General features: G+C 38.8%; 71 protein-coding genes (1 of these 71 running past the window's edge). 27 read left to right on the top strand and 44 right to left on the bottom strand.

Annotation, left to right across the window (positions count from 1 at the left end):
* The 12 genes from HMPREF3263_RS02045 to HMPREF3263_RS01990 all read left to right on the top strand — a co-directional run.
* Positions 1-1,136 carry the 3' portion of an OPT family oligopeptide transporter gene (locus tag HMPREF3263_RS02045; protein ID WP_070852895.1) on the top strand. Its footprint begins 865 nt before the window's first position, so 1,136 of the gene's 2,001 nt are visible here — the last part of the coding sequence; the start codon falls outside the window, past its left edge; the stop codon is at positions 1,134-1,136.
* A gap of 47 nt (positions 1,137-1,183) precedes the next feature.
* Positions 1,184-1,588: a hypothetical protein gene (locus tag HMPREF3263_RS02040; protein ID WP_049371848.1), complete on the top strand. Its 405-nt coding sequence runs from the start codon at positions 1,184-1,186 to the stop codon at positions 1,586-1,588.
* 9 nt (positions 1,589-1,597) lie between these two features.
* Positions 1,598-2,404, top strand: a complete 807-nt coding sequence (gene cysQ / locus HMPREF3263_RS02035) for a 3'(2'),5'-bisphosphate nucleotidase CysQ (protein ID WP_049371849.1) — start codon at positions 1,598-1,600, stop codon at positions 2,402-2,404.
* Positions 2,405-2,476: 72 nt separating this feature from the next.
* Positions 2,477-3,958, top strand: coding sequence for a glucose-6-phosphate dehydrogenase (gene zwf / locus HMPREF3263_RS02030; RefSeq protein ID WP_049371850.1), 1,482 nt, complete (start codon positions 2,477-2,479; stop codon positions 3,956-3,958).
* 65 nt (positions 3,959-4,023) lie between these two features.
* A complete protein-coding gene (gene pgl / locus HMPREF3263_RS02025; protein WP_049371851.1) occupies positions 4,024-4,722 on the top strand; it encodes a 6-phosphogluconolactonase in 699 nt (232 codons plus the stop codon).
* Between the two features lie 25 nt (positions 4,723-4,747).
* The gene (locus HMPREF3263_RS02020) at positions 4,748-5,779 is read left to right on the top strand and encodes a DUF1176 domain-containing protein (protein ID WP_070852894.1); all 1,032 of its coding nucleotides are present in this window, start codon (positions 4,748-4,750) and stop codon (positions 5,777-5,779) included.
* A gap of 59 nt (positions 5,780-5,838) precedes the next feature.
* A complete protein-coding gene (locus HMPREF3263_RS02015; protein ID WP_070852893.1) occupies positions 5,839-6,903 on the top strand; it encodes a DUF1176 domain-containing protein in 1,065 nt (354 codons plus the stop codon).
* Between the two features lie 76 nt (positions 6,904-6,979).
* Complete coding sequence (locus HMPREF3263_RS02010) at positions 6,980-7,372, top strand: GNAT family N-acetyltransferase (protein WP_070852892.1); 393 nt, start codon at positions 6,980-6,982, stop codon at positions 7,370-7,372.
* A gap of 148 nt (positions 7,373-7,520) precedes the next feature.
* A complete protein-coding gene (locus HMPREF3263_RS02005; protein WP_070852891.1) occupies positions 7,521-8,150 on the top strand; it encodes a hypothetical protein in 630 nt (209 codons plus the stop codon).
* Between the two features lie 117 nt (positions 8,151-8,267).
* The gene (gnd, locus tag HMPREF3263_RS02000; protein ID WP_049374836.1) at positions 8,268-9,722 is read left to right on the top strand and encodes a decarboxylating NADP(+)-dependent phosphogluconate dehydrogenase; all 1,455 of its coding nucleotides are present in this window, start codon (positions 8,268-8,270) and stop codon (positions 9,720-9,722) included.
* A gap of 78 nt (positions 9,723-9,800) precedes the next feature.
* A complete protein-coding gene (locus tag HMPREF3263_RS01995) occupies positions 9,801-10,121 on the top strand; it encodes a DUF4298 domain-containing protein (RefSeq protein ID WP_049371857.1) in 321 nt (106 codons plus the stop codon).
* Positions 10,122-10,250: 129 nt separating this feature from the next.
* Positions 10,251-10,454 carry a hypothetical protein gene (locus HMPREF3263_RS01990; protein WP_005695111.1) on the top strand — a complete coding sequence of 68 codons (204 nt, stop codon included), beginning with the start codon at positions 10,251-10,253 and terminating at the stop codon, positions 10,452-10,454.
* Positions 10,455-10,493: 39 nt separating this feature from the next.
* On the opposite strand, the gene srmB is transcribed toward HMPREF3263_RS01990, so the two are convergent.
* Positions 10,494-11,825 carry an ATP-dependent RNA helicase SrmB gene (srmB, locus tag HMPREF3263_RS01985; protein WP_005695110.1) on the bottom strand — a complete coding sequence of 444 codons (1,332 nt, stop codon included), beginning with the start codon at positions 11,823-11,825 and terminating at the stop codon, positions 10,494-10,496.
* A 70-nt stretch (positions 11,826-11,895) separates the two neighbouring features.
* Here srmB and HMPREF3263_RS01980 point away from each other — a divergent pair, with 70 nt between their 5' ends.
* On the top strand, positions 11,896-12,594 hold the full coding sequence (locus tag HMPREF3263_RS01980; protein WP_070852890.1) for a tRNA1(Val) (adenine(37)-N6)-methyltransferase: 699 nt from the start codon (positions 11,896-11,898) through the stop codon (positions 12,592-12,594).
* A gap of 34 nt (positions 12,595-12,628) precedes the next feature.
* On the opposite strand, the gene pnuC is transcribed toward HMPREF3263_RS01980, so the two are convergent.
* Positions 12,629-13,312, bottom strand: a complete 684-nt coding sequence (gene pnuC / locus HMPREF3263_RS01975) for a nicotinamide riboside transporter PnuC (protein WP_032822543.1) — start codon at positions 13,310-13,312, stop codon at positions 12,629-12,631.
* A 199-nt stretch (positions 13,313-13,511) separates the two neighbouring features.
* Here pnuC and rapA point away from each other — a divergent pair, with 199 nt between their 5' ends.
* Together rapA and rluA are read left to right on the top strand one after the other, a co-directional pair.
* The gene (rapA, locus tag HMPREF3263_RS01970) at positions 13,512-16,274 is read left to right on the top strand and encodes an RNA polymerase-associated protein RapA (protein WP_070852889.1); all 2,763 of its coding nucleotides are present in this window, start codon (positions 13,512-13,514) and stop codon (positions 16,272-16,274) included.
* A 1-nt stretch (position 16,275) separates the two neighbouring features.
* A complete protein-coding gene (rluA, locus tag HMPREF3263_RS01965; protein ID WP_005698860.1) occupies positions 16,276-16,935 on the top strand; it encodes a bifunctional tRNA pseudouridine(32) synthase/23S rRNA pseudouridine(746) synthase RluA in 660 nt (219 codons plus the stop codon).
* Positions 16,936-16,993: 58 nt separating this feature from the next.
* Here the strand turns inward: rluA and rplQ are convergent, their stop codons facing one another.
* From rplQ to ftsY, 31 genes are all read right to left on the bottom strand, one after another.
* Positions 16,994-17,377: a 50S ribosomal protein L17 gene (gene rplQ, locus HMPREF3263_RS01960; RefSeq protein ID WP_005695104.1), complete on the bottom strand. Its 384-nt coding sequence runs from the start codon at positions 17,375-17,377 to the stop codon at positions 16,994-16,996.
* Positions 17,378-17,417: 40 nt separating this feature from the next.
* Entirely contained in the window at positions 17,418-18,407 is a 990-nt protein-coding gene (gene rpoA, locus HMPREF3263_RS01955; RefSeq protein ID WP_005695102.1) for a DNA-directed RNA polymerase subunit alpha, read from the bottom strand.
* 31 nt (positions 18,408-18,438) lie between these two features.
* Entirely contained in the window at positions 18,439-19,059 is a 621-nt protein-coding gene (gene rpsD, locus HMPREF3263_RS01950) for a 30S ribosomal protein S4 (protein ID WP_005625866.1), read from the bottom strand.
* 29 nt (positions 19,060-19,088) lie between these two features.
* Complete coding sequence (gene rpsK / locus HMPREF3263_RS01945; protein ID WP_005543603.1) at positions 19,089-19,478, bottom strand: 30S ribosomal protein S11; 390 nt, start codon at positions 19,476-19,478, stop codon at positions 19,089-19,091.
* A 16-nt stretch (positions 19,479-19,494) separates the two neighbouring features.
* Positions 19,495-19,851, bottom strand: coding sequence for a 30S ribosomal protein S13 (gene rpsM / locus HMPREF3263_RS01940; protein WP_005548758.1), 357 nt, complete (start codon positions 19,849-19,851; stop codon positions 19,495-19,497).
* 141 nt (positions 19,852-19,992) lie between these two features.
* Positions 19,993-20,106, bottom strand: a complete 114-nt coding sequence (gene rpmJ, locus HMPREF3263_RS01935; RefSeq protein WP_005625868.1) for a 50S ribosomal protein L36 — start codon at positions 20,104-20,106, stop codon at positions 19,993-19,995.
* Between the two features lie 28 nt (positions 20,107-20,134).
* A complete protein-coding gene (gene secY, locus HMPREF3263_RS01930; protein WP_005695101.1) occupies positions 20,135-21,460 on the bottom strand; it encodes a preprotein translocase subunit SecY in 1,326 nt (441 codons plus the stop codon).
* A gap of 7 nt (positions 21,461-21,467) precedes the next feature.
* Complete coding sequence (gene rplO, locus HMPREF3263_RS01925; RefSeq protein ID WP_005695100.1) at positions 21,468-21,902, bottom strand: 50S ribosomal protein L15; 435 nt, start codon at positions 21,900-21,902, stop codon at positions 21,468-21,470.
* Between the two features lie 4 nt (positions 21,903-21,906).
* Positions 21,907-22,086 (bottom strand): 50S ribosomal protein L30, encoded by a 180-nt coding sequence (rpmD, locus tag HMPREF3263_RS01920; protein WP_005543631.1) that lies wholly within the window; start codon positions 22,084-22,086, stop codon positions 21,907-21,909.
* A gap of 6 nt (positions 22,087-22,092) precedes the next feature.
* Positions 22,093-22,593: a 30S ribosomal protein S5 gene (gene rpsE, locus HMPREF3263_RS01915; protein WP_005695098.1), complete on the bottom strand. Its 501-nt coding sequence runs from the start codon at positions 22,591-22,593 to the stop codon at positions 22,093-22,095.
* Between the two features lie 14 nt (positions 22,594-22,607).
* Positions 22,608-22,961: a 50S ribosomal protein L18 gene (gene rplR / locus HMPREF3263_RS01910; protein WP_005695097.1), complete on the bottom strand. Its 354-nt coding sequence runs from the start codon at positions 22,959-22,961 to the stop codon at positions 22,608-22,610.
* A 13-nt stretch (positions 22,962-22,974) separates the two neighbouring features.
* Positions 22,975-23,508 (bottom strand): 50S ribosomal protein L6, encoded by a 534-nt coding sequence (gene rplF, locus HMPREF3263_RS01905; RefSeq protein ID WP_005698881.1) that lies wholly within the window; start codon positions 23,506-23,508, stop codon positions 22,975-22,977.
* A gap of 15 nt (positions 23,509-23,523) precedes the next feature.
* Positions 23,524-23,916 carry a 30S ribosomal protein S8 gene (gene rpsH, locus HMPREF3263_RS01900; protein ID WP_005625877.1) on the bottom strand — a complete coding sequence of 131 codons (393 nt, stop codon included), beginning with the start codon at positions 23,914-23,916 and terminating at the stop codon, positions 23,524-23,526.
* Positions 23,917-23,952: 36 nt separating this feature from the next.
* A complete protein-coding gene (gene rpsN / locus HMPREF3263_RS01895) occupies positions 23,953-24,258 on the bottom strand; it encodes a 30S ribosomal protein S14 (RefSeq protein WP_005695094.1) in 306 nt (101 codons plus the stop codon).
* Positions 24,259-24,269: 11 nt separating this feature from the next.
* On the bottom strand, positions 24,270-24,809 hold the full coding sequence (rplE, locus tag HMPREF3263_RS01890) for a 50S ribosomal protein L5 (protein WP_005695093.1): 540 nt from the start codon (positions 24,807-24,809) through the stop codon (positions 24,270-24,272).
* Positions 24,810-24,826: 17 nt separating this feature from the next.
* A complete protein-coding gene (gene rplX / locus HMPREF3263_RS01885; RefSeq protein ID WP_005695092.1) occupies positions 24,827-25,138 on the bottom strand; it encodes a 50S ribosomal protein L24 in 312 nt (103 codons plus the stop codon).
* Positions 25,139-25,151: 13 nt separating this feature from the next.
* Entirely contained in the window at positions 25,152-25,523 is a 372-nt protein-coding gene (gene rplN, locus HMPREF3263_RS01880; protein ID WP_005619403.1) for a 50S ribosomal protein L14, read from the bottom strand.
* Between the two features lie 238 nt (positions 25,524-25,761).
* Positions 25,762-26,019: a 30S ribosomal protein S17 gene (gene rpsQ, locus HMPREF3263_RS01875; protein WP_005695091.1), complete on the bottom strand. Its 258-nt coding sequence runs from the start codon at positions 26,017-26,019 to the stop codon at positions 25,762-25,764.
* Complete coding sequence (gene rpmC, locus HMPREF3263_RS01870) at positions 26,019-26,210, bottom strand: 50S ribosomal protein L29 (RefSeq protein WP_005698890.1); 192 nt, start codon at positions 26,208-26,210, stop codon at positions 26,019-26,021. The genes rpsQ and rpmC overlap by 1 nt, the downstream gene beginning before the upstream one ends.
* Complete coding sequence (gene rplP / locus HMPREF3263_RS01865; protein WP_005695088.1) at positions 26,210-26,620, bottom strand: 50S ribosomal protein L16; 411 nt, start codon at positions 26,618-26,620, stop codon at positions 26,210-26,212. Before rplP ends, rpmC begins: the two co-directional genes overlap by 1 nt.
* Positions 26,621-26,633: 13 nt before the next feature.
* Positions 26,634-27,341: a 30S ribosomal protein S3 gene (gene rpsC, locus HMPREF3263_RS01860; RefSeq protein ID WP_005640982.1), complete on the bottom strand. Its 708-nt coding sequence runs from the start codon at positions 27,339-27,341 to the stop codon at positions 26,634-26,636.
* A gap of 17 nt (positions 27,342-27,358) precedes the next feature.
* Positions 27,359-27,691 carry a 50S ribosomal protein L22 gene (gene rplV / locus HMPREF3263_RS01855; protein ID WP_005625897.1) on the bottom strand — a complete coding sequence of 111 codons (333 nt, stop codon included), beginning with the start codon at positions 27,689-27,691 and terminating at the stop codon, positions 27,359-27,361.
* An 11-nt stretch (positions 27,692-27,702) separates the two neighbouring features.
* Positions 27,703-27,978 carry a 30S ribosomal protein S19 gene (rpsS, locus tag HMPREF3263_RS01850; protein WP_005539416.1) on the bottom strand — a complete coding sequence of 92 codons (276 nt, stop codon included), beginning with the start codon at positions 27,976-27,978 and terminating at the stop codon, positions 27,703-27,705.
* A 24-nt stretch (positions 27,979-28,002) separates the two neighbouring features.
* On the bottom strand, positions 28,003-28,824 hold the full coding sequence (rplB, locus tag HMPREF3263_RS01845) for a 50S ribosomal protein L2 (protein WP_005640979.1): 822 nt from the start codon (positions 28,822-28,824) through the stop codon (positions 28,003-28,005).
* Positions 28,825-28,841: 17 nt separating this feature from the next.
* On the bottom strand, positions 28,842-29,141 hold the full coding sequence (gene rplW, locus HMPREF3263_RS01840; protein ID WP_005698919.1) for a 50S ribosomal protein L23: 300 nt from the start codon (positions 29,139-29,141) through the stop codon (positions 28,842-28,844).
* Entirely contained in the window at positions 29,138-29,740 is a 603-nt protein-coding gene (gene rplD, locus HMPREF3263_RS01835) for a 50S ribosomal protein L4 (RefSeq protein ID WP_005695085.1), read from the bottom strand. Before rplD ends, rplW begins: the two co-directional genes overlap by 4 nt.
* A gap of 15 nt (positions 29,741-29,755) precedes the next feature.
* Complete coding sequence (rplC, locus tag HMPREF3263_RS01830; protein ID WP_005632753.1) at positions 29,756-30,382, bottom strand: 50S ribosomal protein L3; 627 nt, start codon at positions 30,380-30,382, stop codon at positions 29,756-29,758.
* Between the two features lie 16 nt (positions 30,383-30,398).
* Complete coding sequence (gene rpsJ / locus HMPREF3263_RS01825) at positions 30,399-30,710, bottom strand: 30S ribosomal protein S10 (protein ID WP_001181005.1); 312 nt, start codon at positions 30,708-30,710, stop codon at positions 30,399-30,401.
* Positions 30,711-31,027: 317 nt separating this feature from the next.
* Positions 31,028-31,960: a permease-like cell division protein FtsX gene (ftsX, locus tag HMPREF3263_RS01820; protein ID WP_005698904.1), complete on the bottom strand. Its 933-nt coding sequence runs from the start codon at positions 31,958-31,960 to the stop codon at positions 31,028-31,030.
* A 9-nt stretch (positions 31,961-31,969) separates the two neighbouring features.
* Positions 31,970-32,626, bottom strand: coding sequence for a cell division ATP-binding protein FtsE (gene ftsE, locus HMPREF3263_RS01815; protein ID WP_005695082.1), 657 nt, complete (start codon positions 32,624-32,626; stop codon positions 31,970-31,972).
* Positions 32,627-32,640: 14 nt separating this feature from the next.
* Positions 32,641-34,098, bottom strand: a complete 1,458-nt coding sequence (ftsY, locus tag HMPREF3263_RS01810; RefSeq protein ID WP_049371295.1) for a signal recognition particle-docking protein FtsY — start codon at positions 34,096-34,098, stop codon at positions 32,641-32,643.
* A 98-nt stretch (positions 34,099-34,196) separates the two neighbouring features.
* On the opposite strand from ftsY, the gene rsmD reads away from it, so the two are divergent.
* A complete protein-coding gene (rsmD, locus tag HMPREF3263_RS01805) occupies positions 34,197-34,781 on the top strand; it encodes a 16S rRNA (guanine(966)-N(2))-methyltransferase RsmD (protein WP_032804140.1) in 585 nt (194 codons plus the stop codon).
* Positions 34,782-34,790: 9 nt separating this feature from the next.
* On the top strand, positions 34,791-35,267 hold the full coding sequence (trmL, locus tag HMPREF3263_RS01800; protein ID WP_005695079.1) for a tRNA (uridine(34)/cytosine(34)/5-carboxymethylaminomethyluridine(34)-2'-O)-methyltransferase TrmL: 477 nt from the start codon (positions 34,791-34,793) through the stop codon (positions 35,265-35,267).
* Between the two features lie 424 nt (positions 35,268-35,691).
* Here the strand turns inward: trmL and HMPREF3263_RS01795 are convergent, their stop codons facing one another.
* A complete protein-coding gene (locus HMPREF3263_RS01795; protein ID WP_005698899.1) occupies positions 35,692-36,447 on the bottom strand; it encodes a DeoR/GlpR family transcriptional regulator in 756 nt (251 codons plus the stop codon).
* Between the two features lie 21 nt (positions 36,448-36,468).
* Positions 36,469-37,095, bottom strand: coding sequence for a rhomboid family intramembrane serine protease (locus HMPREF3263_RS01790; RefSeq protein ID WP_070852888.1), 627 nt, complete (start codon positions 37,093-37,095; stop codon positions 36,469-36,471).
* 50 nt (positions 37,096-37,145) lie between these two features.
* Between HMPREF3263_RS01790 and HMPREF3263_RS01785 the strand changes: the two genes are divergently transcribed.
* From HMPREF3263_RS01785 to galT, 5 genes are all read left to right on the top strand, one after another.
* Positions 37,146-37,463, top strand: a complete 318-nt coding sequence (locus HMPREF3263_RS01785) for a DUF5389 domain-containing protein (protein WP_070852887.1) — start codon at positions 37,146-37,148, stop codon at positions 37,461-37,463.
* A 306-nt stretch (positions 37,464-37,769) separates the two neighbouring features.
* Positions 37,770-38,591: an MBL fold metallo-hydrolase gene (locus HMPREF3263_RS01780; protein ID WP_005695075.1), complete on the top strand. Its 822-nt coding sequence runs from the start codon at positions 37,770-37,772 to the stop codon at positions 38,589-38,591.
* A 16-nt stretch (positions 38,592-38,607) separates the two neighbouring features.
* Positions 38,608-39,810 (top strand): MFS transporter, encoded by a 1,203-nt coding sequence (locus HMPREF3263_RS01775; protein WP_005695074.1) that lies wholly within the window; start codon positions 38,608-38,610, stop codon positions 39,808-39,810.
* 42 nt (positions 39,811-39,852) lie between these two features.
* Positions 39,853-40,572 (top strand): MgtC/SapB family protein, encoded by a 720-nt coding sequence (locus HMPREF3263_RS01770; RefSeq protein WP_005695073.1) that lies wholly within the window; start codon positions 39,853-39,855, stop codon positions 40,570-40,572.
* Between the two features lie 44 nt (positions 40,573-40,616).
* A complete protein-coding gene (gene galT / locus HMPREF3263_RS01765; protein ID WP_005695071.1) occupies positions 40,617-41,666 on the top strand; it encodes a galactose-1-phosphate uridylyltransferase in 1,050 nt (349 codons plus the stop codon).
* Between the two features lie 2 nt (positions 41,667-41,668).
* On the opposite strand, the gene HMPREF3263_RS01760 is transcribed toward galT, so the two are convergent.
* A complete protein-coding gene (locus tag HMPREF3263_RS01760; protein WP_005695069.1) occupies positions 41,669-43,729 on the bottom strand; it encodes a LacI family DNA-binding transcriptional regulator in 2,061 nt (686 codons plus the stop codon).
* 366 nt (positions 43,730-44,095) lie between these two features.
* Complete coding sequence (gene pgdx / locus HMPREF3263_RS01755) at positions 44,096-44,821, bottom strand: hybrid peroxiredoxin PGdx (RefSeq protein ID WP_005698862.1); 726 nt, start codon at positions 44,819-44,821, stop codon at positions 44,096-44,098.
* A gap of 133 nt (positions 44,822-44,954) precedes the next feature.
* On the opposite strand from pgdx, the gene oxyR reads away from it, so the two are divergent.
* Together oxyR and fabR are read left to right on the top strand one after the other, a co-directional pair.
* Positions 44,955-45,860, top strand: coding sequence for a DNA-binding transcriptional regulator OxyR (gene oxyR / locus HMPREF3263_RS01750; RefSeq protein WP_005698932.1), 906 nt, complete (start codon positions 44,955-44,957; stop codon positions 45,858-45,860).
* Positions 45,861-45,885: 25 nt separating this feature from the next.
* The gene (gene fabR, locus HMPREF3263_RS01745; RefSeq protein ID WP_005695066.1) at positions 45,886-46,509 is read left to right on the top strand and encodes an HTH-type transcriptional repressor FabR; all 624 of its coding nucleotides are present in this window, start codon (positions 45,886-45,888) and stop codon (positions 46,507-46,509) included.
* 67 nt (positions 46,510-46,576) lie between these two features.
* On the opposite strand, the gene HMPREF3263_RS01740 is transcribed toward fabR, so the two are convergent.
* Positions 46,577-47,395 carry a 5'-nucleotidase, lipoprotein e(P4) family gene (locus HMPREF3263_RS01740; protein WP_049368061.1) on the bottom strand — a complete coding sequence of 273 codons (819 nt, stop codon included), beginning with the start codon at positions 47,393-47,395 and terminating at the stop codon, positions 46,577-46,579.
* A gap of 250 nt (positions 47,396-47,645) precedes the next feature.
* Here HMPREF3263_RS01740 and ftsB point away from each other — a divergent pair, with 250 nt between their 5' ends.
* Genes ftsB through ispF form a run of 3 tightly spaced genes read left to right on the top strand, consistent with a single transcriptional unit; the run spans position 47,646 to position 49,080 of the window.
* The gene (ftsB, locus tag HMPREF3263_RS01735) at positions 47,646-47,924 is read left to right on the top strand and encodes a cell division protein FtsB (protein WP_005695064.1); all 279 of its coding nucleotides are present in this window, start codon (positions 47,646-47,648) and stop codon (positions 47,922-47,924) included.
* Positions 47,924-48,607 (top strand): 2-C-methyl-D-erythritol 4-phosphate cytidylyltransferase, encoded by a 684-nt coding sequence (ispD, locus tag HMPREF3263_RS01730; protein ID WP_005698897.1) that lies wholly within the window; start codon positions 47,924-47,926, stop codon positions 48,605-48,607. Before ftsB ends, ispD begins: the two co-directional genes overlap by 1 nt.
* On the top strand, positions 48,604-49,080 hold the full coding sequence (gene ispF, locus HMPREF3263_RS01725) for a 2-C-methyl-D-erythritol 2,4-cyclodiphosphate synthase (protein ID WP_005698920.1): 477 nt from the start codon (positions 48,604-48,606) through the stop codon (positions 49,078-49,080). The genes ispD and ispF overlap by 4 nt, the downstream gene beginning before the upstream one ends.
* A gap of 59 nt (positions 49,081-49,139) precedes the next feature.
* Here the strand turns inward: ispF and mscL are convergent, their stop codons facing one another.
* The 6 genes from mscL to def form a co-directional block, all read right to left on the bottom strand.
* Entirely contained in the window at positions 49,140-49,526 is a 387-nt protein-coding gene (gene mscL / locus HMPREF3263_RS01720) for a large-conductance mechanosensitive channel protein MscL (RefSeq protein ID WP_005695061.1), read from the bottom strand.
* A gap of 78 nt (positions 49,527-49,604) precedes the next feature.
* Entirely contained in the window at positions 49,605-50,981 is a 1,377-nt protein-coding gene (trkA, locus tag HMPREF3263_RS01715) for a Trk system potassium transporter TrkA (protein WP_005695060.1), read from the bottom strand.
* Positions 50,978-51,793 carry a glycosyltransferase family 2 protein gene (locus HMPREF3263_RS01710; RefSeq protein ID WP_005698884.1) on the bottom strand — a complete coding sequence of 272 codons (816 nt, stop codon included), beginning with the start codon at positions 51,791-51,793 and terminating at the stop codon, positions 50,978-50,980. The genes trkA and HMPREF3263_RS01710 overlap by 4 nt, the downstream gene beginning before the upstream one ends.
* Positions 51,794-53,131 (bottom strand): 16S rRNA (cytosine(967)-C(5))-methyltransferase RsmB, encoded by a 1,338-nt coding sequence (rsmB, locus tag HMPREF3263_RS01705; protein WP_070852886.1) that lies wholly within the window; start codon positions 53,129-53,131, stop codon positions 51,794-51,796.
* The gene (gene fmt, locus HMPREF3263_RS01700) at positions 53,131-54,087 is read right to left on the bottom strand and encodes a methionyl-tRNA formyltransferase (protein WP_070852885.1); all 957 of its coding nucleotides are present in this window, start codon (positions 54,085-54,087) and stop codon (positions 53,131-53,133) included. Before fmt ends, rsmB begins: the two co-directional genes overlap by 1 nt.
* 59 nt (positions 54,088-54,146) lie before the next feature.
* Positions 54,147-54,656, bottom strand: a complete 510-nt coding sequence (gene def, locus HMPREF3263_RS01695) for a peptide deformylase (RefSeq protein ID WP_005698874.1) — start codon at positions 54,654-54,656, stop codon at positions 54,147-54,149.
* Positions 54,657-54,785: the final 129 nt, after the last annotated feature.

The following is a 54,785-nucleotide window of genomic DNA, read 5'->3' as shown; positions in this document are numbered from 1 at the left end:
TAAAAGGCTCACAAGCTGAATCAGAAAATCGTATTGATATCGACTTATCACCAAAAACCATCATTTACATTTTATTGGCGACTGTCGTGTTAATCGTAATTTCTTTATATCACTTCGTTGCTACGGCACCAATTTCTGCTGAACTTGCCATTTTATTAGTGGTGGTTTGTACTCTACTTGCTGTGTTAATTGGTTTCTTCGTCGCAGCGGCATCGGGTTATATGGCGGGATTAGTTGGTTCATCCTCTAGCCCAATTTCAGGTATTGGGATTATTTCTGTGATCGTGATTTCACTTGTTTTAGTAACCATTGGTAAAAGCAGTGGCTTATTTGAAACTGCAGATGGTCAAAAATTCTTAACCGCATTAACCTTGTTCACCGCATCGATCGTTTTAACCACAGCAACGATTTCAAACGATAACTTGCAAGACTTAAAAACCGGTCTTCTAGTTGAAGCCACCCCTTGGAGACAACAGGTTGCATTGATTATCGGTTGTTTCGTTGGTGCGTTAGTGATTGCGCCAGTATTAGAAATTTTATACCACGCTTATGGCTTCACGGGTGCATTACCGCGTCCAGACATGGACCCAACGCAAGCGCTTTCTGCACCGCAAGCAACCATTATGACCACCATCTCACAAGGTATTTTTACCAACCATTTAGAATGGACTTATATTTTAACTGGTGTGGGGTTAGGTATTGTATTGATTATTGTGGATGCATTTATGCGTAAAACCAGCAAAGGTCGCTTTGCCTTACCAGTATTAGCGGTAGGTATTGGTATTTACTTACCACCATCAATCAATATGCCGGTTGTGGTCGGTGCTGTGATGGCATGGCTTATCACTCGCAATATTAAGAGCTATGCAAAACGCACTAACAATACTGAAGTGGAGAAAAAAGCAGAACGTTTCGGTACACTTTTTGCAGCTGGTTTAATTGTGGGGGAAAGCTTAATGGGCGTAATTTTAGCTTTCATTATCGCAGCCTCAGTGACATCAGGCGGCTCTGAAGCACCATTAGCCTTAGAATTAGAAAACTGGGATAATATGGGTGAATTACTTGGTCTTGCCGTATTCATCTTTGGTATTTTTGTTTTCATTTCTCGCGTATTACGTGCGAAGAGATCAAAATAACAGATGAAAATAGGCTATCTTCGGATAGCCTATTACAGGAGTATAAAATGTCAACTCAATCCCCCTATTTGAATGCAATTATTCTCTTTCCACTTATTACACAAGTGATTGGAAGTAGTATAGCTTATGTTGTTTTTGAACTAGACTATTACCGAGAAGGCTATTTTGACTCAGCCTTATTCGGTTTTTTTTTGACATTTTGGTTATTCACCGTACCCACAATCATTATTGCCTATTTTACTAAACGCTGTGGTTACCTTCGATATCAATGGAAAAAAATCCTCTTTCTCTCGTTTATTATTGTTTTTTGTTACTCGAGTACAGGTAATTTGATAATAGCTCCCAATACAAAATACCTTACTGATCGAGCATTATTCGTACTTAGCGGTTCTATTATTATGACAATCTATACAATCATTATCCTGCCACTGCTATTGCCTAAATCAAAGTAGAAAATAAGCATGCTATTATCTCAATCTCTTCTCGATCAAATCCTTAAACTCGCCAATGAAGCAGGAAAACATTTAGCTCGTTTTTACCAACAGGATGTGAAAATACAAACTAAATCGGATAATACCCCTGTCACGGAAGCAGATTTATTTGTCAGCCAATTTTTAATCGAAAAATTGACCGCACTTTTCCCTGATATTCCTGTTCTTTCAGAGGAAAATTGCAATATTCCCTTTAAACAACGCCAAACTTGGCAAACTTATTGGCTAATCGATCCCCTTGATGGTACACAGCAATTTATCGATCGCACAGATCAATTTTCGGTGTTAATTACACTCGTGCAAAACCACCAACCTGTACTGGGTGTTATTCACTTCCCTATTTTGAATATCACCTATTACGCAATGAAAGGTTTTGGGGCATTCAAACAAAGTAACAAAGAGATAACACGCTTACAGCCAAGAAAAATTGATCTTACAAAACCGTTAAAAATCGCCGTTGGCGCGACCACTTCACAAGAAAAAGTGCGGTCAATTTTAACGAAGAATTTGTTATGCAAATTTACGGTGGTCGGTTCTAGTAGTTTAAAAAGTGGTTTAGTCGCAGAAGGAACCGTTGATTGCTATATTCGCCTCGGTAAAACCGGTGAATGGGACACGGCAGGTTCTGAAATTTTATTAGCTGAAATCAATGGCGGAATTTTCGATCCACACTTTCAGCCACTCACCTATAACCAGCGTGAAAGTTTAATTAATCCAAACTTTGTGATGGTGTCAGATAATACACAAAATTGGGCATCTGTCTTTCAATTTAATTGATTGGTTCGATTGGTAAAGTGCAGTAATATATTGCATTATTTAAAAAAACTACTCGGAACAATAAGGAATAATATGCAAACTAATAATAACTGTATCGTGATTTTTGGTGCTTCCGGTGATTTGACTCACCGTAAACTCATTCCAGCACTTTATAATCTGTTCAAATTTGGTCGTTTAAACAAATTTTCTGTATTGGGTGTCGCGCGTTCAGAATTAAACGATGACACTTTCCGTGAAAAAATGCGTGAAGCGCTACTTGAAACAGAAGAAACCACGCCAGAAACGCTAGACGCTTTTTGTAGCCATCTCTATTATCAAGCCGTAAATACATCTGATGCAGCCGATTACGGTAAATTAGTACCTCGTTTAGAAGAATTACATACTAAATATCAAACGAATGGCAACACCCTTTACTATATGTCCACACCACCAAGCTTATATGGTGTGATTCCAGAATGCCTTGCAGCTCATGGTTTAAATACAGAAAAAGAGGGTTGGAAACGCATTATTGTTGAAAAACCTTTTGGTTACGATGAAAAAACAGCACAAGAACTCGACGTCCAAATTCATCGTTTCTTTGAAGAACATCAAATCTATCGTATTGACCATTATCTTGGTAAAGAAACCGTACAAAACTTACTTGTTTTACGTTTCTCAAATGGGTGGTTTGAGCCTCTCTGGAACCGTAATTTCATTGATTATGTGGAAATTACCGGTGCTGAATCAATTGGTGTAGAAGAGCGTGGCGGTTATTATGATGGCTCTGGTGCAATGCGTGATATGTTCCAAAACCACTTATTACAAGTTTTAGCCATGGTAGCAATGGAACCGCCCGCAATCATTAATGCGAACTCAATGCGTGATGAAGTGGCCAAAGTCATGCATTCTTTACGTCCATTAACGCAAGATGACGTTGAGCACAACTTAGTGCTTGGTCAATATACTGCAGCGGAAATTGATGGCAAAGAAGTCAAAGGCTATTTACAAGAAAAAGGCGTTCCAGCTAACTCTCGCACTGAAACCTTTATGGCATTACGTTGCGAAATCGAAAACTGGCGTTGGGCTGGCGTACCTTTCTATGTGCGTACAGGGAAACGCTTACCGGCACGTGTGACGGAAATTGTAATTCATTTTAAAACTACTCCGCACCCTGTATTCAGCCAAAATGCACCAGAAAATAAATTGATCATTCGTATTCAGCCTGATGAAGCCATTTCAATGCGCTTTGGTTTGAAAAAACCAGGTGCAGGCTTTGAAGCCAAAGAAGTATCAATGGATTTCCGTTATGCCGATTTAGCCGACGAGCAAGTACTCACGGCTTATGAACGCTTATTACTTGATGCGATGAAAGGCGATGCGACACTCTTTGCGCGTACTGATGCCGTACACGCTGCATGGAAATTTGTTCAACCGATTTTAGACTACAAAGACGCAGGCGGTCGAGTTCATGAATATGAAGCGGGTACTTGGGGACCAGTTGCCGCTGAAAAACTCATTGCGAAAAGTGGTCGCGTATGGCGTAAACCAAGCGGTAAAATGAAGAAAAAGGTTTAATCATCAATATCTCGCCTTCTTCAATAAATAGAAGAAGGCTTATCACCGAATAGAGAGAAACAAACATGAACACCATTACCTTCCCAACAGCTCAGCATGCTGTTGAAAAGATTGCTCAAGAATTTGTGATTTATAGCCAATTAAATCACCCTGTGCATATTTCTCTTTCTGGCGGTTCAACGCCTAAGCTGTTATTCAAAACTTTAGCCAAAGCGCCTTATACCGAACAAATCAACTGGAAGAATCTGCATTTTTGGTGGGGCGATGATCGCATGGTTCAACCAACCAATCCAGAAAGCAACTACGGTGAAGTGCAAAAGCTCTTATTCGATCATATTCAAATTCCCGCAGAAAATATCCACCGAATTTGTGGCGAAAATGAACCTCACTTTGAGTTAAAACGCTTTGAAGAAGAATTAAGTGCGGTCATTCCAAACGGTGTTTTTGATTGGATCATTTTAGGTATGGGGACTGACGGTCATACAGCTTCTCTCTTCCCACATCAAACTAATTTTGATGATGAAAACCTAGCTGTCATTGCTAAACACCCTGAAAGCGGTCAAATTCGCATTTCTAAAACAGCCAAACTCATTGAACAAGCCAAACGCATTACCTACTTAGTCACTGGTGAAAGCAAAGCTGATATTTTAAAAGAAATCCAAACGACTCCTGCAGAAAATCTGCCTTATCCTGCTGCCAAAATTAAAGCAAAAAATGGGGTGACGGAATGGTATTTGGATAAAGCAGCGGCGGCATTATTGTAATACGCCTACACAAAGGAACTTCAAGATGAAAAAAATATTGTTATTAGCTTTATTACCCGTAACCTCAATGGCTGCCTCAATCAAAGGTATTGGAGAAATCTACCAAGATTGGGATTTAATCTGTGATAACACGGGTACTTGTCGCATGGCGGGTTATCAAGAGAATAGAGATGATCCAGTGTCCATTTTATTTACTCGAGAAGCAGGCGAAAATACACCTGTGGAAGGGGAACTGACTATTTTACCATTCGGTGAAAATGACCGTGATATTCAAGTGGGTCAAGATGTTGAAATTTGGCTAAACGACAAATCATTAGGCACTATCAAGCATATTTCTGATAGCAATCCAGATAAACTCACTGAAGAACAAACCAAGGCAATACTTAGCGGATTGACAAAAGAAAGCGAAATTCGTCTTACCTATGGTAAAACCACGCTCAGAGTGTCTGACAGAGGTGCCGCAGCTGTAATGCTAAGAATGGATGAATTCCAACAGCGGTTAAACACACCTTCGGCTCTCATTCGTCGAGGCCAAGAAAAACATGCGGTATTAGCGCCACAGACTGCACCCAAAATTGAGGTAACAAGTGTAAATAACCGCAAAAAAATAGAATTAAAACGCGGCGAAAAACAATACGATAACGTGCTAGCATTATTACGTAAAACTTACAACGGTTGCAAGGATGAAGATGAAGTAAGCCAAGATATAACGCTTTATCCCTTAACACAAAATAAGGTATTAGCCGAGGTACTTTGTGTCAGAGGTGCTTATCAACGTACCAATTACTATGCAGTACTTGATGACAAATTGAGTAAAGTAGAACAAATCTTGGCGGGGCTATACAACGAAGCAGGCTATGATGAAAAACAAGGTTATGCATTTGTAAGAGGCACTTACAAAGGACGCGGATTAGGTGATTGCTTGGGGGGGCAAGATGCCGTATGGAATGGCAAAATCTTTATCCGCACCTCAAAATGGACGACTGGATCTTGTAAAGGTTTTGGCGGTGGTGCATGGCAGTTGCCGATTTTTGTTAGTAACATTATCGTAAAATAAAAACTCACGATTACTACAAGCGATTAAATTTTACGAATATTCTTTTAGGAATTTATAAAATGAAAAAAGTTATTCTTCTCTCGCTATTACCACTTACCACAATGGCAACGCCAATAAAAGGTTTTTTTGAAAACTATCAAGATTGGGATTTAGTCTGTGATAATTTAGGAACTTGTCGCATGGCAGGGTATCAAGAAGATGAAGGTTTTGATAACCGAGTTTCACTTTTATTCACCAGACAAGCAGGCGAGGATGCTCCCATTAATGCAGAATTAATTTTCTTGGATTATGATGAAAATGATAAACCGATAAAACTAGATGACAAAATCCAAATTATCTTAAATGGTAAATCGCTTGGAACCATACAAAATTTAAAAAATAGTTCGTCTAAATTAAGTGCAAAACAAACTACCGAATTATTAACCGCATTAAAAGATCATGCCGATATTCAATTCATTTCTGGCCAGTTTAAAAGGTATATTTCAGACAAAGGCGCAACAGCTGCAATGCTTAAAATGGATGAATTCCAACAACGATTAAATACACCTTCAGCACTCGTTCGTCAAGGTCAAGATAAACGTGCTGTATTAGCCCCACAAGCTATTCCTAAAATTGAAGCAGTAAAAATCAACAATCGAAAAACGGTTGATCTACAACGAGGAGAAAAAAATTTTGATAATGTATTAACGTTATTACGTCAAAGTAACGGTACTAATGAAAATGCTGATAATTATTGTAGTGCACTTCACCAAGATGAAGGTTGGAGTGGACTTATCACTCAATATCCATTAACAAAAGGCAAAGTTCTAGCCGAAACTATTTGCATTATGGCTGCCTATCAACACTATAACTACTATGCAGTAATGGATGAAAAACTCAGTAAAGTAGAACAAGTACTGGCAAGTCAATATAACGATGTTATGTATGATGATAAAAAACACATCTTAACTGTAATAGGCTCATTTAAGTCACGGGGTATTGGTGATTGTTGGCATGGGAAAGAAGCTGTCTGGAATGGAAAAATATTTATCCGCACTTCAGAATGGACAACTGGGTCTTGTAAAGGTTTTACTGGTGGTGCATGGCAATTGCCTATTTTTGTGAGCGAGATTAACGTCAAATAGAAATTTATGCTTATAGAGTGTGAAAAATAACATTTCACGCATGCAAATATTCCATCTTCAGCATAGGAAACTTAATATGATTAACTATAAAACAAACTATCCTATTTCAGTTGAGCAATTTATTGAATTGCTAAACAAAACAACGCTCGGGGCTCGCCGTCCGTTAGAGGATGAAAAACGTGTCGCGACGATGTTGCATCATGCAGATTTATTAGTCACCGCTTGGGACGATGAACAATTAGTGGGTGTGGCACGTTCCATAACGGATTTTGTTTATTGCTGTTATTTATCTGATTTAGCAGTTGATGAACAATATCAAAAGCAAGGTATCGGCTTGCAGTTAATTGAACACACTAAACAAGCCTTACATCCACAAGCCAAAATTGTGCTCTTATCTGCTCCACAAGCAGTGGATTATTATCCGCATATTGGATTTACACAGCACATGAGTGCATGGACAAAGAGTTAAAAAACGCTTGGAAAAGTAACCGCACTTTTAGGTAGCAAGAAGATGGATTACTGATAGCGCACGCTTCATAGCGTGTGTTTGTGGCAAAGGCACACGTTTGGAAACGTGTGCCATCGTGGGTTCAATCAATTAATGGTTTAATAGGATTATGAACTTAGAATCTAACACCATTGGTATTTTAGTCAGTTGTAGTAGCGTGGTTGCAACAATTATAACTGGTTGGATTGCTATTTGGATTTCTCAAAAGACTTTTTCTTATTCTCAAAAAAAACAAGATTTTGAGTATTTAAGTTATGCTATAGAAAATTTTGCCTCCATCTCAGAATGGAGGAGAATTAAACGACAATTATTTTTTAGAACAATATCTTATTTTAAAGGATTAGACGATAAACAGATAATATTATTAATAACCATATTAAAGAATGATAAGAATTCTGATTTGGTTAAGTTAAATATAATAACTAGAGGAATAAAAGAGAAATTAATAAAGTTATTATATAAAAACAACTCAACAGTAATAGAACCCATGTATAAAGATAAGTTCAGTTACCTATTATTTAGAAAATCTAGTTCTTATAAAATATTTTCTTGGCTTTTATTCTTTGTTTGGTTGTTTTTCATACTGTGTATTAGTATTGAGATAAACCTTATATCTAAAAGTATAATAACTTTTCATTTATTGTCTTTACCTTTTGTATGGATTCCTGAGTTCTATTTACTAAGAAGTATCGATAAGAGAGAGCAAATAGATAAACTAGAGGCCTACGCGCCAGCGTAAATAAAAAACAATTGAAAAAACGACCGCACTTTTTGCGTGTAGTCATGTGGTGCAACTTGTTGCACCAAAGTATTCAAATCGGTACAACAACTTGTACCCTACCAACAGGAGAAAACAATGTCAGTAAAAGGCGACATCGGTGTTATCGGCTTAGCCGTAATGGGGCAAAACCTCATTTTAAATATGAACGACCACGGGTTTAAAGTGGTAGCGTATAACCGTACCACATCTAAAGTGGATGAATTTTTACAAGGTGCAGCAAAAGGCACCAATATTATCGGCGCATACTCTTTAGAAGATTTAGCTTCTAAATTAGAAAAACCACGTAAAGTGATGTTAATGGTGCGCGCGGGTGATGTGGTGGATCAATTCATTGAGGCATTATTACCGCACTTAGAAGAAGGCGACATCATTATTGATGGTGGTAACTCAAACTATCCAGATACAAATCGTCGTGTAAAAGCATTGGCTGAAAAAGGTATTCGCTTTATCGGTTCGGGTGTTTCGGGCGGTGAAGAAGGCGCGCGCCATGGGCCATCTATCATGCCGGGTGGTAACCACGAAGCATGGCCATATGTCAAACCAATCTTCCAAGCAATCTCAGCTAAAACCGAACAAGGTGAGCCTTGCTGTGACTGGGTTGGCGGTGAAGGCGCAGGCCACTTTGTGAAAATGGTTCACAATGGTATCGAATATGGCGATATGCAATTAATCTGTGAAGCTTACCAATTCTTAAAAGAAGGTTTAGGCTTAAGCTATGAAGAAATGCAAGCTATCTTCGCAGAATGGAAAAAAACTGAACTTGATAGCTATTTAATCGATATCACCACCGATATTCTTGGTTATAAAGATGCTGATGGTGAACCATTAGTTGAAAAAATCTTAGATACAGCTGGCCAAAAAGGAACAGGTAAATGGACGGGTATCAATGCATTAGATTTCGGTATTCCATTAACCTTAATCACTGAATCCGTCTTTGCTCGTTGCGTCTCTTCATTTAAAGATCAACGTGTTGCCGCTAATCAATTATTCGGCAAAACAATTCAACCTGTTGAAGGCGATAAAAAAGTTTGGATTGAGGCGGTACGTAAAGCTTTATTGGCGTCAAAAATCATTTCTTACGCACAAGGCTTTATGCTGATTCGCGAAGCCTCTGAACAATTTGGCTGGAACATCAACTACGGCGCAACAGCGTTGTTATGGCGTGAAGGTTGTATTATCCGTAGCCGTTTCTTAGGTAACATTCGTGATGCATATGAAGCGAACCCAGATTTAATCTTCTTAGGTTCAGATAGTTACTTCAAAGGCATTTTAGAAAACGCATTAAGTGACTGGCGTAAAGTGGTCGCAAAATCTATCGAAGTAGGCATTCCAATGCCTTGTATGGCATCAGCTATTACCTTCTTAGATGGTTACACGTCAGCCCGTTTACCAGCAAACTTATTGCAGGCACAACGTGACTACTTCGGCGCACATACTTATGAGCGTACCGACAAACCACGCGGTGAATTCTTCCACACCAACTGGACAGGTCGCGGTGGTAATACTGCATCCACCACTTATGATGTGTAAGTAAAAAACTCGTGATAAACTCACCGCACTTTGTTCGCATAAAGTGCGGTTTATTTTTACCTTATTTTGGAGAAACCTATGTTATCTCAATCACGCTTAGATAAAATTTCAGAAATGGAAAACCTTCTCAATGAAGCGGAAAGTTTCTTAGCCGAAGCGGAACAATTTCTTGAAAAATGGCAAGCCTTCTTACCCAAAATGAAAACCTTAGAACACTATTATTTTGATGGTGACTGGCGAGAAGATTATCAAGCTTATGAGGACGGTAAGATCCCCGAGGATATGCCTTGTGGTGTATTAAGTGAAGATTTAGTGTTTAATGCGAGTACGGGGCATCATAGTTTGGCGATTGAATATTTGAAAGTGGTTGCGAAAGTATTAGATCAAGCTAAAGATTAACATTCAATATATTTAATTGTTCAGAAAAATAGCGAAAAACACATATTTTTGAACTTTCATTCATCTCTGTTTGTCTTACGGATTACTATCATGATAGATAGTTTTATATGTTAAACACGGAGAGATCCTATGAAATTAATTGGAAAATCACTTGTTATCGCGATGACTGTTATTTCCCTTGCAGCATGTGGGAATATGAGTCGCACTCAAAAAAATACAACAGCTGGCGCGGCTATCGGTGGCGCAGCAGGCTATATGATTGGCGGTAATGCCGCAACGACATTAGGCGGTGCCGCATTAGGTGGCTTAATCGGTAGCCAAGTTCATAAATAGTCAAAAAAATAACCGCACTTAATGAGTGCGGCTATTTTTTTATTGTTTCTCTGTTGCTTTTTCTGCGCTTGGTTTACGGCGTTTACCAATGTTTTTCGTATCTTTATGACGAAGTTTGGTTTTCTTCTTCACCTCTGACTTTTTCTTTTCTTCACGCTTTTCTTTAATTCGTGCTTTTTGTTTTTTAGACATAGATTTTACTTCCCCATCTTTTGGTGGTTTGGTACGAGGTTCTAAGCCTTCTAAAATACGAGCTTTCAAAAGCTCTTCCGTGTAGCGTTTAATTTTACCGAGCAATTTGTAATCATGTGCTTCAACAAAAGAAACAGCCGTGCCTTTTTTTCCTGCACGAGCGGTACGACCAATACGATGCAAATATGTATCTGCACTGTAAGGTAAATCGAAGTTCATGACATGCGTCACATCATCAATATCAATCCCGCGAGCAGCCACATCAGTAGCCACTAACACCGTAACAACACCTGATTTCAATTTATCAATAGCGTTATTACGTTGCGTTTGTGCCATATCGCCTTCTAGATAAGTAGAGCGAATGCCACGTTTACGCAAAGTGTCAGAAAGTTCTCGTACATCTTCGCGACGACGAACAAATACAATACCACGGCTCACTTTCTCAGTTTCGATAAAACGTGCAAGTAACTTAATTTTATGTTCATTGCTATCGGCGTGATAATACCACTGGTTGATTTTTTTACGCTCACGACGGCTTGGCTCGGCATCAATTTTTACCGGATCATTTAATAAACGTTCTGCAAAATCAACTAATAACTCCCCTTCTAATGTGGCAGAGAAAAGAAGAGTTTGTTTACGCCAACGTGTTTCAGCGGCAATTTTCTCTGCATCTTGACCAAAGCCCATTTGCAACATGCGATCTGCTTCATCAAAAATCAGCATTTCTACCGCACGACAATCAAAGTTCTCTTCTTTGATGTATTGCAATAAACGCCCCGGTGTTGCCACCACGATATCCTGATTTGAATTAAATACTTCCCCATGATTTTGATAAGCCACGCCGCCGGTAATGGTAGCTATCTTCAAATGCGTGAATTGCGCCAACTCTTCCGCTTGCTCTGCAACCTGCATTGCCAACTCACGGGTTGGCGTTAAAATTAAAATGCGAGGCGCGCCTGGCTTACGACGCGGATAATCCAATAAATGCTGAATCGCAGGCAATAAAAATGCGGCTGTTTTCCCTGTACCTGTTGGTGCAGAACCGAGCACATCTCGCTCTTCCATGGCAGCGGGGATCGCTTCTAATTGAATTGCAGTTGGACGGGTGTAGCCTTTCTTTTCTAAGGCTTTTAATAATTCGGGGGAAAGATCGAATTCTTCAAATGGGGATAAATTCATTATTTTGCGTTAATTTGTTAAAATTGTGGCTGATTATACCTGAAAGTGCGGTCATTTTCCGCAAGATTTTATGAGCAGCTTTACCTTCAAACAATTCCATATTAATCAACAACATTGTGCAATGAAAGTCGGCACAGATGGCATTTTACTTGGTGCTTGGGCGGATGTGTCTGATTGTCAGCGTATTCTTGATATGGGGACTGGCACAGGCTTGGTTGCATTAATGCTCGCCCAACGAAGTCATGAGTATTGTCAAATTGAAGCCATTGAACTTGATCCCCTTGCAGCACAACAAGCGCAAGAAAACTTTAAGGCCTCACCATGGCACAATCGCCTTCATTTAACACACCAAGATGTGCAAACTTATTGCCAAAAAACAGCACATCAATATGATTTAATTGTGGCGAATCCGCCTTATTTTACGCAAGGTGTGGAATGTAAAAATGATGAGCGTGCACTTGCCCGTTATGTTCAACAAAGTCATTTAGATTGGCTAAATTGGGCGGCAAGTTGTTTATCCGAAAAAGGAAAAATCAGTTTTGTCTTGCCTTATGAGGCGGGAAAAACATTGATAAATTCAACCGCACTTTATTGCATCAAGCAGACGAATGTCATTACAAAAATAGGAAAAGATCCACAGCGGATGTTGCTCACGTTTAGCCGAGAGAATTTGCCACAGGTAAAAGATAGCTTGGTGATTTATGATGAAAACAATCAGTACACCGAAGCATTTATTGCGTTAACGAAGGCATTCTATTTGAAAATGTAAGGGCATATTACTATGCCCTTTTTTATTGATGTGATTAGTGGCTTTCCGCTTTGACGAGTTTCGTCCAGTTGTAATAACCATATAATGAGTTAAGTAAGTAAGCACTATACATTAAGTACATCGCTGGCTGCTCTGCCCAAAGTAAAATGGAAAGCACATTTAAGACAATCCACAATAACCATTGCTCACGATAACGCAAAATCATCAATAATTGCGCCGCTACAGTGATAATTGTGGTTAAACCATCTAATCCTGTAGAGCTCCCACCCGCTGCTTTTAAAGCCTGCACAAAGCAGAATGTACCAATCCCAACACTCACGAGTAACATTGCCCAACCTTTTGGCGTCAAGGCTTTTGCAATTACACTTTCACCACCATTATCATTTTGCATGTGTTGTTTCCACATAAAATAGCCGATAAATTGTGATGGGATATACACATAGAGCACCGTATTCATTTCACCAAGGAAATTGTTTCCCCAGGCAACATAAAAATAGGTGTAAGCAAAAATAAGCCCAAAGAAATAATTGCTAATTTTTCCTTTACTCACCAATACCACACAGAGAATACCTGCAATACCCGAAATCATGCCTAATGGGCTATCTGGTGCAAGAACATAAGCAATAATTTGCGCAGCAAGGAAAATAACTACCCATGCCACTTCAAAAGGCTTCCAACCGGATAAAAATTCTTCTTTAAGTCGTTCTGTCCAATTCATGGAACACTCCTGTTTTATGAAAAAGTATGCCATTTTTACACCGCACTTTTTTAAAGTAAAGCTTAGGTGATATTTAATTTAATTATTGTGAGAAAAATCACACTTTACTTTTCATGCTTTTACTCGTCTTCACCTTGCATTCCCTTATAATCAGACTACAATATCGGCCCATTTTAAGAGATTCATTAAGAGGAAGATAATGTCATTTGCAATCGGTCAACGTTGGATTAGCGAAACAGAAAATAGCCTCGGATTAGGGATGATTACCGCCTTAGATTTCCGTTCTGTAACCCTTCACTTTCCTGCCTCGGATGAAACCCGAATTTATGCGGTGGCACAAGCGCCATTAACCCGAATTGCATTAAATAAAGGAGAACAACTTCATCACCAAGCTGGTTGGCAAGGTAAAGTCCTCGATATTCAAGAAATGAATGGTCTCTTATTTTATTTAGTCAAAAATATGCAAGGCGAAGAGATTATCGTCAATGAAAAAGAACTTTCTCCGATAATTTCTTTTAGCCAAGCGAAAGATCGCCTCTTTTCATCGCAAATTGACCGCAGTGAACATTTTGCGTTGCGCTATCAAACCCTTCTGCATCAACAAGCTCAATTTCAATCGCCTTTGCGAGGCTTACGAGGTAATCGTGCGGGTTTAATTCCTCATCAGCTTCATATTGCGCAAGAGGTAGGAAATCGTATCAATCCTCGTGTGCTCTTAGCGGATGAAGTGGGGTTAGGTAAAACCATTGAAGCGGGGATGATTTTGCAAAACCAGCTTTTTGCTGAAAAAGTACAACGTGTGTTAATTATTGTACCGGAGACCTTGCAACATCAATGGCTTGTCGAAATGCTTCGTCGTTTTAATTTACATTTTTCATTATTTGATGAAGAACGTTGTGAAGATTTTGCCGAACAAGCCATTAATCCATTTAGCACGGAAAGCTTAATTATCTGTGCACTAGACTGGTTGAAAGCTCACCCTCATCGCGTACAACAAGCCATTGAAGCTGAATTTGACTGTTTAATTGTCGATGAAGCACATCATTTGGCTTGGTCTGAAAATGCGCCGAGTGCAGCTTATTTATTGGTGGAACAATTAGCAAACGCTATTCCATCTGTTTTATTACTTACCGCAACGCCTGAACAACTGGGCTTGGAAAGCCATTTTGCACGTTTACGCTTACTTGATCCTGAACGTTTTTATGATTACCAAGCGTTCTTGAAGGAACAAGAAAACTATCAGCCTGTTGCGGATGCAGTGCAATCATTGCTTTCAGAGAAGCCGCTAAGTGCGGTCGAAAAAAATCATATTTCTGATTTACTTCATGAGCAGGATGTCGAACCATTATTTAAAGCCTTAGACTGTCACAATGACGACGAAAAGCAAGCGGCACGACAAGAACTCATTCAAAATCTCATCGATCGACATGGCACAAGCCGTATTTTATTTCGTAACACACGCCAAGGTGTAAAAGGTTTTCCACATCGGGTTTATCACCAAGTAACAATTGATGCAGCTGAAGTAGACGAAAAAATTCATTGGTTAATTGATTTTCTAAAATCACACCGAAATGAAAAAATCTTAGTCATTTGTAAAACAGCACAAACGGCAATTCAACTTGAGCAAATTTTACGAGAAAAAGAAGCCATTCGCAGTGCTGTTTTCCATGAAAGAATGTCAATCATTGAACGAGATCGCGCGGCGGCTTATTTTGCAGATACTGATAATGGCGCACAAGTTTTACTGAGTTCTAGCATTGGTTCTGAAGGCAGAAATTTCCAATTTGCTTGTCATCTCGTACTCTTCGATTTACCAGAAAATCCTGACTTACTTGAGCAATGTATTGGCCGTTTAGATCGCATCGGGCAAACGCGAGACGTACAAATTTATGTACCTTGCCTCGCAGGCTCTACACAGCAAGATTTAGCACGTTGGTATCATGAAGGTTTAAATGCCTTTGAACAAACTTGTCCTATTGGTATGGCATTGTTTGAACAATATGAAGCTTTATTAAAAGTGCAGTCAGAAAATAAAGCAGATTTTGAGCAACTCATTCTCCAAACGCAAAAACAAGCAAAAGAATTGCGTTTAGCCTTAGAGAAAGGGCGTGATCGTTTGTTAGAATTAAATTCTAATGGTGGCGAAAAGGCACAACGACTTGCGGCAGAAATTGCTCAAACTGATAATTCACCGCAATTAGTCGATTTTGCACTGAATTTATTTGATATTATTGGCGTAGAACAAGATCATTTAGGTGAAAAGAGCATTGTCATCACGCCAACGGGCACCATGCTTGTTCCTGATTTTCCAGGACTAAAAGAAGAAGGTATCACAGTAACCTTTGACCGACAACTTGCTCTTGCGCGTGAAGAATTAGAATTTCTTACCTGGGATCACCCAATGATACGCCAAGGTATTGATTTAATCGCTTCTGGTGACATTGGTAAAGCTGCGATGGCATTATTAATCAATAAACAACTGCCTGCTGGCACGCTGTTGGTTGAATTGATTTATATAATTGAAAGCCAATCACCAAAAGGTTTGCAACTGAATCGTTTTCTTCCACCTACACCAGTTCGATTATTGCTGGATAGCAAAGGAAATGATCTCGCTGGACAAGTTAATTTTGATACGTTGCAAAATAAACTTAAACCACTAGGCAAAGACATTACGAATAAAATGATCAAAATGGCTCGTCCAAATATTGAGCAATTAATTAAACTAGGCGATCACAAAATGACTGAAATCGCACAAGCTAAAATTCGAGAAGCCAGTAAGTTAGCAGATCAAATATTAAGTACTGAGCTCAATCGACTTATCGCCTTGAAAGCTGTAAATAAAAATATTCGTCAGGCTGAAATTGATTTATTAGAAAAACAACGCGTGCTTTCTCTGGAAGAGTTAAGTAAAGCAAGCTGGCGATTAGATAGTCTTCGGGTAATAGTGACAAACAAAGAATAATATGGCACTTATTGAATACCATCCCCCTTTAGAACCTTATTTAGATATTATCTACCAAGATAATCATATCTGCGTGGTGAACAAACCAAGTGGTTTACTTTCTGTACCAGGTAACCAGCCAGAGTACTATGATAGTGCAATGAGTCGGGTAAAAGAGAAATTTGGATTTTGTGAACCTGCACACCGTTTAGATATGGCCACAAGTGGGATTATTTTGTTTGCATTAAGTAAAGCAGCAGATAAAGAGTTGAAACGTCAATTCCGTGAACGTGAGCCAAAGAAATATTATCAAGCGTTAGTCTGGGGACACTTAGAACAAGATAATGGGGAAATTAATCTTCCAATGATTTGTGATTGGGAAAATCGCCCACGCCAACGCATTGATTTTGTTTTCGGCAAAAGAGCGGTCACTTTTTATGAAGTTTTAGAACGGTTACCAACTAACTGTACTCGAGTTAAACTGACACCAATCACTGGACGCTCACACCAACTGCGTTTACATACTCTCGCACTTGGACATCCCATTTTAGGTGACAAGTTTTATTCTCACCCACAAGCTAAATCGATGTCACCTCGCTTATGCTTACATGCAGAAGAACTTACGATTACGCACCCTATCACTGGTGAAAAAATGACATTCAGAGCTGAAGCTGAATTTTAGGAAAACAAGACATAAAAAAGGCTCACATCAGTGAGCCTTTTTATTTTATAACAAATTATTATTCCGCTGCTGCTTCTGCAACTTCTGGACGATCAACTAACTCAATGTATGCCATTGGAGCGTTGTCACCTGCACGGAAACCACATTTTAAGATACGGGTGTAACCACCTGCACGTTGAGCAAAACGTGGACCTAATTCATTGAATAATTTCGCAACAGTTTCGATGTTGCGAGTACGAGCGAATGCTAAACGACGGTTTGCAACGCTATCTTCTTTTGCTAATGTAATTAACGGTTCAACTACACGACGTAATTCTTTAGCTTTTGGTAAAGTAGTCTTGATGATTTCATGACTAACTAAAGCACTTGCTAAGTTACGGAACATCGCTTGGCGATGGCTGCTATTACGGTTTAGTTGACGACCACTCTTACGATGGCGCATGATCTTATCCTTCTCAGAAAAATCTTAACCTATGACCAAACTAGTCTTCAGCAATACTTGCTGGTGGCCAATTCTCAAGGCGCATACCAAGTGACAAGCCACGTGAAGCGAGAACGTCTTTAATTTCAGTAAGAGATTTCTTACCAAGATTAGGCGTTTTTAATAACTCAACTTCTGTACGTTGTACTAAGTCACCGATATAGTGAATTGTTTCTGCTTTCAAACAGTTAGCAGAACGAACTGTCAACTCTAAGTCATCAACAGGACGTAATAAAATCGGATCAAATTCCGGTTTTTCTTCCTTGACTTCAGGTTGACGAACATCACGCAAATCAACGAATGCATCGAGTTGCTCTGCTAAAATTGTTGCTGCACGACGAATTGCTTCTTCCGGATCAATAGTCCCGTTAGTTTCTAACTCGATAACTAGTTTATCTAAGTCAGTACGTTGTTCAACACGTGCTGCTTCAACATTGTAAGCAATACGGTCAACCGGACTATAACAAGCGTCTACTAATAAACGACCAATTGGACGATCTTCATTTTGTGAATGAGTACGAGCAGATGCAGGTACATAACCTCTACCACGTTGAACACGAATACGCATATTAATAGATGCATTTTCGTCTGTTAAGTGACAGATTACATGTGATGGATTAACAATCTCAACATCACCATCATGGGTGATATCTGCTGCAACAACAGGGCCAATTCCAGATTTATTTAATGTCAGAATAACATCATCTTTATTCTGTACTTTAACCGCTAGACCTTTAAGGTTTAAAAGAACTTCAAGAATATCTTCCTGAACACCTTCTTTACTACTATATTCGTGCAGTACGCCATCAATTTCTACTTCAGTTACAGCACAACCTGGCATTGAAGACAGAAGGATACGACGTAATGCATTCCCTAGAGTATGACCAAAGCCACGCTCTAACGGTTCTAAGATCACCTTAGCATGAGTAGAGCTAATTTGCTCGATATCTACTAAGCGTGGCTTTAAAAATTCTGTAACAGAACCCTGCATTTTATCCTCTCTTTGCTTTTAAGCTTAACTATTATTTAGAGTAAAGCTCAACGATCAGATGTTCGTTAATATCTGCTGATAAATCAGAACGTTCAGGAACACGTTTGAACACACCTTCCATTTTTGCAGAATCAACTTCTAACCAAGTTGGTTTTTCTCTTTGTTCTGCTAATTCTAATGATGCTTTAATACGTGCTTGTTTTTTAGATTTCTCACGAACAGCAACAACATCATTTACAGAAACTTGGAAAGATGGGATATTTACAACACGACCATTTACGACAATCGCTTTGTGGCTCACTAATTGACGAGCTTCTGCGCGAGTTGCAGCAAATCCCATGCGATAAACAACGTTATCCAATCTACCTTCTAATAATACTAGTAAGTTTTCACCAGTATTACCTTTTAAACGGTTTGCTTCTTTATAGTAGTTACGGAATTGACGTTCTAAAATACCATAGATACGACGAACTTTTTGTTTTTCACGTAATTGACTACCATAGTCAGACAAACGCGGTTTACGAGCACCGTGTTGACCTGGTGCTGTATCAATTTTACATTTTGAATCAATCGCACGTACACCTGATTTAAGGAATAAATCAGTGCCTTCACGACGGCTGAGCTTGAGTTTAGGGCCCAAATATCTTGCCATTTTCTTTCTCCAACTATCCTATTACGCCATTAAACACGACGTTTTTTCGGTGGACGACAACCGTTATGAGGAATCGGAGTCACATCAGTGATATTCGTGATACGGAAACCCGCTGCATTTAATGCACGGATTGTTGATTCACGACCCGGACCCGGACCTTTAACCATAACTTCCAAGTTCTTTAAGCCGAATTCTTTAACGATTTCAGCACAACGTTCTGCAGCAACTTGTGCAGCGAACGGGGTAGATTTACGAGAACCACGGAAACCTGAACCACCTGCTGTAGCCCAAGCTAAAGCATTACCTTGACGGTCAGTAATGGTAACGATTGTATTATTGAAAGATGCGTGAATGTGTGCTACGCCATCTACAACTTGTTTTTTTACACGTTTACGTGCACGAACTGGTGTTTTAGCCATTCTTTATTTACCCCGACTATTTTTTGATCGGCTTACGTGGACCCTTACGGGTACGCGCATTAGTTTTAGTACGTTGACCACGTACCGGTAAACTACGACGATGACGTAAACCACGGTAACAACCTAAGTCTAAAAGACGTTTGATGTTTAGTGTTACTTCACGACGTAAGTCACCTTCAACGGTAAATTTACCAACTTCGTCACGCAGTTTGTCAATCTGCTCTTCAGACAATTCGCTGATCTTAACATCTTCAGCAATACCCGCTGCAGCACAAATGCTTTTAGAACGAGTTTTACCGATACCGTAAATTGCAGTTAAAGCGATTACAGCGTGTTTGTGATCAGGAATGTTAATGCCTGCAATACGGGCCACTATGCACTCCTATTATTTTAACTAATTTGGTATTCTGATCTTGAAAAGCCCGTTTTCAGGATACTCAAACAGAATACCAAGGACATAAATGAGTTGAGTAGTATAACTACTCAACCGGTTCTTTGCAAGAAGAAATGTTAATTAACCTTGACGTTGTTTGTGTTTAGGGTCGCTGCATAATACGCGAACAACACCTTCACGTTTAACAATTTTACAGTTACGACACATCTTCTTAACGGAAGCACGAACTTTCATTGCTTATCCTTTTTACTTAAATGAACAATTACTGTCCAAAACCTTTAAGGTTTGCTTTTTTTAACGCAGATTCATATTGAGACGACATTAAGTGACTCTGAACTTGCACGATAAAATCCATAATTACAACAACAACGATTAATAAGGAAGTACCACCGAAGTAGAATTTAACATCCCATGCTGATGTCATAATGTAAGGGACTAAACATACGAACGTTACATAAAGACCGCCAATTAATGTTAAGCGAGTCATTACTTTATCAATGTAACGAGATGTTTGTTCACCTGGTCTAATTCCTGGGATAAATGCACCAGATTTTTTTAGATTATCTGCTGTATCACGTGGATTATATTGCATTGCAGTGTAGAAGAAACTGAAGAAAATAATCGCTACCGCATAAACAAGAAGATATAAAGGTTGTCCAGGATTCAACAACATTGATAAGTCATTTAACCACTCAAACTTATCATTCTGACCAAACCATTGTGTCAATGTAGCAGGGAATAAAATAATGCTTGAAGCAAAAATTGCTGGCATTACGTTTGCCATATTAACTTTTAATGGTAAGTGAGTTGAATGACCACCTAAAATTTGACGTCCTTGTTGACGCTTAGCATATTCAACACGAATTCTACGTTGTCCACGTTCTACGAAGACAACAAAGTAAGTTACTGCAAAAACAATAGCAGCGATTAGTAGAAGAACTAAAGGATGCATTTGTCCTTGACGAGCTTGCTCAACAGTTTCGATGATTGCATGTGGCAATCCTGCAACAATACCACCAAAAACAAGAATTGAGATACCGTTACCAATACCTCTTTCAGTAATTTGCTCACCTAACCACATTAAGAACATGGTTCCGGTAACAAGACTCACTACTGCAGTGAAGTAAAAAGTAAAACCGATATTTGGCACTAATTGTGGCAACATATTCGGTAAACCGGTAGAAATTGCGATAGCTTGGATAGTAGCAAAAACCACCGTTGCATAACGAGTATACTTGGTGATTTTTCTTTGTCCTGCAGCGCCTTCTTTTTTCAATTCTGCTAAAGCAGGTGAAACCGTAGCAAGCAATTGCATTACGATAGATGCCGAGATATACGGCATGATACCTAATGCTAAAATTGATGCTCGGCTCAATGCACCACCAGAGAACATGTTTAACATATCAATGATGGTGCCTTTTTGTTGTTCAACTAATTGAGCTAGCACGGCGGCATCAATACCAGGAAGCGGAATAAAAGAACCAATACGATAAACGATAAGTGCACCTAATACAAAAAGCAATCTGCTTTTTAGTTCACCAGTACCACTATTAGTACTTCTGCTTTGATAACCTGGTTGTTTAGCCATTTGCTAATTATTCCTCAACTGAACCGCCAGCAGCTTCGATTGCTGCTTTTGCACCTTTAGTTACACGTAAACCACGTACAGTAACTGCAGATTTCACTTCACCAGCTAAGATAACTTTAGCGAATTGAATATCTTTAGTTAAAATGTTTGCAGCTTTTAATGCTTCTAAAGTGACAACATTTCCTTCAACTTTTGTTAATTCGTTTAAACGAACTTCAGCAGTTACCGCTGATTTCATTGAAGTGAAACCAAATTTTGGTAAACGACGGTATAATGGCATTTGGCCACCCTCGAAACCACGACGAACACCGCCGCCAGTACGAGATTTTTGACCTTTATGACCACGACCACCAGTTTTTCCTAAACCTGAACCAATACCACGACCAAGGCGTTTTGCGCTGTGCTTAGCACCTTCAGCCGGAGATAGAGTATTTAAACGCATTCTCTTACTCCTCCACTTTAACCATGTATGAAACTTGGTTAATCATACCACGTACTGCCGGAGTATCGATTAACTCAACAGTATGGTGCATATGGCGAAGACCAAGACCACGCAAGGTAGCTTTGTGCTTCGGTAAACGAGCAATTGAGCTACGAACTTGAGTTACTTTAATAGTTTTAGCCATTATCAATTACCCCAAAATTTCATCAACGGTTTTGCCACGTTTAGCAGCAACCATTTCTGGTGATTTCATATTTGCTAATGCATCAATAGTTGCACGAACAACGTTGATTGGGTTGGTTGAACCATACGCTTTAGAAAGAACGTTACGTACACCAGCAACTTCTAACACTGAACGCATTGCACCACCTGCGATGATACCTGTACCTTCGCTAGCTGGTTGCATAAATACGCGAGAACCAGTGTGAACACCTTTAACTGGGTGTTGTAATGTACCTTCATTTAAAGCGACATTAATCATATTGCGACGTGCTTTTTCCATCGCTTTTTGGATCGCTGCCGGAACTTCGCGAGCTTTACCATAACCAAAACCTACGCGACCGTTACCATCGCCTACTACTGTTAAAGCAGTAAAGCTCATAATACGACCACCTTTTACAGTTTTTGATACACGGTTTACTGCGATTAGCTTCTCTTGCAGTTCACCAGCTTGTTTTTCGATGTTTGACATCTCAATTTACCTCATTAGAACTGTAGACCAGCTTCACGTGCAGCGTCCGCTAAAGTTTGGACACGACCATGATATTTAAAACCGGAACGGTCAAAAGCAACGTCTTTAACGCCTTTTGCTAATGCGCGCTCAGCAACAAGTTTACCTACTACTGCTGCGGCATCTTTATTACCGGTATATTTAACTTGCTCACGAATTGCTTTTTCAACAGTTGAAGCAGCGGCAAGCACTTCTGAACCGTTTGGTGCAATAACTTGTGCGTAGATATGACGCGGAGTACGGTGAATAACTAGACGAGTTACACCTTGCTCTCTCATCATATGACGTGCACGAGCTGCACGACGGATACGAGCTGATTTCTTATCCATAGTGTTACCTTAATTATTTCTTCTTAGCCTCTTTCATACGTACTACTTCATCAGAGTAACGTACACCTTTACCTTTATAAGGTTCAGGACGGCGATAAGCACGAATATCTGCTGCAACTTGACCAATTAACTGCTTGTCAGCACCTTTTAAAACGATTTCCGTTTGTGAAGGGCATTCTGCAGTAATACCTGCTGGTAAAGTGTGCTCCACAGGGTGAGAGAAACCTAAGCTTAATGCAACTACGTTGCCTTTAACTTGAGCTCTGTAACCAACACCCACTAGTTGTAATTTCTTAGTGAAGCCTTCAGTAACACCGATAACCATTGCATTAACTAATGCACGAGCTGTACCCGATTGAGCATTCGCTTCAACAAAACCTTCACGTGGAGTGAAAGTAAATTGACCATTATCTTGTTTAACTTCAACTGAGTGATGAATTGTGCGAGATAACTCGCCATTTTTTCCTTTTACTGTTAATAGCTGACCGTCGAGTTTAACTTCAACGCCGGCAGGAATATTAACAGGTGCCTTTGCAACACGAGACATTTTCCTACCCCTCTATTAAGCTACGTAACAGATGATCTCACCGCCTAAGCCCGCTTGACGAGCTGCACGGTCAGTCATAACACCTTTAGATGTAGAAATTACAGCAACACCTAAACCACCCATAACTTTTGGTAATTCGTCTTTACGTTTGTAAATACGAAGACCTGGACGGCTTACACGTTGGATGCTTTCTACAACCGGTTTGCCTTGGAAATATTTTAAAGTAATTTCCAATTCAGGTTTTGCACCTTCTAAAACTTTAACGCTTTCGATATAACCTTCAGCAGCTAATACGTTGGCAATTGCCACTTTTAGCTTGGAAGAAGGCATATTGATTGCAACTTTGTTCGCAGCTTGACCGTTACGAATACGGGTCAACATATCTGCGATTGGATCTTGCATACTCATTGTACTTTTTCTCCGATTCCAAAATAAAGTGGTATATTACCAGCTCGCTTTTCTAAGGCCAGGGATCTCGCCGCGCATAGCAGCTTCACGAACCTTAATACGGCTTAAACCAAACTTACGTAAAACGCCGTGAGGACGTCCAGTTTGGCGGCAACGGTTACGTTGACGACTAGGGCTAGAATCACGTGGTAAAGTTTGTAATTTTAACACTGCATTCCAACGATCTTCGTCAGAGGCATTGACATCAGAAATGATTTTCTTTAATTCTGCACGTTTAGCGAAGAATTTTTCAGCCAATTTAACGCGTTTTACATCGCGTGCTTTCATTGATTGTTTTGCCATTATAACCTGCCTTATTTACGGAATGGGAAATTAAAGGCAGCAAGTAGTGCTTGACCTTCTTCATCATTCTTAGCAGTAGTTGTGATAGTGATATCTAAACCACGTACACGATCTACTTTATCGTAATCGATTTCAGGGAAGATGATTTGTTCACGCACACCCATGCTGTAGTTACCACGACCATCAAATGATTTCGCACTTAAACCGCGGAAGTCACGAATACGTGGAACAGCAATTGTAATTAAACGTTCAAAGAACTCCCACATACGCTCACCGCGTAGTGTTACTTTACAACCGATTGGATATCCCTGACGGATTTTAAAGCCAGCAACAGATTTACGAGCTTTAGTTACTAAAGGTTTTTGACCGCTAATTGCTGCTAAGTCCGCTACTGCGTTGTCTAGCAATTTCTTATCGGTCAATGCTTCACCCACACCCATATTCAGGGTAATCTTTTCGATTCGTGGGACTTGCATGACAGATTTGTAGCCGAATTTATTTTTTAACTCGTTTACTACTTGATCTCTGTAGTAATCATGCAGTTTCGCCATCGCATTACTCCAGTTTGTTAGATAATTTCATTGTTAGATTTGAAGAAACGTACTTTTTTGCCGTCTTCGAATCTAAAACCTACACGGTCAGCTTTGTTTGTTTTTGGATTGAAAATCGCAACGTTAGAAGCATCAATAGCCGCTTCTTTTTTCACTAAACCACCAGCTTGTCCTAAAGCAGGAACTGGTTTTTCATGTTTAGTGATGATGTTGATACCTTCAACAAACACTTTACCGTTTGGTAACACTTTAGTTACCTTGCCACGCTTGCCTTTGTCTTTACCGGCAAGTACGATTACTTCATCGTTTTGACGAATTTTTGCAGCCATTTCTCACTTCTCCTTACAGTACTTCTGGTGCCAAAGAAATGATCTTCATGAATTTCTCAGAACGAAGTTCACGAGTCACCGGTCCAAAAATACGAGTACCGATTGGTTGCTCTGTGTTATTGTTTAAAATTACACAAGCGTTACCATCGAAGCGAATGACTGATCCGTCTGGGCGACGAACACCCTTCTTGGTGCGCACAACAACTGCTTTTAATACATCACCTTTTTTAACTTTACCGCGTGGAATTGCTTCTTTCACAGTAACTTTGATGATATCACCAATAGCAGCATAACGACGGTGCGATCCACCTAGAACCTTGATACACATTACGCTGCGGGCACCAGAGTTATCAGCAACATCCAGCATAGTCTGTTCTTGGATCATATTTTATGCTCCGTTAAGTTAATAATACACCCTTGCGGGACGAACCTATCCATGCCTTATAAAGATATATGGCGGATAGGTGGCGGAGTTTACCAAAATCAAGCTATAAACGCAATCAAAATTTATACTTAAGTTAGCGTATTTAAAGTGCGGTCAAATTTTCATGACTTTTTAGCAAGTCTTGGAAAGAAAAAAGCCAACGGTATAAACCATTGGCTTTTATTTTTTAACTTGTTAATTAAGCAATAACTGCTTTCTCAACAACACGAACTAAAGTCCAAGATTTGGTTTTAGAGAGAGGACGACATTCGCGAATCTCTACTACATCACCTAATTTGGCTTCGTTGTTCTCATCGTGTACATGTAATTTAGTTGTACGACGGATAAATTTACCGTATAACGGATGTTTTACCTTACGTTCAATAGCAACAACGAAAGATTTTTCCATTTTGTCGCTAACAACTTTACCTTGTACGCTACGAATTTTATCAGTCATTACTCACCCGCCTTCTCAGTTAAAATGGTTTTAACACGTGCGATATCACGACGCACTTGTTTAGCCTGATGGGTTTGTTGAAGCTGACCGGTGGCTGTTTGCATACGCAATTTGAATTGTTCACCTAAAAGGTTCACTAACTCATTATTCAGCTCTTCAACACTTTTTATACGTAAATCTTGAGCTTTCATTACATCACCGTCTTAGTTACGAAGGTAGTCTTGATTGGCAATTTAGCAGCTGCTAATGCAAATGCTTGTCTTGCGATCTCTTCTGACACACCATCCATTTCATAAAGTACTTTACCCGGTTGGATTAAGGCTACCCAGTACTCAACGTTACCTTTACCTTTACCCATACGGACTTCTAATGGTTTTTCAGTAATTGGTTTATCTGGGAAAACACGGATCCAGATCTTACCTTGACGTTTAACTGCACGTGTCATTGCACGACGAGCCGCTTCAATTTGACGAGCGGTTAAACGACCACGACCAACTGCTTTTAACCCGAATGTACCGAAGCTAACTTCAGTACCACCCGCGATACCACGGTTACGGCCTTTGTGAACTTTACGGAATTTTGTACGTTTTGGTTGCAACATTTAGCGTTTCTCCTTACTTACGACCTTTGCCACGTGGAGCCTTTTTAGGCTTGTCGGCAGGTTGTTGTTCTGATTGCGCAACTGCAGCCATTCCACCCAAAATTTCACCTTTGAAGATCCATACTTTAACGCCGATTACGCCGTATGTAGTATGAGCTTCTGCAGTGTTATAATCGATGTCCGCACGAAGAGTATGTAGAGGTACACGACCTTCACGATACCATTCAGAACGTGCGATTTCTGCACCACCTAAACGACCGCTAACTTCAACTTTGATACCTTTAGCACCTAAACGCATTGCGCTTTGTACCGCACGTTTCATAGCTCGGCGGAACATTACACGACGTTCTAATTGAGAAGCGATGCTGTCTGCAACTAATTTTGCATCTAATTCCGGTTTTTTCACTTCAGCAATGTTGATTTGAGCCGGAACGCCAGCGATTTGAGATACTGCGTTACGTAATTTTTCAACATCTTCACCTTTTTTACCGATAACGATACCAGGGCGAGCTGTGTGAATTGTTACACGAATACTTTTCGCTGGACGCTCAATAGTAATACGTGAAACCGAAGCGTTTGCTAATTCTTTAGTTAAGAATTTGCGTACTTTGAAGTCACCGTCAAGATTGTCGGCGAAATCTTGTGTATTCGCGAACCAAGTAGAGTTCCAAGGTTTTACAATACCTAGGCGAATACCATTTGGATTTACTTTTTGACCCATTGCTATTCCTCTACTTATTAACGATCTGACACAACCACAGTGATGTGGCTAGTACGTTTTAAAATACGATCTGCACGACCTTTAGCACGTGGCATAACACGTTTCATGCTAGGACCTTCGTCAACGAAGATTTTAGCAACTTTAAGATCATCGATATCTGCACCATCATTATGCTCTGCGTTAGCAATAGCAGACTCTAATACTTTTTTCACTAAAGCCGCAGCTTTTTTGTTAGTAAAAGTTAAGATTTCTAATGCTTGCGCAACTTTTTTACCACGAATTAAATCGGCAACTAAGCGAGCTTTTTGGGCAGAAGTGCGAGCGTAACGATGTTTTGCGATAGTTTCCATCTATTTACCTCTTATTTCTTAGCTTTCTTATCTGCCGCGTGACCGCGGTATGTACGAGTCGGTGCAAATTCACCTAATTTATGGCCGATCATTTCATCAGATACATAAACAGGAACGTGCTGACGACCATTATGGACTGCGATGGTCAATCCGATCATTGAAGGAATGATCATTGAACGACGGGACCAAGTTTTGATTGGTTTTTTATCCCCGCTTTCCACCGCCTTCTCTACCTTCTTCAACAAGTGTAGGTCAAGGAAAGGACCTTTCTTGAGAGAACGTGGCATGGCTTATCCTCTTATTAATTTAAATTATTTGCCACGACGACGTACGATATATTTATCAGTACGTTTGTTGTGACGAGTTTTCTTACCTTTAGTTTGAACGCCCCAAGGAGTTACTGGGTGTTTACCAAAGTTACGACCTTCACCACCACCGTGTGGGTGATCTACTGGGTTCATTGCAGTACCACGAACTGTAGGGCGAATGCCTCTCCAGCGGTTAGCACCAGCTTTACCCAATACGCGAAGCATATGTTCTGAGTTACCAACTTCACCGATTGTAGCAACACATTCAGCTAATACTTTACGCATTTCGCCTGAACGTAAACGTAAAGTCACATAGTTGCCTTCACGAGCGATGATTTGTACATAAGCACCAGCAGAACGAGCGATTTGACCGCCTTTACCTGGTTTTAATTCAACGTTATGTACTGTTGAACCAACTGGGATATTACGCATTGGTAATGAGTTACCCACTTTAATTGGTGAGTTAACGCCAGATTGGATTTGATCGCCAACTGACAAACCTTTAGGTGCTAAGATATAGCGGCGTTCACCATCTTTATAAAGCACTAAAGCAATGTTAGCTGAACGGTTTGGATCATATTCTAAACGTTCAACAACCGCTGGGATATCTAACTTGTTACGTTTGAAATCGATTAAACGGTAATGTTGTTTATGACCACCACCGATGTGGCGAGTGGTAATACGACCATAATTGTTACGACCACCAGTTTTAGATTTAGTATCTAGAAGAGGCGCGTAAGGTTTACCCTTGTATAATTCAGGGTTCACGATTTTAACAACGTGACGACGACCAGCGGAGGTCGGCTTACATTTAACGATAGCCATTCTCTAATTTCCTCCGATTACTCTGCACTGTCCACGAAGTCCAAGTTTTGGCCTTCGGCTAAAGTTACATAAGCTTTTTTCCAGTCGCTGCGACGACCCATTTTGTTACCACGGCGTTTAGTTTTACCTTTAACAGCCACAGTACGAACTGAGTCAACTTTTACTTCAAATAATTGAGCAACAGCAGCAGCAATTTCAGCTTTGTTCGCATCTAAAGCAACTTTAAGTACAACAGTGTTAGATTTTTCAGCATTGTTAGTTGCTTTTTCAGAGATGTGCGGTGCACGTAGCACGCTTAGCAAACGTTCTTGACTCATGCTAGGATCTCCTCAATTTGTTTCACAGCGTCAACAGTAACAATCACTTTATCGAAAGCGATTAAGCTAACTGGATCGATACCTTGAACATCACGTACATCAACTTTATATAAGTTACGTGCTGCTAAGAATAGATTTTCATCTAAACTTGCTGTGATAATTAACGCATCTTCAACTGCTAAATCTTTTAATTTTTGTACTAATACTTTAGTTTTTGGTGCATCTAATTCGAATTTCTCAACCACAACCAAACGGTCTTGACGAACTAATTCAGAAAGAATGCTTTTGATAGCACCACGGTACATTTTCTTATTCACTTTTTGGCTGTGATCTTGTGGTTTTGCCGCGAAGGTTGTACCACCAGAACGCCAGATTGGTGATTTGATATCACCAGAACGAGCACGACCTGTACCTTTTTGACGCCAAGGTTTTTTACCTGAACCAGACACTTCAGCACGAGTTTTTTGCGCACGAGTACCTTGACGAGCACCTGCTGCATAAGCAACAACAACTTGGTGAATCAAAGCTTCGTTAAACTCACGTCCGAAGGTAGTTTCAGAAACAGTTAGTGCGTTTGCACCTACAACTTGTAATTCCATCTCTATCTCCTAGACTTATGCTTTAACTGCCGGCTTAACGATAACATCGCCATTGATAGCACCAGGTACAGAACCTTTTACTAATAGCAATTTACGCTCAGCATCTACACGAACAACTTCAAGTGATTGAACGGTTACACGCTCAGCACCTAAATGTCCTGCCATTTTTTTACCTTTAAACACACGACCTGGAGTTTGGTTTTGACCAATAGAACCAAGTACACGATGTGATAAAGAGTTACCGTGTGTAGCATCTTGAGTACGGAAGTTCCAACGTTTAACACCACCTTGGAAACCTTTACCTTTAGAAGTACCAGTAACATCTACTTTTTTAACATCTGCAAAGATGTCAACATTGATTTCTTGACCTAAAGTGAATTCTTCACCTTCAGTACGAAATTCCCATAAACCGCGACCAGCTTCAACACCTGCTTTCACGAAATGGCCTGCTTCAGGTTTAGTTACACGATTCGCTTTTTTAGAACCAGTAGTAACTTGAACTGCAGTATAGCCATCGTTTTCAAGAGTTTTAACTTGAGTTACGCGGTTGGCTTCGATTTCGATAACGGTAACTGGTACAGAAACACCGTCTTCATTGAAGATACGGGTCATACCAACTTTACGACCGACTAAACCAATCATTGTAATAACCTCTTAATTAACCTAGGCTGATCTGCACGTCCACACCGGCAGCCAAATCTAAACGCATTAATGCATCAACAGTTTTTTCTGTTGGCTCTACGATATCTACTAAACGTTTGTGTGTACGAATTTCGTATTGATCACGCGCGTCTTTGTTCACGTGTGGAGAAATCAACACGGTGAAACGCTCTTTACGAGTTGGTAAAGGGATTGGACCACGAACTTGTGCACCAGTACGTTTAGCTGTTTCTACGATCTCCGCAGTAGATTGATCGATCAAACGGTGATCGAAAGCTTTTAAGCGGATACGGATTCTTTGGTTCTGCATTAGACCAGAGCTCCAATAAATTTAGCTAATAACAAAACTGACACCATCACTCTTCTAACTTCAAAATAGAAAAGGAAGTGCAGCTGACCTATTTATAGTCTCCAAATCGGAAACATTGTTAGTATTACATATCGTAATACTCGTTTAATAAATGATTACATTAAACGGCTTTCAATATCTGAAAGCCCGTGGATATTACACAAAAACGCCTAATTATGCAAGCTTTTTGTTCAATTAATTTCCACAAGTAAAAAAGTTCGGTCATTTTCTCGAGTATTTTCACCTGAAAAAATGACCGCACTTTTATAAAATGAAATCTACAGCTTGTTATCTAACATTGCAATATGTCTTGTTGCTGCAATCCAAGCGCCAACATAGCCCATAATCAAGCAGCTTACTAATAAGAAGATCAGCTCACCTACGCCTAATCCATTGAGCTCAAAGGTGACCGCAAAGATATCCGTTACATATTTCACAGCTGAAGTAAAGTAACCCACAATAAGACTACTAAATACGGCTGCGACAAATCCACCTAGCACAGCATAAATCATACCGGTATAAAGATAAGGGCGAAGAATAAATTGATCCGTTGCACCTAATAACTTCATCACATCAATACTTGCACGACTGCTATAAACATCGGAACGAATGCTATTTCCGATAACCAGGAATACGGCTATTGTCATTAACACTGTGCAGAAAATTGCCACGTGTGCGAAAAGCCACGAAAGTGCGGTCAATTTTTCCATCCAATCGTTATCTAGTCGAACTTCTTGCACACCTTTAATTTTATTTAAATTTGCGCGTAACTCAGCTCGTTTTTCTGATTCATTAAACGCTTTAGATGGTTTCACCATCACCACTGCCGGCAATGGGTTGTCATCTAAAATTTCTAACTCTTCACCAAAACCAGACCAACTTTTAAATTCTTTCAAACTGTCTTGACGAGAAACATAATTTAACGATTCCACACCTTCTTGCTGACGGATTTTTTCTACCACTAAGTTAGCATCTTCTTCACTTAAATTTTTATGTAAATAGATCGTGAGTTCGCTTTCCGGATAAAATTGAGTTGTTGCTAAGTGTAAATTTTTCCATAACAAATAGCTCACCGTTGGAATCGTAAGAGACACGGCAATAACTAAAATTGTTAGCAATGTACCAAATTTACGTTTTACTAAATCGTTCAACACAGAACGCAAAGTATAAGCAGTTTGCACGCCAAAAGAAGCATCAATACGTCTTGTCATTTTTTATCCTTAATAGCGTAAGTAGCCTTGTTCAAGTACAAGACATGGTTTTGGTTTTTGTTGAATTAAATTGATATCGTGTGTCGCAATTAACACCGTCATGCCTAAACGATTAAACTCTTCAAACAGATTGAAAATCCCTAAAGAAAGTTCACCATCTAAGTTACCTGTTGGCTCATCGGCTAATAAAAGTTGCGGTTTATGCACAATGGCACGCGCGATATCCACACGTTGTTGCTCCCCACCTGAAATTTGTGGAGGCATATAATTCGCTTTACTACGTAAGCCCACTCGATCTAGTGCAACCAATGCGCGCGTATGTGCTTCTTTCGGATTCATGCCAGCAATAATCAATGGCAATGCCACATTTTCTGCCACACTACGATCCGTTAATAAACGGTAATCTTGGTGAACCATGCCGATTTGACGACGTAAAAAGGGGATTTCATACTTAGACAAACGCGTAATATCATGGCCATTAAACCAAATATTACCGGCGTTCGCTTTCTCCATACCCATAATCAATTTAAGCAAGGTACTTTTACCCGCGCCTGAATGCCCAACAAGATAAGTCATACTTCCAACAGGAAGATGAAAATTCAAGCCCTGCAAGGCTGGCTGAGTCGCACCGTGATAAGCTTTAGAAACATTTGAAAATCGAATCACTTTATTATTCCTTTTTATTCTTCATTTTCGTGAACGAACAACGCTTCAATAAATTCTTCTGCATTAAATTCACGTAAATCTTCAATCTTTTCACCCACACCAATATAACGAATTGGTAAATTAAACTGATCTGCAATGGCGAAAATTACCCCACCTTTTGCTGTGCCATCTAATTTAGTTAATGTAATACCCGTTAACCCAACCGCTTCATTAAAGAGTTTGGCTTGGCTAATTGCATTCTGTCCTGTACCCGCATCTAAGGTAAGCATGATTTCGTGCGGTGCGGTTTCATCGTATTTTCTCATGACACGAACAATTTTCTTTAATTCATCCATGAGATTATTTTTATTTTGTAAACGGCCTGCCGTATCCGCAATTAAAATATCAATGTTACGTGCCGCGGCAGATTGCATCGCATCAAAAATTACCGATGCCGAATCTGACCCCGTACTTTGTGCCACAACCGGGATATTGTTACGTTCCCCCCATACTTGGAGTTGTTCTACTGCAGCAGCACGGAAGGTATCCCCTGCCGCTAACATGACTGATTTTCCTTCATTTTGGAATTTGCGAGCCAACTTACCAATTGTGGTTGTTTTACCTACACCGTTTACACCCACCATCAAAATAACATAAGGCTTTTTAGTCGTATCAATGACCAATGGTTTTGCAACTGGTTTTAAAATTTCTACCATTTCAACTTTAAGTTGTTGGTAAAGCAATTCCGCATCTTGTAGCTGTTTACGGCTTGCGTGCTCCGTTAAATTCTTAATGATTTTATTGGTTGTTGGCACGCCAATATCGGCAATTAAAAGCTGCTCTTCTAACTCCTCAAACAAATCATCGTCAATCTTTTTACCTAAAAAGAACGCTCGGAAACCTGCACCAATATTTTGTTTAGTTTTGAGTAAACCTTTGACTAAACGACTGAAAAAGCCTCCCTCACTTGGTTTTTCTTGCGTTTCGGTATTAATATCTGAACGAAATTCATCTTTAACATCTTCAACAATTTCAGACTCAATCTCAGCATCAACAACAGGAAGATCTTCAACGACATTATCTTGCTCAATAATGCTTTCTGTTGGTTCTTCCACAGGAAGTGCGGTAGAAATTTCTTCTGTTTTTTCTGTCTCTTCAGCCACTGCCTCAATCACCGGTGTATCTAAAACTGGCTCAATATTGACCGCACTTTCAGGTGAAATCACTTCTTCTACAACAGGTTCAATATGCGCAACAACGGTATTCTCAGCTTTATCCTCTTGCAGCTGTTCCGCTAACTCCTGTAATTCTTCCTGTTCAACTTGTTCTAATTGAACGTTCTCACGATTGTGAACAATCTCTTCCGTAGGCGAAACATCGGCAGATTCAACAGATGACGCTTCAATAATTGGCTCAATTTTTTGTTCTTCTTGCTTTTTATTGCGACCAAAAAGAGAGGCCCAAAACCCGCCTTTTTTCTTTTCTTCTGACATAAATTCTTCTCTTAAACACAAATCTTTAAAAAATACTGCCTATTCTAGCAAAAAATCGTCTAAACTAAGCACAATTTTCACTAAAAATCTGTTTCTTTATGAAAAAAATGCAAGTTCAAAATGCCAAAGGCGAAGTTCGAATCATCGCGGGTCTTTGGCGTGGACGAAAATTACCAGTTTTAAATGCGGAAGGTTTGCGCCCTACAGGTGATCGCGTGAAAGAAACCTTATTCAACTGGTTAATGCCTTATATTGTGGATAGCCATTGTCTTGATTGCTTTGCGGGCAGTGGCTCACTTGGCTTGGAGGCTCTTTCTCGTCAAGCGAAACAGGTGACGTTTTTAGAGTTGGATAAAACCGTAGCGAATCAATTAAAGAAAAATTTACAAACGCTAAAAACGACGACTGAACAAGCTCAAGTAATCAATCAAAATAGCTTAGAATTTTTAAAACAAGCGCAAAATCAACCGCACTTTGATGTGGTATTTTTGGATCCACCTTTTCATTTTGGCTTAGCAGAACAAGCAATTGCACTATTAGAGGAAAAGAATTGGCTCTTACCTCATGCATTGATTTATGTGGAAACAGAAAAAGACAAACCGCTTAGCGCGCCTGATAATTGGCAATTACTAAAAGAAAAAACCACAGGTATGGTGAGTTACCGCCTGTATCAAAAAGATTAGGAAATCATTATGTTAGACATTGTGTTATACGAACCTGAAATTCCACAAAATACGGGAAATATTATTCGTCTTTGTGCCAACACTGGCTTTCGTCTTCATTTAATCGAGCCACTTGGCTTTACCTGGGATGATAAAAAATTACGTCGTTCTGGCTTGGATTATCATGAATTTGCTGAAATCAAAAAACATAAAACCTTTGAAGCCTTTTTAGAAAGCGAAAAACCGAAACGTCTTTTTGCACTCACCACTAAAGGCGGCCCTGCGCATAGCGAAGTGCAATTTGAATTAGGGGATTATTTAATGTTTGGCCCAGAAACCCGTGGTATTCCAATGTCTATTTTGGATAAGATGCCAATGGAACAAAAAATCCGTATCCCAATGACAGCAAATAGCCGCAGTATGAACTTATCTAACTCGGTAGCTGTTGCAGTTTATGAAGCTTGGCGACAACTTGGTTACGAAGGCGCGGTGAATTTAAATCGATAAAAACCAATAAAATAGCTGCTTATTTTATACACAAAAATAAGCAGCTTTCTTTTTGCATTTAATTTGTGATCTCGATCACATATTTATAATTTTAAGATTCCCTTTTTACCAAAACAGCAGTATAAATAAATTACATTTAGAGAGGGATCTCGATGTACCCACTTGATCTATCAAGCTCTAGTCTTTCTTGACTCTTCAAGCAAACCTTCCCCGTTGTCCTAAATAAAGAATTGGCAGTCGAATGATTTGCCCTCCATTTGTATCCCTAAAATTTAACAACTATTGCAGCAAAATTAGTTTCATCTCACATCAATAAGGAGGTTGGGTGAATGAAGTTAATTTTGAATTGGTCGAAACAGCAGTGGCTAGGCATGGATGCTTACCAAAAAAGTGCGGTCAATTTTGGCCGCACTTCCTATTTCTATCATTTGCAAATCACTAACCTTGTATTGCTATTTTCTAAATAATCCGCAATTTGTTTTGGCACATCATCGGTGAAAAGATAATCTACATCTTTAAGCTCCCCTAATCGCACAATCGCTTGTCGAGAGAATTTCGAATGGTCGGTCGCTAATAAGGTTTGGCGAGAGCTTTCTATAATGGCTCGTTTCACTTGGACTTCATGGTAATCATAGTCCAACAATGAACCATCAAGGTCTATTGCACTAATGCCCAGAATTCCAAAATCTAAACGGAATTGCGAAATAAAATTAACCGTTGCCTCACCAATGATTCCGCCATCCTTACGTAATGAGCCCCCCGCCATCGTAATATCAAAGGTTTCATTTTGTCGTAATAAATGAGCGGCATTGATATTATTTGTCACAATGCGTAACCTTTCATGGTTTAACAAGGCACTAGCCACCGCTTCAGGCGTGGTACCAATATCAATAAATAAGGATGCACCGTTTGGAATACGTTTTGCCACTTCACGAGCAATGGCACTTTTTTGGGAAGGGAAAAATTGTTTACGTTCAATGTAATCAGAATTTTCTGCGGTAGAAGAAGGAGCAGCACCACCATGATGACGACGAATTAAATCTTGTTCTGCAAGGATATTCAGATCTCGTCTAATAGTCTGTGGGCTGACTTCCAGTTCGATAACCAGCTCTTCTGTGCTGGCATATCCTTTTAGCTTTACAAGCTCAATTATTTTCTGATGGCGTAATGATTGCTTCATATAAATGCCTATAAATTTGAATTAGCTAAACGATTTAGCCTTAATTTTACTCTGCAGAAATCCCCAAACCAATCCTAAGATAAAGCCTGAAATGTGGGCAGCGTTCCCTATATTAATACCAAAAAGCGGACTAATAAAGCCAAATACAAGCCCTACCAGTAACATTGTAAAAAAGCCTTCTGGTAAGTCAAAACTATGCGGGTGCAATTTGTCTACCACCAACACATAACCTAACACGGCATAAACCACACCTGATAGCCCGAAAAAGGCGGGACCGGTAAAATAATTCTGTACAGCGCCACTCACTGCGGCAGACACTAAGACTAATAATAAAAAATGGAAAGAACCAAATCGGCGTTCAATCGCGCCACCAAATAACCAAAACCACGAAAGGTTAAATAAAATATGCGGTACCGACAAATGAACAATAGCATGAGTGAAATAGCGCCATACTTCCTGATCTTCCCAAGAATAAGCCGGATAATGGAATAAATCCATAATCGGCTCTTCAAATCCGATATTCTGCAAGAGATAAATCACCGTGCAAAGTGCGGTCAAAATGAAAGTAATTTTTTTCTTTCTTAATAGACGTTTCACCAATTTTCTCTCTTGAATCCCATCAGTTTCGCTACCAAATAAAGGCTGCATTTGCTATATTCCTTTTTCATTTAATTTTTGTTCATCATATAAGGTTCATTATGAAAAAACAAACTATGCCGACAGGATTTAGCGGCTTCGCTTGGGGAATTGCGGCATTTTGTTTACCCATTTTACTGTGGCCTATGGCATCTTTGCTTTCTACTTCTTTTGTGAAAAACCCTACACTGAGCGATTTTCAGATCGATCTTTTCTCGATTATCTTTTGGGTTTATCCCTTTGTTTTAGTCTTAATTGCGCGTTTACTTTATAAATTGCATCAGCATAAACCAAAACTCGCCGTAAAATTATTGCTACTAAGTGCGGTCATTTTTTATATTGTTTTAGTCTCTGTTGGCTATATTGGCTTTAGCGTTTAAGAAGATAAAAATGATAAAAATAAAAGGGAGCTTTCGCTCCCTTTAACTTATGTTCCTAATAATCAAAAATATAACTTAAAAACCCTGTAGATTTTAACTACACTTAACCGCTATAACCCCTTCCAGATATCATCAATAAATTATCTTTTAGTATAAATTAAACCAATCACATTTTATTACACTAACAGAAGATAAAAATATTTTGTGACAGCTATCACAAAACAAACATTCTCAGTTTGAAACGTTTCAATAAAAAGATCAATAATCAACCCGAATATTAATACGTTTCAAAATAGGAGACCTGCAATGAAACTACACTTTCTTGGTACAGGTGCCTCAGAAGGCATTCCAAACCCTTATTGTAAATGTGAGTTATGCGAACAAGTTAGGAAAACAGGAGGACGTGATGTAAGAACTCGTTCTTCTGCAATTATTGATGATGAAATTCAAATCGATATTTCTCCTGAATTTTTTCATCAAGCAAATGTAAATCATATTGATGTAACCAAAATTAAAGATTTACTCATCACTCATACTCATCCTGATCATTTTAATGTAGGAGAACTACATAATCGTGTAAGAAATTTTGCATTCAATGTTGAACATCCTATGTACATATACGGTAGCGATAAAGCAATTAACGGCTGTTTAAATGGCATTGTTGATCTGACTCCAGATCGTTTTAATCTTTCTATTCTTATTCCATTTGTCACCATTACTACTAGCAGCGGTGCAAAAATTACTCCACTTATTGCTAATCATGAAAAATGGGAAATGTGCTATATCTATTTTATTGAGAAAAATGGCAAAACACTGCTATACGGACATGACTCTGGCTATTATGGAGATTTAACATGGAACTGGTTAGAAAATAAAAAAATCGATTTAATCGTATTGGAGTGTACATATGGCTATCGTCAAAATGACAAAACCAATAATCATATGAGTATTGAAACCGTAATCAATATGAAACAAAAATTCAAGGAGAACAATAATTTATCACAACAAACACAAATTCTAACATCTCATCATTCTCATAGTTGCGGGTTTGATTACCAAAGTTTGGTAGAAATTTTTAAACCTCACCAAATTGAAGTCGCCTATGATGGATTAATTAAAAATATTTAAATTAGGAGAACGGATCATGTTTAAAATTCCCCGTCTTTTCGTGATGATGTTTATGCAATATTTTGTGCAAGGTGCTTGGAATATGACTATCGGAGCTGTACTTGCTACCTACAATATGAAAGAAAGTATTGGAACAACTTATTCTTTACTGGGACTCGCAACAATTATTTCGCCATTATTTATTGGTATGATTGCCGATCGCTTCTTTGCTTCACAAAAAGTAATTTCAATTTTACACATCTTAAATGGCTTAGTTATGTTGCTACTACCTACTTATATTTTAGAAGGTAATGTCACAGCATTTTTATTCATTATTTTCATTGTTGGTTTGCTATACTATCCAACCACAGCACTCTCCAATAGCATTGCCTTTCACCATATTTCAGAACAAAAACTGTTCCCATATATCCGAGTATTCGGCAATATCGGTTTTATTGTAATTGGTCTCATTATGGGTTATTACAAGATTTTTGATAATGTGATTGTCTTTAAAGTAGCTGCAATTTCAGCAATTGTTTGCGGACTATATTGCCTTACATTACCAAACACACCACCAACAGCTAAAGGTTCAAAATTAGATCTTCGTACTATTTTCTGCTTAGATGCTCTGTCTCTCTTTAAAGATCGCTATTTTACAATCTTTATGTTGGCAACATTTGTTCTCATGATTACCAAAACAGCTTATAGTGCCTATATTCCAGTCTATTTAAAAGTTTTGGATATGAACTCAGCCAATATGATGCAAATTGCTGTAGGTGCAGAAGTTCTATTTATGGTCTTACTAGTCAGCATGCTGAAAAAATTTGGTTTTAAAGTAGTAATCATGCTAGGTATTATCGGATGGGTTATCCGAATGTTTATTTTCTCTCATGCAGCTACTTCTGATGATTATTTCACATATATTCTTATTGGCTTATTATTACAAGGAGTTTGCTGGGACTTCTTCTTTACTGCAGGCGATGTATATGTGAATTCTAAAGCCCATGAAAGCATTAAAGCCCAAGCACAGGGGTTACGTTTTATAGTCTCTAATGGATTTGGTGTATTTATGGCATCCTCTGTTATCGGGGCAATTAATAATCATGTTGTCACCGAAAAAAGCATGCCACTTGCAGCCCCACAATGGTCTGAATTCTGGTTATACCCTGCCGTTGTCGCCTTAGTTGTTGGAATTTTATTCTGGATCTTCTTTAAAGATACAGAAGAATTTAAAAAATAATAAAATGATAGGGTGCAACTTTGCACCCTTTTAGGAAAAGTTATGTGGCTTTCTTTAGACTTTTTAAAACAAAATTTATCCGATATTTATCATCTATCTGCCTGGATAAAATTATTATTTGCTGCATTATTAGGAGGAATGATTGGATTTGAGCGAGAAAGTAAGCGAAAACCAGTGGGCATTAAAACTTGTATTATTATTGCAGTTACCACTTGCATTTTAACTACTGTATCCATTCATTCGGCCGAATATTACGCCTCTCTTTCTAACAATATCCGTACAGACCCAATGCGGCTTGCTGCTCAAGTGATTAGTGGTATTGGTTTCATTGGCTCAGGTGTTATATTACACAAAAGCGATGATGTTGTTTCAGGTATTACTACTGCGGCAATGATTTGGAGCTCCGCAGGCATTGGCATAACCATTGGTGCAGGATTCTATGGTGATGCCATTGCAGTAGCTTTAGTAATTTTACTCACATTAAAATACAGCCATTATTTAAAACTTATTGTACCTAAAAAGCAGACGAATAATCGAGCAACCATTATTTTAAAAGTATTAAACAATAATATAGAACGCGTAATTAATGACCTAGAAAATCACCAATGTGATATTGATAGCATTAACATTAAAGAGGAATCACAAAATTGTACTATATTATCAATCTCAGCAAACCTTACTGATAGAAAATCTTATTTAGAAATTTATCAATATCTTAAAGATCTCCATGATATTCGTGATATTGAAATGAATTATGCTTAATTCAAAAGCTATTCAGATTAATTATTTATAAAAGAGAATATATTATGAGTGCGTTTATTTTAACTGAACATCCACACCGTCGATTTAATCCTTTAAAAAATCAATGGGTTTTAGTCTCACCCCATCGGGCCAAACGACCATGGCAAGGGCAACAGGAAAAAGTCATTGATGATAATAAACCAAGCTATGATCCTGAATGCTATCTATGTCCTGGTAATAAACGTATCACTGGCGAATTGAACCCAATATATAGCGAACCTTTTGTGTTCAAAAATGACTTTTCTGCCTTACTTAGTGATACCCCCTCCTATGAAAAAAATGATGACCCTCTATTCAAAATTTCGGCTACGCAAGGTGAAAGTAGAGTGATTTGCTTTTCACCTGATCACAGTAAAACACTGCCACAACTTACCATACCTGAAATCGAACTGATTATCCGAGTATGGCAAGAACAGGTTTATGAACTAAAACAACGTTATCAATGGGTTCAAATTTTTGAGAATAAAGGTACAATAATGGGATGTTCAAATCCACACCCTCATGGTCAAATTTGGGCAAGTAATTTCTTACCAAATGAAATAATAATTGAAGATAAATACCAAGCAGAATACTATCAAAAATATGGAACACAATTATTACTTGATTATGTAAAACGTGAATTAGAAAAAAGTGAACGCATCGTAGCTGAAACTGAGGATTGGGTAGCCGTAGTCCCTTATTGGGCAACCTGGCCCTTTGAAACCTTATTACTTCCAAAATCGAAACAATTTAAATCGATTGAAGAATTAAACCAGACAGAACGTGAAGATTTAGCTCTTGTATTAAAAAAACTCACAACTCGTTACGATAATTTATTCAAGATAAGTTTTTCTTATTCTATGGGCTTCCACTTCGCCCCATTTAATAGTAAGGATAATTCTCATTGGCAGTTACACGCTCACTTCTATCCCCCACTTTTACGTTCAGCAACCATTCGTAAGTTTATGGTAGGCTACGAAATGCTGGCGGAAAATCAACGTGATCTAACGCCTGAACAAGCTGCTGAACGCTTGAATTCTGTAAGCGATACTAAACATTATAAAGAATATCTATAAAGTTAGATATTACGAAAAATATTCGCTATTTTTTCAACTGCAACATCTGTATTAAATTGATTATTAAGAAAAGCAAAAAGGATTAATCCGATTTGCTTTTCAATTTTCACCAAATCAATAGCATGACCTTTTGCATCCACATTTTCACGAACACCACTAAAATTTATTTTCTCAATCAGAGAAATCCAAGGAGACTGTCTAATCAATGCTTGATTCATTAATACATTTTTCCTTGCCGAAACACCACCAAGACGAACATAATGTTCATGTATTTCATCATTTAAAAACCATTCAAAAAACAACCGCACTTCTTCGTATTTTTTACATCCTTTCACTATTGCTAAACTTCCTCCACCAATAAGAGGCATATTTCCAGGCACTGGTGCACAACCAATTGAACTCGGCATATTGTGAGATAAATGAGAATAATGATTGGAATAAATCATTAACATTGCTGTTTCTTTTTTCTCAAAACATTCTACTGCCTTATCCCACCAACTGCCGTGTAACAATACAGCATTATCTTTTAACTCTGCTAAATTTTCTAAGACACGAAATGCAATTTCTCTACTAAATGCCGATACATCCTGTGCAAGAATCGGCTTGTTTGCTAACGAGTAATAACGAACTAAAAATTCAAGTGCTAGAATCTCAGGATTATCAATTAATGCTGTTCCATAACGAATAGGTGACTTAAGCATAAGATTATGGTCAAAAAAACGCGCAATACGATTAAACTCCTCGAATGTTCTTGGAGGCATTAAATCAGTCTTATATTGCTCATAAAAAAGCCGCTGCGTAATCATATCGTCAAAAATGGCTTTATGATAAAATAGAACCTGAATACTCGGATCAAATGGAATTGCATAGAGCTGGTCATTAACCAAACAAAATCGTTTAATCAAATTATTAGAATAATGAGATGCTAGTTCTGCTTGCTGAATAAAATTAAATGGTTGAAGATAACTGGCCAATAGCGGTAAACGCTCCATATCAAGACGCACAATATCATATTGCTTAGCTTGTTTTGGATTCGTCAAGACTTCGGAAATACTGACAAAAGGTACTGTATCAATCTGTACTTGAATACCTGTTTGCCGTTTAAAATGTGGGAGTATTTTCTTTAACGCCTCAATAGAAGGGCTCGATATTGCTAAAATACGCAATGAACTATGCAATATATCTGATTTTGTGAATAAAAATCCCTTATCTTGATGAAATAACTCAAGACATTCACCTTCTATAAGATGAATAATGTTCCTAACAATAAAATCATAACTAATATAATAGGAAATGAACCTCTCATCATGACTAAATTGATGATTAATCGTATAAATTTTTGGGGGTGATTGATTACAAAAGTAAAATGCATTATAAATCTCTTCAGCATGCAAAATATTTAGCGTAACAATTGAAGAAAGATGCTCATCCTCAATAAATTTCACAACTTCAAATGGATGTTTAAAAAAACAATAAACTAATTCAACAGCTTCTTTTATTTTATACTTTTTATTTGAAATAATACCAATTCGCTTATCTCCATTTCCTTTAGCTTCCTTAACAACATTAGCTAGAATAGATTTATAATCAAACCCAAGATAATATTTGGCATTTTTTATCTCTCTATAAAGAAAGATAATTTTAACTAATTCAATATCAAAATATTGCTTATATTCATTTGCATCAGGTAAACAAGATACAACAATCACAAATATAGTATTCTCACCTGAAATTTTCTCGAGAAACAAACGCTCTTTACTTGGATTATTATCAGTTAAATAAAGATTTAATTGATAACCCCTCTGAGAAAAATGCCCTTCTAAAGATTCATAAAGTAGATAATATTCGGGTGATGAGATAGAAGGAAATATAACTGCAATCTGATTACTTCCGCCTGACTTTAAAAAACTAGCTTGAATATTTTTCTGATAACCCAGTTTTTTTATTGCATCGTTTACCAAATTAATTTTTTCCAAACTAACGTTATGCTTTTTGTTTAGCACATTGGAAACAGTACCTAACGACACACCAGCTTCTTTCGCTATATCTTTTATCGTCGCCATAATTCTCTACTCCTGATTATTTAACTTGTATTGTAGGGGATCAAGTCATAAAAATCATCAACGCTTTCAGAATTTGGATATGAATGAAATCTAAGTAGTATTCTAGTCAAAGGCTAACCCTTTCTGCTAAACACCTAATAAATATGATTTTGGCATGCCGTTTGCTCAACTATATAGTTATACAACCAAATAAAAAATATCGCTCAATATAGCTGCACTTTTAAAGATTCTATGATAATTTCCTTCTACCAATATCATATAAAACTCATATCCTTATGATAAAAAACAAAAAAGGGAGCTTTCGCTCCCTTTTACATTATGTTCCTAATAATCAAAAATATAAAAAATTTCCTACCTAGCAATCAATTATGCAAAGTATTTTTCTAAATCGTCGCTACCACCGATGTGTTTACCACCAATGAATACTTGTGGCACAGTTGAGCGACCAGAAACTGCACGTACACTCACGATTGTTGCATCGTGACCTAATACGATTTCTTCAAAGCTTAAACCTTTATCGCGTAAAAGTTGTTTTGCTTTCGCGCAATATGGGCAGCCTGGTTTAGTGAAGATGGCGATTGATTCTTGCACTTGGTAACTTGGTGCAATGTATTTCAACATGGTATCTGCATCTGATACTTTAAATGGATCGCCTGGTTCATTTGGCTCGATAAACATTTTTTCCACTACGCCATTTTTCACGAGCATAGAATAACGCCAAGAACGTTTACCAAAACCTAAATCATCTTTTCCGACTAACATGCCCATACCTTCAGTGAAGGTACCGTTACCATCCGGAATGAATTTTACGTTATGTGCTTCTTCTGCTTCTTTCCACGCATTCATCACAAACGTATCATTTACTGATACAACTAAAATATCATCTACACCATATTGTTTGAAAACTGGCGCAAGTTCGTTATAACGTGGTAAGTGAGAAGATGAACAAGTTGGCGTGAACGCACCCGGTAATGAGAAAACAACAACTGTTTTGTTATCAAATAATTCAGATGTGGTCACATCAACCCATTGATCGCCTTGACGAGTACGAAATGTAACTTGTGGAACTTTTTTTCCTTCCATATTAGACATAGTGTGTCTCCTTCTAGTTAATTAAATTTATTTGTTCTAAAAAACTTTATAGGCATTATAATAGCTTTATGATATAGTCTCAATCAATTAATTCTATCCTTTTAATTGACATATTCTATAAAGTGAGAATCCTATGAATATCCGTGATTTAGAATACTTAGTAGCGCTTTCCGAGTTTAAACATTTCCGTCGTGCAGCGGACTCTTGCAATGTTAGCCAACCGACTTTAAGCGGTCAAATTCGCAAACTAGAAGATGAATTAGGCATTATTTTACTTGAACGCACTAGTCGTAAAGTGCTTTTCACCCAATCAGGTATGTTGCTTGTAGACCAAGCTCGTACCGTATTACGTGAAGTAAAATTACTCAAAGAAATGGCAAGCAATCAAGGTAAAGAAATGACTGGGCCGTTACACATTGGTCTCATCCCAACTGTTGGGCCTTACCTACTTCCTTATATTGTACCAACATTAAAAGAAACATTTCCCGATCTTGAAGTATTTCTTTACGAAGCTCAAACTCATCAATTATTAGAACAATTAGAAACAGGTCGACTAGATTGTGCGATTGTAGCTCGTGTGCCTGAAACTGAAGCTTTTATAGAAGTACCAATTTTTAATGAAAAAATGTTGCTGGCCGTTTCGGAACAACATCCATGGGCTTCAGAAAGCAGAATCTCTATGAATACGTTAAAAGGGCAGCAAATGCTCATGTTAGATGATGGACATTGCTTACGTAATCAAACGCTAGATTATTGTTTTACTGCAGGCGCGAAAGAAGACTCTCACTTCCAAGCAACCAGTCTTGAAACCTTACGCAATATGGTGGCGGCTAATGCTGGTATTACCTTTATGCCAGAACTTGCGGTGTTAAATGAAGGTACACGTAAAGGGGTAAAATATATTCCTTGCCATTCGCCCGAACCGGCTCGAACTATTACTCTAGTTTATCGTCCTGGATCACCGTTACGTAATCGTTATGAACGTGTTGCAAGCGCAATCAGTGAACAAGTGAAATCCATTTTATCGAATAAAAAATAATTCATCATAGACTGAGGAAAACAAAATGGCTGGTGTACGAGCAATTCAAAAAGAAAAAACCCGTCGAGCCTTGATTGACGCAGCGTTCAATCAATTGAGTGCAGAAAAAAGTTTTTCCAATCTAAGTTTACGTGAAGTGGCTCGTGAAGCAGGTATTGCACCGACTTCTTTCTATCGCCATTTTAACGATATGGATGAGCTCGGATTAGAAATGGTTGATGAGGCTGGTTTAACGCTTCGCCAATTAATGCGCCAAGCGCGTAAACGCATTGATGCTGGCGGAAGTGTGATCCGGGTATCCGTGGAAACCTTTTTTGAATTTATCACTCACAGCACCAATGTGTTCCGTTTGCTCTTACGTGAAAGCTCGGGTACCTCTCAAGCATTCCGTACCGCAGCCGCTCGTGAAATCAAACACTTTGTCGATGAATTAGCTGAATACATTGCGAAAAAAAATCACTATTCTCAATATGTGTCTTATGTACAGGCTGAAGGCATGGTAACCATCGTATTCACAGCAGGCTCCAATGCCTTAGATATGACTAAGGCCGAACAAGATTTGCTAAAAGAACGCGTTATCTTACAACTTCGCATGCTTGCGAAAGGTGGAGATTTTGCCGCACATAAAGAAAAAATGATGCGAAAATAGACCGCACTTTTCGACCAAAACAAAACACCCGCATCTCTGCGGGTGTTGTTTTATCTAAAACAGGGAATTATTTACCATCCCAAGCTTTAATCGCATCTAAACGTGCTTTCACTTTGCTGCTGGAATCACCTTTGAAGTAATCTTTCGCTAAGCCGCCTTCAAAACCACCATAGTTCGGGTTAGGTAAAACAATGAATGTTTTACCAAATTTCGCTTTGTTTTGTGCCACGAAATCACGGCGTTCTGCATTTTGTTTACCATAGATCGCATCACCGAAGTCATCGAGGTTATCACCCACATAAACGACGATTTCATAGCCTTGTTTTTCAATTTCTTCAAAACGTGCAGCTTTTGGTGATTTATCTTTTTTCAAGTAAAACGCTGAATCTTCAACACCATTAAAACCTAAACGTTTCATATCATCAATCGTACCTGCTTTTTCATTGCTTTCTTTACGATTAGAGACATAGAACATTTTACCACCGTGGGTATTTACATAGTTATTGAATTCTACTGCGCCTGGTACAACACCTGATTGACGAGCTTCTACCCAACGAGTCCAGTCTTTGCCATCAAATGGTTTATTGTTTTGCACTTGCCAACCTGCATAAGGGCTGTTATCTAACATGGTTTCATCTAAGTCCACCACAACAGCTTTTTTCTTACCTTTTTTCACTTTAGCGTGATCAAATGCCACTTTTGCCGCATTGTATGCTTGGTAAGAAAGGGCTTGGTATTCACCTGATTGTTGAATCCAGTTAAGACCTAATACCGCTTGTTGTTGAAGCTGAGCATCCGCTTCTGCACTTTTATTTTGAGTCGCGCAACCGGTTAAAATAAATGCTGACATCGCTGCAATAGCGGTAAGTTTTAATGTTGTTTTCATTGATTGTTCCTTCTGTTAAAAAGTCATGATGACAAGCAAAAGTATAACAAGCCTATTCAGGCAGTGGCTACGGCTTTATCAAACTTTATAACTAATTTGTGAGATAGATCACATTTTTCATTTTTAAGTTATCCAACAAACCCAATGAAATCATTTCAAAAATTATCTTATTTTTAACCGCACTTTTTCATCGCATTTCGCTGTATTTCACGATAAACTATCCCAAGTTTTCAGAAATAATAGGTAATTTATGCGTCTTTTCATTGGAATTTTAGTAGGTATTCTCGTGCTCTTTCAGTACGATCTTTGGTTTGGTAAAAACGGCTATTTTGACTACAAAGATGTCGCAGCTCAAATCAAAGAGAATAAAGCTGAAAATGAAAAGCTCTCACAAAGAAATCAAATGATTTCCGCCGAAATTCAAGGGTTAACAAAAGGCTTTGAATCTATTGAAGAACGTGCACGCATGAGCCATGATATGGTCAAACCAAACGAAGTGTTCTATCACATCGTCAAAGAGCATAAATAATGAGCCGCGAAATTATTGCCGTTATTCCTGCTGCAGGCGTTGGAAGCCGTATGCAGGCAAATAAGCCTAAACAATATCTGAAAATCCTAGACAAAACGATTCTAGAACATACGCTCTCTGTCATTCTATCCCACCCTGCAATCAATCATGTTATTCTTGCAGTAGGAAAAAATGATCCCTATCTTTCTGAAATGACTTTATTCCCTCATCAAAACATCACCCTCGTTGAAGGTGGTGAAACAAGAGCAGAGTCAGTTCTAAATGGACTAAATGCGATAAAAAATGATTACGCTTGGGTATTAGTACATGATGCAGCCAGACCTTGTTTAACCCATCAAGATTTAAATAAATTACTCCAAATCGATGATGAACAAGGCGCTATCTTAGCCATTCCTGCGGTGGATACAATTAAACGCGCAAATGAACAACAAGATATTATTAAAACAGAAGATCGCACTGAACTCTGGCTTGCTCAAACACCTCAATTTTTCCGTTGCGATCTATTAAGAAATGCGCTTGAACAGGGGCTTTCTCAAGGCGCTAATATTACAGATGAGGCCTCTGCGATGGAACTCGCCGGATTTCAACCGCACTTAGTCGCGGGACGAAGTGATAATATTAAAGTCACGCGTCCAGAAGATTTAGCTTTAGCCGAATTTTATTTAACAAGGAAAACGCTATGATACGAATCGGACATGGGTTTGATGTTCATGCCTTTGGTGAAGATCGCCCTTTAATTATTGGTGGCGTTAAAGTGCCTTACCATACTGGATTTATTGCCCATTCTGATGGTGATGTCGCCTTACATGCCTTAACGGATGCCTTATTAGGTGCAGCAGCATTAGGAGATATCGGTAAACTCTTCCCCGATACCGATATGCAATATAAAAATGCAGATAGCCGTGTTTTATTACGAGAAGCATTCCGCCAAGTACAAGAAAAAGGCTATAAAGTAGGTAATGTGGATGTGACCATTATTGCACAAGCCCCTAAAATGCGTCCGCATATCGATGCAATGCGAGCGAAAATTGCGGAAGATTTACATTGTGATATTGAGCAAGTCAATGTTAAAGCAACCACAACAGAAAAACTTGGCTTTACAGGTAGAAGTGAAGGTATTGCTTGCGAGGCTGTTGCATTATTATTAAAAGCTTAAATTTTAGGTAAAAGAAAAGGTTGGTAAAATACCAACCTTTTTTTATTTAGATCAAATTCTTATTGTTTTTTTAATAAATCGCGAATTTCAGTAAGTAATTCTTCTTGTGAAGGGCCTTTCACTTCTTCTACTGGTTTTTTCACTTTATTAATACCTTTGATCATCATGAAGATTGCGAATGCAATGATGATAAAATCAAAAACGTTTTGAATAAATACACCGTAGTTTAAGGTTACTGCTGGGGTTTCACCTACTGCTTCTGCTAATGTGATTTTTAAATCTTTGAAATCCACACCACCAGTTAAAATACCTAATACAGGCATTGCTACGTCAGCTACAAGTGAGCTCACGATTTTACCAAAAGCACCACCGATGATCACACCGACTGCCATGTCTACTACGTTGCCACGCATTGCAAATTCGCGGAATTCTTTAAGAAAGCTCATAAAATTTCCTTTTGTGTTGGTTTAAAAAATTAAAAGAGTGCGTATTATAGGTTTTCAGATTAAAAAGTAAACTGTTATTTAAATAAAAAATGCACTTGGTTGGAATAATTTTTCAATTTCTGACACAGATTTCTTGTCATTAATATAAACAATCACATTATCGCCTTCTTCAATAACAACCTGACGACGAGTAATGATTACTTCATTTTTACGTAAAATTGCCGCAATCATTGCCCCTACAGGCAGCTTGATATCGCCAATTTGTCTTCCAACCACATTGGATGTGGTCGCATCGCCATGCACAACAAGTTCAATGGCTTCCGCGGTACCATGACGCAAAGAGGCCACACTTTTGATATCCCCTTTACGCACATGTCCTAATAAAGCTGAGATTGTTGCCTGTTGTGGTGAAACCGCAATATCAATGGTTCCACCTTGAATCAAATTGATATATGCCATGCGTTGAATAAGCACCATGGCTTTTTTAGCCCCTAGGCGTTTTGCCAGTAACGCCGACATAATATTAGCTTCATCATCCGCACTTAGAGATAAAAAGACATCGACGCTCTCAATATGCTCTTCAAAAAGCAAATTTTGGTCAGAAGCATCACCATGGAAAACCAAGGTTTTAGAAAGTCTTTCAGCTAAAACTTTCGCTTTTTCTCCATCGCGCTCAATGAGTTTTACTTGATACTTATCTTCTAACTGTTTCGCCACACCTGAGGCAATATTTCCACTGCCAACAATCATGATACGTTTGTAGGTTTTCTCAAGGCGTTGCAACTCACTCATCACCGCTTTAATGTGCTCTGTCGCACAAATGAATGTGATTTCATCGCCCGCCTCAATAATGGTCGAGCCTTGCGGACGAATTAATCTATCATTACGTAAAATCGAAATAATACGGCAATCAATGTGTGGCATATGCTCTTTAAAAGCAGATAGTGCATAGCCCACTAACGGACCACCGTAATAGGCTTTTACAACCACAATGCTAATTCGATTATTGGCAAAATGCGCCACTTGTAAGGCACCTGGATAAGCAATTAAACGTGTAATCTCATCCGTAACTAAATTTTCTGGTGAAATCAGATGATCGATGGGGACGTTTTCATCATTAAATAATTTATCTTTCTCACGCAAATATTCCGCATTACGAATACGTGCAATACGTGTTGGGGTATTGAAAAGGGTATATCCCAACTGGCAAGCAATCATATTGATTTCATCTGATGCCGTTACTGCAACCATCAAATCTGCATCAGCGGCTCCTGCATCACGCAAAACCTTGGGTGAAGAAGGGGAACCTTTAACCACGCGTAAATCATGCTTATCTTGCAAATTCTGCAAATGTTGAGATTCATTATCGACTAGCGTGATATCGTTATCTTCACTCACTAAATTTGCCGCAAGCGTTGTGCCTACTTGCCCTGCACCTAAGATGATTATTTTCATTCTGTTCTCTCCACAACCAAAGGTCGGATACCAATTTCAGCTGAATTTAGACTGCACTTTAATGCCTCAATACGGCGACAAATGTTCGATGTGACTTGTTCAGCTTTTGCCATTTTTTCTGCGGTAATCGCTGGATCTTGTTTACCAAATAATAGGCCGTCGAGTAAACGTTCCGCATGCATACCTTCACGACAAAAATGCAACACGCCTACATCTTCAAATAATGTCGCTACTTTTGCCGTTTTAGTGGTTGCAATACCTAAAGCGCCATCTTCACCGCCGAGCTCTCTGAATAATTGATGTGTTGGAAATCCGCCACACGCTAAGAAAAAAGCTTTATTGAAAATGATATTTCCCCCGCAGGTCATGCGCATATATTGCCATGCCAGATCAAAATTAGGGTGTTCTGCATAGCGTTGAGCTAAATTTATCGGCTTTAATGCTAATCTCACGACTGAAGTATCTGGCTGAAAATGAAAGGTTGCTGCAGCCACTTCCAATGCACCAGGTTCGTATGCATCATCAGCATCTAAAAACGCAATAAAATCGACCGCACTTTTAGCAGAGAGCATCGCGCCCCAATTTCGAGCCATCGCAACACCGCTATTTTTTGGCATTTGCTCGACGGAGATTCTGTCTGGATATTGTTCTGCAAGCTGTAAGGCTAATGCAAATGTATTATCTGTCGATGCATCATCAATCAGCCAAAGGTTACCAAGATTATTTTGCTGCAACACAGACTCCACTGCACGAACAAGCGTTTGTTCAGTGTTATAGCAAGGAATGACGACATCAATTAAAGGCAAATTCATTTAAGCTGACCGTTTTCTCAATTTTGCATAATAGAACCCATCCCCGCCATTCTCTTGTGGTAAGAATTGGATTCCTATCGTATTTTCCGTTTGTTCAAACGGCAATGGCATCAATTCTACATTGGATGTTTCAGCTAAAAAACGCTGTATTTGCTGACTATTCTCATCGGGAAGCACCGAGCAAGTCGCGTAAAGCAAAATGCCATTAGGTTTCAATTTTGCCCAAAGTGCTTTTAGAATTTGCCTTTGCAAGGCAACCAATTGAGCAATATCCGTTTCTTGACGTAACCATTTAATATCTGGATGACGACGAATTACGCCCGTTGCTGAGCAAGGTGCATCTAATAAAATACGATCAAAGGATGCACCACTTAAACCTATTTCTGAGAGCCACTTTTCTGGCTCGGTCGCATCACCACAAACGACAACCGCCTGTTGATTCAAACGGGTAAGATTTTCTTCGACGCGTTTTAAGCGATGAGCCTCGACATCAAGCGCAATCACTTTCGCTTGTGGCGCTATTTCTAAAATATGCGTTGTTTTCCCACCTGGAGCCGCGCAAGCATCTAAAATTAATTCATCATTTTGTGGCTCAAGCAATAAAGCGGACCATTGGGCATTGAGATCCTGGACTGTTACTGCGCCTTGCTCAAAATTTGGTAATTTCGAGACAGAAAGCGGTTGAGCTAAACGTAAAGCATGTGGATTATCACATTCCAATGAGACTATCTCTTGCTCTTCCAATAAAGTGCGGTAAGTTTTCGTGTTATTTTGCTGTTGATTGATCCGTAACCACATTGGTGGCTTTTGGTTATTTGCTTCAATAATTTCACGCCAATTCGGATAAGCTTTTTTGAGTTTATTCACAAACCATTCAGGATGAAGCGTTTGCCAATGCTTATCGACTACAGCAAGAATCTCTTCTTGCTCCCGTAAGAAACGACGCAATACACCGTTAACCAAACCACGGAAACTATCTGATTTCAATGATTTTGTGGCATTAACTACTTCATCTACCGCCGCATGAGCGGGCACGCGCATATAAAGTAATTGGTACAATCCCACCAATAGCAAGCAGTGCACGATGCGGGTTTTCCCTTTCAATGGCTTATCTAATAATTTTTTTATAATATTTTCTAAACGAGGCAATAGGCGACAAATACCAAAGGTGATTTCCTGTAATAAAGGTAAATCCTGTGATTTTACTTGCGATTGCACTTCTGGAAGTAACGTTGATAAGGACTTACCTTGATCTAAAACCTGTAAAATAACTTGAGCAGCAATAGCGCGTACCGAAAGTGCGGTCGATTTTCCCGTTTTTTTGCGTTGAGATACCATTAGTTTAGAACCTTACCGACCTGGAACCAATCTGCTCGACCATTGAGGAAGTCTTGCACAGACATAGGTTTCTTGCCTGCGGGCTGAAGTTGCAATAAATTTAAAACGCCTTCTTTCGTGGCAATTTGGATACCTTTTTTATCGACACTTAAAATCGTCCCAGCTGGTTTATCCACATGTGGCAACACGGTAGCAGCATAAACTTTTAAGGTTTGTTCATTACCTTGTTCATCAGTTAATTGTAGGAAACTAATCGGCCAAGGATTAAACGCGCGAATATTACGTTCAAGCTGGGCTGCCGATAGCGACCAATCTAATTTAGCCTCTTCTTTGGAAAGTTTCTCTGCATAGTTACTTTGGCTATCATCTTGTTTTTCCGCAATGAACTTCCCTTCTTCCAAATGATCCAAAACATCAATCAATGCAGACGGCGCAATTTCAGCTAATTTATGGTAAAGCGAAGCAGAAGTTTCTTGTGCATCAATATCGCAATACACTTTGTGTAACATATCACCAGTATCTAAACCCACATCCATTTGCATAATCGTCACACCGGTTTGCTTATCACCAGCCCAGATAGCGCGCTGAATAGGTGCGGCGCCACGCCAACGAGGTAAGAGAGAGCCATGCATATTTAAACAACCTAAACGAGGCATATCCAACACTGCTTGAGGTAAAATCAAACCATAAGCAACAACAACCATTACATCAGCATTTAACGCTTTAAGCTCTGCTTGTGCTTCTTCTTTACGCAAGGATTTTGGTTGATAAACAGGAATTTGATGTTCTTCTGCTAATTGCTTTACAGGACTAGCCTGCAATTTTTTACCGCGACCAGCCGGTTTATCTGGCTGCGTATAAACAGCAATAATATTGTGATGAGAATTTAAAAGTGCAGCAAGATGTTGTGCTGCGAAGTCCGGCGTACCGGCAAAGATGATATTCAATGGTTTCATAATGTTCTACGTTATGGCGTTGATAGGAAAAGTGCGGTCATTTTATACCGCACTTTTGATTATTGTTTTGCAATTTGTTTTTTATATTTCACTAATTTTTCTTTGATACGTTGACGTTTCAACGGTGAAAGATAATCAACAAATAAAATACCGTTTAAATGATCGATTTCATGCTGAATACAGATCGCTAATAAACCATCTGCATCAAGCGTAAATTCTTTTCCATGACGATCTAACGCTTTTACCGTGACTTTTTCTTTACGGGGCACTAAGGCACGGAATCCAGGAATAGATAAACAACCTTCTTCAATACCTGTTTCACCTTCTGACGCTAAAATTTCTGGATTGATCAACACTAGCTGATTTTGTTTGTCTCCTTCAATATCAATCGTAATAATACGCTGCAAGATATCTACCTGTGGAGCGGCAAGACCAATGCCTTCTTCTTGGTACATCGTATCAAACATATCATCTACAATTTTGCGAATGTCATCATTGACTTCAGCAACTGGCTCACAAACAATCTTTAGGTGATCATCTGGATAAATTAATACATTAAGTGCGGTCATATTTTCTCTTGTTTTATTAAAATTACGGCGGTGATTGTATCATAGAATCAACGCTTTGCTAAAATATTGAAAATATCCATAAACAAAAACCCCAAGCCATTCAGCTCGGGGTTCACATTCAGTACCTGG

The organism is Haemophilus sp. HMSC61B11 (assembly GCF_001838615.1).
GTDB lineage: Bacteria > Pseudomonadota > Gammaproteobacteria > Enterobacterales > Pasteurellaceae > Haemophilus_D > Haemophilus_D parainfluenzae_AD.
Note: the sequence above shows the minus strand (reverse complement) of the source record. Positions and strands in the feature narration are given on the sequence as shown.

What these genes read in the sequence shown, in the direction of transcription:
- HMPREF3263_RS02040 (WP_049371848.1), top strand. Translation starts at nt 1,184, where the DNA reads ATGTCAACTCAATCCCCCTATTTGAATGCAATTATTCTCTTTCCACTT.
- cysQ (WP_049371849.1), top strand. Translation starts at nt 1,598, where the DNA reads ATGCTATTATCTCAATCTCTTCTCGATCAAATCCTTAAACTCGCCAAT.
- zwf (WP_049371850.1), top strand. Translation starts at nt 2,477, where the DNA reads ATGCAAACTAATAATAACTGTATCGTGATTTTTGGTGCTTCCGGTGAT.
- pgl (WP_049371851.1), top strand. Translation starts at nt 4,024, where the DNA reads ATGAACACCATTACCTTCCCAACAGCTCAGCATGCTGTTGAAAAGATT.
- HMPREF3263_RS02020 (WP_070852894.1), top strand. Translation starts at nt 4,748, where the DNA reads ATGAAAAAAATATTGTTATTAGCTTTATTACCCGTAACCTCAATGGCT.
- HMPREF3263_RS02015 (WP_070852893.1), top strand. Translation starts at nt 5,839, where the DNA reads ATGAAAAAAGTTATTCTTCTCTCGCTATTACCACTTACCACAATGGCA.
- HMPREF3263_RS02010 (WP_070852892.1), top strand. Translation starts at nt 6,980, where the DNA reads ATGATTAACTATAAAACAAACTATCCTATTTCAGTTGAGCAATTTATT.
- HMPREF3263_RS02005 (WP_070852891.1), top strand. Translation starts at nt 7,521, where the DNA reads ATGAACTTAGAATCTAACACCATTGGTATTTTAGTCAGTTGTAGTAGC.
- gnd (WP_049374836.1), top strand. Translation starts at nt 8,268, where the DNA reads ATGTCAGTAAAAGGCGACATCGGTGTTATCGGCTTAGCCGTAATGGGG.
- HMPREF3263_RS01995 (WP_049371857.1), top strand. Translation starts at nt 9,801, where the DNA reads ATGTTATCTCAATCACGCTTAGATAAAATTTCAGAAATGGAAAACCTT.
- HMPREF3263_RS01990 (WP_005695111.1), top strand. Translation starts at nt 10,251, where the DNA reads ATGAAATTAATTGGAAAATCACTTGTTATCGCGATGACTGTTATTTCC.
- srmB (WP_005695110.1), bottom strand. Translation starts at nt 11,825, where the DNA reads ATGAATTTATCCCCATTTGAAGAATTCGATCTTTCCCCCGAATTATTA.
- HMPREF3263_RS01980 (WP_070852890.1), top strand. Translation starts at nt 11,896, where the DNA reads ATGAGCAGCTTTACCTTCAAACAATTCCATATTAATCAACAACATTGT.
- pnuC (WP_032822543.1), bottom strand. Translation starts at nt 13,312, where the DNA reads ATGAATTGGACAGAACGACTTAAAGAAGAATTTTTATCCGGTTGGAAG.
- rapA (WP_070852889.1), top strand. Translation starts at nt 13,512, where the DNA reads ATGTCATTTGCAATCGGTCAACGTTGGATTAGCGAAACAGAAAATAGC.
- rluA (WP_005698860.1), top strand. Translation starts at nt 16,276, where the DNA reads ATGGCACTTATTGAATACCATCCCCCTTTAGAACCTTATTTAGATATT.
- rplQ (WP_005695104.1), bottom strand. Translation starts at nt 17,377, where the DNA reads ATGCGCCATCGTAAGAGTGGTCGTCAACTAAACCGTAATAGCAGCCAT.
- rpoA (WP_005695102.1), bottom strand. Translation starts at nt 18,407, where the DNA reads ATGCAGGGTTCTGTTACAGAATTTTTAAAGCCACGCTTAGTAGATATC.
- rpsD (WP_005625866.1), bottom strand. Translation starts at nt 19,059, where the DNA reads ATGGCAAGATATTTGGGCCCTAAACTCAAGCTCAGCCGTCGTGAAGGC.
- rpsK (WP_005543603.1), bottom strand. Translation starts at nt 19,478, where the DNA reads ATGGCTAAAACACCAGTTCGTGCACGTAAACGTGTAAAAAAACAAGTT.
- rpmJ (WP_005625868.1), bottom strand. Translation starts at nt 20,106, where the DNA reads ATGAAAGTTCGTGCTTCCGTTAAGAAGATGTGTCGTAACTGTAAAATT.
- secY (WP_005695101.1), bottom strand. Translation starts at nt 21,460, where the DNA reads ATGGCTAAACAACCAGGTTATCAAAGCAGAAGTACTAATAGTGGTACT.
- rplO (WP_005695100.1), bottom strand. Translation starts at nt 21,902, where the DNA reads ATGCGTTTAAATACTCTATCTCCGGCTGAAGGTGCTAAGCACAGCGCA.
- rpmD (WP_005543631.1), bottom strand. Translation starts at nt 22,086, where the DNA reads ATGGCTAAAACTATTAAAGTAACTCAAGTTCGTAGCTCAATTGCTCGT.
- rpsE (WP_005695098.1), bottom strand. Translation starts at nt 22,593, where the DNA reads ATGTCAAACATCGAAAAACAAGCTGGTGAACTGCAAGAGAAGCTAATC.
- rplR (WP_005695097.1), bottom strand. Translation starts at nt 22,961, where the DNA reads ATGGATAAGAAATCAGCTCGTATCCGTCGTGCAGCTCGTGCACGTCAT.
- rplF (WP_005698881.1), bottom strand. Translation starts at nt 23,508, where the DNA reads ATGTCTCGTGTTGCAAAGGCACCTGTTAATATTCCTGCCGGCGTTGAA.
- rpsH (WP_005625877.1), bottom strand. Translation starts at nt 23,916, where the DNA reads ATGAGTATGCAAGATCCAATCGCAGATATGTTGACCCGTATTCGTAAC.
- rpsN (WP_005695094.1), bottom strand. Translation starts at nt 24,258, where the DNA reads ATGGCAAAACAATCAATGAAAGCACGCGATGTAAAACGCGTTAAATTG.
- rplE (WP_005695093.1), bottom strand. Translation starts at nt 24,809, where the DNA reads ATGGCGAAACTGCATGATTACTACAGAGATCAAGTAGTAAACGAGTTA.
- rplX (WP_005695092.1), bottom strand. Translation starts at nt 25,138, where the DNA reads ATGGCTGCAAAAATTCGTCAAAACGATGAAGTAATCGTACTTGCCGGT.
- rplN (WP_005619403.1), bottom strand. Translation starts at nt 25,523, where the DNA reads ATGATCCAAGAACAGACTATGCTGGATGTTGCTGATAACTCTGGTGCC.
- rpsQ (WP_005695091.1), bottom strand. Translation starts at nt 26,019, where the DNA reads ATGACTGATAAAATTCGTAGCGTACAAGGTAAAGTTGTTAGCGACAAA.
- rpmC (WP_005698890.1), bottom strand. Translation starts at nt 26,210, where the DNA reads ATGAAAGCTCAAGATTTACGTATAAAAAGTGTTGAAGAGCTGAATAAT.
- rplP (WP_005695088.1), bottom strand. Translation starts at nt 26,620, where the DNA reads ATGTTGCAACCAAAACGTACAAAATTCCGTAAAGTTCACAAAGGCCGT.
- rpsC (WP_005640982.1), bottom strand. Translation starts at nt 27,341, where the DNA reads ATGGGTCAAAAAGTAAATCCAAATGGTATTCGCCTAGGTATTGTAAAA.
- rplV (WP_005625897.1), bottom strand. Translation starts at nt 27,691, where the DNA reads ATGGAAACTATCGCAAAACATCGTTACGCTCGCACTTCTGCCCAAAAA.
- rpsS (WP_005539416.1), bottom strand. Translation starts at nt 27,978, where the DNA reads ATGCCACGTTCTCTCAAGAAAGGTCCTTTCCTTGACCTACACTTGTTG.
- rplB (WP_005640979.1), bottom strand. Translation starts at nt 28,824, where the DNA reads ATGGCTATCGTTAAATGTAAGCCGACCTCCGCTGGTCGTCGTCACGTT.
- rplW (WP_005698919.1), bottom strand. Translation starts at nt 29,141, where the DNA reads ATGAGTCAAGAACGTTTGCTAAGCGTGCTACGTGCACCGCACATCTCT.
- rplD (WP_005695085.1), bottom strand. Translation starts at nt 29,740, where the DNA reads ATGGAATTACAAGTTGTAGGTGCAAACGCACTAACTGTTTCTGAAACT.
- rplC (WP_005632753.1), bottom strand. Translation starts at nt 30,382, where the DNA reads ATGATTGGTTTAGTCGGTCGTAAAGTTGGTATGACCCGTATCTTCAAT.
- rpsJ (WP_001181005.1), bottom strand. Translation starts at nt 30,710, where the DNA reads ATGCAGAACCAAAGAATCCGTATCCGCTTAAAAGCTTTCGATCACCGT.
- ftsX (WP_005698904.1), bottom strand. Translation starts at nt 31,960, where the DNA reads ATGACAAGACGTATTGATGCTTCTTTTGGCGTGCAAACTGCTTATACT.
- ftsY (WP_049371295.1), bottom strand. Translation starts at nt 34,098, where the DNA reads ATGTCAGAAGAAAAGAAAAAAGGCGGGTTTTGGGCCTCTCTTTTTGGT.
- rsmD (WP_032804140.1), top strand. Translation starts at nt 34,197, where the DNA reads ATGAAAAAAATGCAAGTTCAAAATGCCAAAGGCGAAGTTCGAATCATC.
- trmL (WP_005695079.1), top strand. Translation starts at nt 34,791, where the DNA reads ATGTTAGACATTGTGTTATACGAACCTGAAATTCCACAAAATACGGGA.
- HMPREF3263_RS01795 (WP_005698899.1), bottom strand. Translation starts at nt 36,447, where the DNA reads ATGAAGCAATCATTACGCCATCAGAAAATAATTGAGCTTGTAAAGCTA.
- HMPREF3263_RS01790 (WP_070852888.1), bottom strand. Translation starts at nt 37,095, where the DNA reads ATGCAGCCTTTATTTGGTAGCGAAACTGATGGGATTCAAGAGAGAAAA.
- HMPREF3263_RS01785 (WP_070852887.1), top strand. Translation starts at nt 37,146, where the DNA reads ATGAAAAAACAAACTATGCCGACAGGATTTAGCGGCTTCGCTTGGGGA.
- HMPREF3263_RS01780 (WP_005695075.1), top strand. Translation starts at nt 37,770, where the DNA reads ATGAAACTACACTTTCTTGGTACAGGTGCCTCAGAAGGCATTCCAAAC.
- HMPREF3263_RS01775 (WP_005695074.1), top strand. Translation starts at nt 38,608, where the DNA reads ATGTTTAAAATTCCCCGTCTTTTCGTGATGATGTTTATGCAATATTTT.
- HMPREF3263_RS01770 (WP_005695073.1), top strand. Translation starts at nt 39,853, where the DNA reads ATGTGGCTTTCTTTAGACTTTTTAAAACAAAATTTATCCGATATTTAT.
- galT (WP_005695071.1), top strand. Translation starts at nt 40,617, where the DNA reads ATGAGTGCGTTTATTTTAACTGAACATCCACACCGTCGATTTAATCCT.
- HMPREF3263_RS01760 (WP_005695069.1), bottom strand. Translation starts at nt 43,729, where the DNA reads ATGGCGACGATAAAAGATATAGCGAAAGAAGCTGGTGTGTCGTTAGGT.
- pgdx (WP_005698862.1), bottom strand. Translation starts at nt 44,821, where the DNA reads ATGTCTAATATGGAAGGAAAAAAAGTTCCACAAGTTACATTTCGTACT.
- oxyR (WP_005698932.1), top strand. Translation starts at nt 44,955, where the DNA reads ATGAATATCCGTGATTTAGAATACTTAGTAGCGCTTTCCGAGTTTAAA.
- fabR (WP_005695066.1), top strand. Translation starts at nt 45,886, where the DNA reads ATGGCTGGTGTACGAGCAATTCAAAAAGAAAAAACCCGTCGAGCCTTG.
- HMPREF3263_RS01740 (WP_049368061.1), bottom strand. Translation starts at nt 47,395, where the DNA reads ATGAAAACAACATTAAAACTTACCGCTATTGCAGCGATGTCAGCATTT.
- ftsB (WP_005695064.1), top strand. Translation starts at nt 47,646, where the DNA reads ATGCGTCTTTTCATTGGAATTTTAGTAGGTATTCTCGTGCTCTTTCAG.
- ispD (WP_005698897.1), top strand. Translation starts at nt 47,924, where the DNA reads ATGAGCCGCGAAATTATTGCCGTTATTCCTGCTGCAGGCGTTGGAAGC.
- ispF (WP_005698920.1), top strand. Translation starts at nt 48,604, where the DNA reads ATGATACGAATCGGACATGGGTTTGATGTTCATGCCTTTGGTGAAGAT.
- mscL (WP_005695061.1), bottom strand. Translation starts at nt 49,526, where the DNA reads ATGAGCTTTCTTAAAGAATTCCGCGAATTTGCAATGCGTGGCAACGTA.
- trkA (WP_005695060.1), bottom strand. Translation starts at nt 50,981, where the DNA reads ATGAAAATAATCATCTTAGGTGCAGGGCAAGTAGGCACAACGCTTGCG.
- HMPREF3263_RS01710 (WP_005698884.1), bottom strand. Translation starts at nt 51,793, where the DNA reads ATGAATTTGCCTTTAATTGATGTCGTCATTCCTTGCTATAACACTGAA.
- rsmB (WP_070852886.1), bottom strand. Translation starts at nt 53,131, where the DNA reads ATGGTATCTCAACGCAAAAAAACGGGAAAATCGACCGCACTTTCGGTA.
- fmt (WP_070852885.1), bottom strand. Translation starts at nt 54,087, where the DNA reads ATGAAACCATTGAATATCATCTTTGCCGGTACGCCGGACTTCGCAGCA.
- def (WP_005698874.1), bottom strand. Translation starts at nt 54,656, where the DNA reads ATGACCGCACTTAATGTATTAATTTATCCAGATGATCACCTAAAGATT.